This window comes from Dactylosporangium aurantiacum (genome assembly GCF_000716715.1).
Taxonomy (GTDB): domain Bacteria; phylum Actinomycetota; class Actinomycetes; order Mycobacteriales; family Micromonosporaceae; genus Dactylosporangium; species Dactylosporangium aurantiacum.
This window is the reverse complement of record NZ_JNYJ01000013.1, coordinates 1-56,582: the sequence shown is the minus strand read 5'-3', so window position 1 is coordinate 56,582 and position 56,582 is coordinate 1. Positions and strand designations below refer to the sequence as shown.

General features: G+C 71.6%; 55 protein-coding genes and 2 pseudogenes (1 of these 57 running past the window's edge). 36 read left to right on the top strand and 21 right to left on the bottom strand.

Annotation, left to right across the window (positions count from 1 at the left end; genetic code table 11):
• Both OP18_RS16790 and OP18_RS16785 read left to right on the top strand, forming a co-directional pair.
• Positions 1-271 carry the end of a PP2C family protein-serine/threonine phosphatase gene (locus OP18_RS16790; protein WP_033359856.1) on the top strand. Its footprint begins 857 nt before the window's first position, so the window shows 271 of its 1,128 coding nt (coding positions 858-1,128); its start codon lies beyond the left edge, outside the window; its stop codon occupies positions 269-271.
• Positions 272-694: 423 nt separating this feature from the next.
• Positions 695-2,542, top strand: a complete 1,848-nt coding sequence (locus OP18_RS16785; RefSeq protein ID WP_033359855.1) for an acyl-CoA dehydrogenase — start codon at positions 695-697, stop codon at positions 2,540-2,542.
• Positions 2,543-2,626: 84 nt separating this feature from the next.
• On the opposite strand, the gene OP18_RS16780 is transcribed toward OP18_RS16785, so the two are convergent.
• Entirely contained in the window at positions 2,627-3,106 is a 480-nt protein-coding gene (locus OP18_RS16780) for a SixA phosphatase family protein (protein WP_033359854.1), read from the bottom strand.
• Between the two features lie 135 nt (positions 3,107-3,241).
• Between OP18_RS16780 and OP18_RS16775 the strand changes: the two genes are divergently transcribed.
• Complete coding sequence (locus OP18_RS16775; protein ID WP_033359853.1) at positions 3,242-3,511, top strand: DUF6458 family protein; 270 nt, start codon at positions 3,242-3,244, stop codon at positions 3,509-3,511.
• A 27-nt stretch (positions 3,512-3,538) separates the two neighbouring features.
• On the opposite strand, the gene trhA is transcribed toward OP18_RS16775, so the two are convergent.
• Complete coding sequence (gene trhA, locus OP18_RS16770) at positions 3,539-4,165, bottom strand: PAQR family membrane homeostasis protein TrhA (RefSeq protein WP_389250096.1); 627 nt, start codon at positions 4,163-4,165, stop codon at positions 3,539-3,541.
• Between the two features lie 125 nt (positions 4,166-4,290).
• Between trhA and OP18_RS16765 the strand changes: the two genes are divergently transcribed.
• Genes OP18_RS16765 through OP18_RS16755 form a run of 3 tightly spaced genes read left to right on the top strand, consistent with a single transcriptional unit; the run spans position 4,291 to position 6,450 of the window.
• Positions 4,291-4,884 (top strand): 5-oxoprolinase subunit B family protein, encoded by a 594-nt coding sequence (locus OP18_RS16765; RefSeq protein WP_033359996.1) that lies wholly within the window; start codon positions 4,291-4,293, stop codon positions 4,882-4,884.
• Positions 4,881-5,738, top strand: a complete 858-nt coding sequence (locus OP18_RS16760) for a 5-oxoprolinase subunit C family protein (protein WP_033359851.1) — start codon at positions 4,881-4,883, stop codon at positions 5,736-5,738. Before OP18_RS16765 ends, OP18_RS16760 begins: the two co-directional genes overlap by 4 nt.
• Complete coding sequence (locus OP18_RS16755) at positions 5,722-6,450, top strand: LamB/YcsF family protein (protein ID WP_033359850.1); 729 nt, start codon at positions 5,722-5,724, stop codon at positions 6,448-6,450. The genes OP18_RS16760 and OP18_RS16755 overlap by 17 nt, the downstream gene beginning before the upstream one ends.
• A 25-nt stretch (positions 6,451-6,475) precedes the next feature.
• Here OP18_RS16755 and OP18_RS16750 read toward each other — a convergent pair whose 3' ends face one another.
• From OP18_RS16750 to pdhA, 6 genes are all read right to left on the bottom strand, one after another.
• A complete protein-coding gene (locus OP18_RS16750; protein WP_052386845.1) occupies positions 6,476-8,323 on the bottom strand; it encodes an NHL domain-containing thioredoxin family protein in 1,848 nt (615 codons plus the stop codon).
• 52 nt (positions 8,324-8,375) lie between these two features.
• A complete protein-coding gene (locus OP18_RS16745; RefSeq protein WP_156089565.1) occupies positions 8,376-9,878 on the bottom strand; it encodes an LppU/SCO3897 family protein in 1,503 nt (500 codons plus the stop codon).
• A gap of 675 nt (positions 9,879-10,553) precedes the next feature.
• Positions 10,554-10,688 (bottom strand): hypothetical protein, encoded by a 135-nt coding sequence (locus OP18_RS61845; RefSeq protein WP_260709950.1) that lies wholly within the window; start codon positions 10,686-10,688, stop codon positions 10,554-10,556.
• A 214-nt stretch (positions 10,689-10,902) separates the two neighbouring features.
• Entirely contained in the window at positions 10,903-12,303 is a 1,401-nt protein-coding gene (locus tag OP18_RS16730) for a dihydrolipoamide acetyltransferase family protein (RefSeq protein WP_033359846.1), read from the bottom strand.
• A gap of 11 nt (positions 12,304-12,314) precedes the next feature.
• Positions 12,315-13,295 (bottom strand): alpha-ketoacid dehydrogenase subunit beta, encoded by a 981-nt coding sequence (locus OP18_RS16725; protein ID WP_156089564.1) that lies wholly within the window; start codon positions 13,293-13,295, stop codon positions 12,315-12,317.
• Positions 13,292-14,425 (bottom strand): pyruvate dehydrogenase (acetyl-transferring) E1 component subunit alpha, encoded by a 1,134-nt coding sequence (gene pdhA, locus OP18_RS16720; protein WP_033359844.1) that lies wholly within the window; start codon positions 14,423-14,425, stop codon positions 13,292-13,294. Before pdhA ends, OP18_RS16725 begins: the two co-directional genes overlap by 4 nt.
• Positions 14,426-14,776: 351 nt before the next feature.
• On the opposite strand from pdhA, the gene OP18_RS16715 reads away from it, so the two are divergent.
• Complete coding sequence (locus OP18_RS16715; RefSeq protein ID WP_156089563.1) at positions 14,777-15,385, top strand: hypothetical protein; 609 nt, start codon at positions 14,777-14,779, stop codon at positions 15,383-15,385.
• Positions 15,386-15,436: 51 nt separating this feature from the next.
• On the opposite strand, the gene OP18_RS16710 is transcribed toward OP18_RS16715, so the two are convergent.
• Entirely contained in the window at positions 15,437-15,616 is a 180-nt protein-coding gene (locus tag OP18_RS16710; RefSeq protein ID WP_033359842.1) for a hypothetical protein, read from the bottom strand.
• Positions 15,616-15,873, bottom strand: coding sequence for a hypothetical protein (locus OP18_RS16705; RefSeq protein WP_033359841.1), 258 nt, complete (start codon positions 15,871-15,873; stop codon positions 15,616-15,618). The genes OP18_RS16710 and OP18_RS16705 overlap by 1 nt, the downstream gene beginning before the upstream one ends.
• A 175-nt stretch (positions 15,874-16,048) precedes the next feature.
• On the opposite strand from OP18_RS16705, the gene OP18_RS16700 reads away from it, so the two are divergent.
• The 4 genes from OP18_RS16700 (at position 16,049) to OP18_RS16685 (ending at position 19,048) form a co-directional block, all read left to right on the top strand.
• On the top strand, positions 16,049-16,903 hold the full coding sequence (locus OP18_RS16700; RefSeq protein ID WP_033359840.1) for a helix-turn-helix domain-containing protein: 855 nt from the start codon (positions 16,049-16,051) through the stop codon (positions 16,901-16,903).
• A 19-nt stretch (positions 16,904-16,922) separates the two neighbouring features.
• The gene (locus tag OP18_RS16695) at positions 16,923-17,123 is read left to right on the top strand and encodes a DUF397 domain-containing protein (protein WP_033359839.1); all 201 of its coding nucleotides are present in this window, start codon (positions 16,923-16,925) and stop codon (positions 17,121-17,123) included.
• Positions 17,124-17,375: 252 nt separating this feature from the next.
• Positions 17,376-17,903: a GNAT family N-acetyltransferase gene (locus OP18_RS16690; protein ID WP_245635404.1), complete on the top strand. Its 528-nt coding sequence runs from the start codon at positions 17,376-17,378 to the stop codon at positions 17,901-17,903.
• 107 nt (positions 17,904-18,010) lie between these two features.
• Entirely contained in the window at positions 18,011-19,048 is a 1,038-nt protein-coding gene (locus tag OP18_RS16685; RefSeq protein WP_033359838.1) for a DUF4192 domain-containing protein, read from the top strand.
• Here OP18_RS16685 and fdhD read toward each other — a convergent pair.
• Positions 19,020-19,796: pseudogene (gene fdhD, locus OP18_RS55170) on the bottom strand (formate dehydrogenase accessory sulfurtransferase FdhD); the annotation flags it as partial. The gene OP18_RS16685 and the pseudogene fdhD sit on opposite strands and share 29 nt — an antisense overlap.
• 333 nt (positions 19,797-20,129) lie before the next feature.
• Here fdhD and OP18_RS55165 point away from each other — a divergent pair.
• The 3 genes from OP18_RS55165 (at position 20,130) to OP18_RS16665 (ending at position 22,452) form a co-directional block, all read left to right on the top strand.
• A complete protein-coding gene (locus tag OP18_RS55165) occupies positions 20,130-20,936 on the top strand; it encodes an NTP transferase domain-containing protein (protein ID WP_081970821.1) in 807 nt (268 codons plus the stop codon).
• Positions 20,920-21,156: a DUF6457 domain-containing protein gene (locus tag OP18_RS16670; protein ID WP_033359837.1), complete on the top strand. Its 237-nt coding sequence runs from the start codon at positions 20,920-20,922 to the stop codon at positions 21,154-21,156. The genes OP18_RS55165 and OP18_RS16670 overlap by 17 nt, the downstream gene beginning before the upstream one ends.
• Before the next feature lie 231 nt (positions 21,157-21,387).
• Positions 21,388-22,452, top strand: coding sequence for a T3SS (YopN, CesT) and YbjN peptide-binding chaperone 1 (locus OP18_RS16665; RefSeq protein ID WP_033359991.1), 1,065 nt, complete (start codon positions 21,388-21,390; stop codon positions 22,450-22,452).
• On the opposite strand, the gene OP18_RS16660 is transcribed toward OP18_RS16665, so the two are convergent.
• Entirely contained in the window at positions 22,449-22,889 is a 441-nt protein-coding gene (locus OP18_RS16660; protein WP_033359836.1) for a DUF6232 family protein, read from the bottom strand. The genes OP18_RS16665 and OP18_RS16660 overlap by 4 nt on opposite strands.
• 282 nt (positions 22,890-23,171) lie before the next feature.
• Between OP18_RS16660 and OP18_RS16655 the strand changes: the two genes are divergently transcribed.
• The gene (locus OP18_RS16655) at positions 23,172-24,029 is read left to right on the top strand and encodes a helix-turn-helix domain-containing protein (protein WP_033359835.1); all 858 of its coding nucleotides are present in this window, start codon (positions 23,172-23,174) and stop codon (positions 24,027-24,029) included.
• Positions 24,030-24,063: 34 nt separating this feature from the next.
• Positions 24,064-24,240, top strand: a complete 177-nt coding sequence (locus OP18_RS55160) for a DUF397 domain-containing protein (protein WP_081970820.1) — start codon at positions 24,064-24,066, stop codon at positions 24,238-24,240.
• A 31-nt stretch (positions 24,241-24,271) separates the two neighbouring features.
• Here OP18_RS55160 and OP18_RS16650 read toward each other — a convergent pair whose 3' ends face one another.
• A complete protein-coding gene (locus OP18_RS16650; RefSeq protein ID WP_052386840.1) occupies positions 24,272-26,164 on the bottom strand; it encodes a beta-propeller domain-containing protein in 1,893 nt (630 codons plus the stop codon).
• Positions 26,165-26,169: 5 nt separating this feature from the next.
• Positions 26,170-26,658 (bottom strand): Lrp/AsnC family transcriptional regulator, encoded by a 489-nt coding sequence (locus tag OP18_RS16645; protein ID WP_052386839.1) that lies wholly within the window; start codon positions 26,656-26,658, stop codon positions 26,170-26,172.
• Between the two features lie 68 nt (positions 26,659-26,726).
• Between OP18_RS16645 and ddaH the strand changes: the two genes are divergently transcribed.
• Positions 26,727-27,563: a dimethylargininase gene (gene ddaH / locus OP18_RS16640; protein WP_341483915.1), complete on the top strand. Its 837-nt coding sequence runs from the start codon at positions 26,727-26,729 to the stop codon at positions 27,561-27,563.
• Here ddaH and OP18_RS52585 read toward each other — a convergent pair whose 3' ends face one another.
• The 5 genes from OP18_RS52585 to OP18_RS16615 form a co-directional block, all read right to left on the bottom strand.
• Positions 27,564-28,037, bottom strand: coding sequence for a hypothetical protein (locus tag OP18_RS52585; RefSeq protein ID WP_156089562.1), 474 nt, complete (start codon positions 28,035-28,037; stop codon positions 27,564-27,566).
• Between the two features lie 66 nt (positions 28,038-28,103).
• The gene (locus tag OP18_RS16630; protein ID WP_033359834.1) at positions 28,104-29,447 is read right to left on the bottom strand and encodes a sensor histidine kinase; all 1,344 of its coding nucleotides are present in this window, start codon (positions 29,445-29,447) and stop codon (positions 28,104-28,106) included.
• Positions 29,440-30,123, bottom strand: coding sequence for a response regulator transcription factor (locus OP18_RS16625; RefSeq protein ID WP_033359833.1), 684 nt, complete (start codon positions 30,121-30,123; stop codon positions 29,440-29,442). Before OP18_RS16625 ends, OP18_RS16630 begins: the two co-directional genes overlap by 8 nt.
• A gap of 195 nt (positions 30,124-30,318) precedes the next feature.
• Positions 30,319-30,828, bottom strand: a complete 510-nt coding sequence (locus tag OP18_RS16620) for a hypothetical protein (protein WP_052386837.1) — start codon at positions 30,826-30,828, stop codon at positions 30,319-30,321.
• 146 nt (positions 30,829-30,974) lie between these two features.
• Entirely contained in the window at positions 30,975-31,535 is a 561-nt protein-coding gene (locus OP18_RS16615; protein WP_063745530.1) for a hypothetical protein, read from the bottom strand.
• A gap of 121 nt (positions 31,536-31,656) precedes the next feature.
• Between OP18_RS16615 and OP18_RS16610 the strand changes: the two genes are divergently transcribed.
• From OP18_RS16610 to OP18_RS16560, 11 genes are all read left to right on the top strand, one after another.
• The gene (locus OP18_RS16610; RefSeq protein WP_033359832.1) at positions 31,657-32,754 is read left to right on the top strand and encodes an efflux RND transporter periplasmic adaptor subunit; all 1,098 of its coding nucleotides are present in this window, start codon (positions 31,657-31,659) and stop codon (positions 32,752-32,754) included.
• Between the two features lie 11 nt (positions 32,755-32,765).
• Positions 32,766-33,494 (top strand): response regulator transcription factor, encoded by a 729-nt coding sequence (locus OP18_RS16605; RefSeq protein ID WP_033359984.1) that lies wholly within the window; start codon positions 32,766-32,768, stop codon positions 33,492-33,494.
• Positions 33,484-35,139 carry a sensor histidine kinase gene (locus OP18_RS16600; RefSeq protein ID WP_081970819.1) on the top strand — a complete coding sequence of 552 codons (1,656 nt, stop codon included), beginning with the start codon at positions 33,484-33,486 and terminating at the stop codon, positions 35,137-35,139. Before OP18_RS16605 ends, OP18_RS16600 begins: the two co-directional genes overlap by 11 nt.
• 81 nt (positions 35,140-35,220) lie before the next feature.
• Positions 35,221-36,369, top strand: coding sequence for an efflux RND transporter periplasmic adaptor subunit (locus tag OP18_RS16595; RefSeq protein WP_245635402.1), 1,149 nt, complete (start codon positions 35,221-35,223; stop codon positions 36,367-36,369).
• 11 nt (positions 36,370-36,380) lie between these two features.
• Positions 36,381-37,067, top strand: coding sequence for an ABC transporter ATP-binding protein (locus OP18_RS16590; protein WP_245635401.1), 687 nt, complete (start codon positions 36,381-36,383; stop codon positions 37,065-37,067).
• Positions 37,064-38,278, top strand: coding sequence for an ABC transporter permease (locus OP18_RS16585; protein ID WP_033359830.1), 1,215 nt, complete (start codon positions 37,064-37,066; stop codon positions 38,276-38,278). Before OP18_RS16590 ends, OP18_RS16585 begins: the two co-directional genes overlap by 4 nt.
• A 25-nt stretch (positions 38,279-38,303) precedes the next feature.
• On the top strand, positions 38,304-38,930 hold the full coding sequence (locus OP18_RS16580) for a hypothetical protein (RefSeq protein ID WP_245635400.1): 627 nt from the start codon (positions 38,304-38,306) through the stop codon (positions 38,928-38,930).
• Between the two features lie 14 nt (positions 38,931-38,944).
• Entirely contained in the window at positions 38,945-39,415 is a 471-nt protein-coding gene (locus OP18_RS16575; protein WP_052386832.1) for a PH domain-containing protein, read from the top strand.
• A 332-nt stretch (positions 39,416-39,747) separates the two neighbouring features.
• On the top strand, positions 39,748-40,038 hold the full coding sequence (locus OP18_RS16570) for a lactococcin 972 family bacteriocin (protein ID WP_052386831.1): 291 nt from the start codon (positions 39,748-39,750) through the stop codon (positions 40,036-40,038).
• Between the two features lie 103 nt (positions 40,039-40,141).
• Complete coding sequence (locus tag OP18_RS16565) at positions 40,142-42,211, top strand: bacteriocin-associated integral membrane family protein (RefSeq protein ID WP_156089561.1); 2,070 nt, start codon at positions 40,142-40,144, stop codon at positions 42,209-42,211.
• 31 nt (positions 42,212-42,242) lie between these two features.
• Complete coding sequence (locus tag OP18_RS16560) at positions 42,243-42,878, top strand: ABC transporter ATP-binding protein (protein WP_033359828.1); 636 nt, start codon at positions 42,243-42,245, stop codon at positions 42,876-42,878.
• A gap of 13 nt (positions 42,879-42,891) precedes the next feature.
• Here the strand turns inward: OP18_RS16560 and OP18_RS16555 are convergent, their stop codons facing one another.
• Positions 42,892-44,853 (bottom strand): ATP-binding SpoIIE family protein phosphatase, encoded by a 1,962-nt coding sequence (locus OP18_RS16555; protein ID WP_245635399.1) that lies wholly within the window; start codon positions 44,851-44,853, stop codon positions 42,892-42,894.
• 91 nt (positions 44,854-44,944) lie between these two features.
• On the opposite strand from OP18_RS16555, the pseudogene OP18_RS51230 reads away from it, so the two are divergent.
• Both OP18_RS51230 and OP18_RS16545 read left to right on the top strand, forming a co-directional pair.
• Positions 44,945-48,938: pseudogene (locus OP18_RS51230) on the top strand (HAMP domain-containing protein).
• Between the two features lie 34 nt (positions 48,939-48,972).
• Positions 48,973-49,551, top strand: coding sequence for a response regulator (locus OP18_RS16545; RefSeq protein WP_033359826.1), 579 nt, complete (start codon positions 48,973-48,975; stop codon positions 49,549-49,551).
• 25 nt (positions 49,552-49,576) lie between these two features.
• On the opposite strand, the gene OP18_RS16540 is transcribed toward OP18_RS16545, so the two are convergent.
• Positions 49,577-49,909 carry an STAS domain-containing protein gene (locus OP18_RS16540; protein ID WP_033359825.1) on the bottom strand — a complete coding sequence of 111 codons (333 nt, stop codon included), beginning with the start codon at positions 49,907-49,909 and terminating at the stop codon, positions 49,577-49,579.
• Between the two features lie 101 nt (positions 49,910-50,010).
• On the opposite strand from OP18_RS16540, the gene hemL reads away from it, so the two are divergent.
• The 6 genes from hemL to ccsB all read left to right on the top strand — a co-directional run bounded on the left by hemL (position 50,011) and on the right by ccsB (position 55,930).
• Complete coding sequence (gene hemL, locus OP18_RS16535; protein WP_033359824.1) at positions 50,011-51,351, top strand: glutamate-1-semialdehyde 2,1-aminomutase; 1,341 nt, start codon at positions 50,011-50,013, stop codon at positions 51,349-51,351.
• 85 nt (positions 51,352-51,436) lie between these two features.
• Positions 51,437-52,084: a histidine phosphatase family protein gene (locus tag OP18_RS16530; protein WP_033359823.1), complete on the top strand. Its 648-nt coding sequence runs from the start codon at positions 51,437-51,439 to the stop codon at positions 52,082-52,084.
• A gap of 2 nt (positions 52,085-52,086) precedes the next feature.
• Entirely contained in the window at positions 52,087-52,620 is a 534-nt protein-coding gene (locus tag OP18_RS16525) for a TlpA family protein disulfide reductase (protein WP_033359822.1), read from the top strand.
• A gap of 3 nt (positions 52,621-52,623) precedes the next feature.
• Positions 52,624-53,376: a cytochrome c biogenesis CcdA family protein gene (locus OP18_RS16520; protein WP_033359821.1), complete on the top strand. Its 753-nt coding sequence runs from the start codon at positions 52,624-52,626 to the stop codon at positions 53,374-53,376.
• Positions 53,376-54,926, top strand: a complete 1,551-nt coding sequence (gene resB, locus OP18_RS51225; protein ID WP_052386830.1) for a cytochrome c biogenesis protein ResB — start codon at positions 53,376-53,378, stop codon at positions 54,924-54,926. Before OP18_RS16520 ends, resB begins: the two co-directional genes overlap by 1 nt.
• Positions 54,926-55,930 (top strand): c-type cytochrome biogenesis protein CcsB, encoded by a 1,005-nt coding sequence (ccsB, locus tag OP18_RS16510; protein ID WP_033359820.1) that lies wholly within the window; start codon positions 54,926-54,928, stop codon positions 55,928-55,930. Before resB ends, ccsB begins: the two co-directional genes overlap by 1 nt.
• Positions 55,931-56,582 lie beyond the last annotated feature (652 nt).

Sequence of the window (56,582 nt, the reverse complement as noted above, 5' to 3'; positions counted from 1 at the left end):
CGGCGACCGGCTGCTGTTCTTCACCGACGGGCTGGCCGAGGCGCGCCGCGACGGGCAGTTCTTCCCGACGGCCGAGCGCGCGCAGCGGCTGCTGGGCCACGGCACCGTCGGCGACGGGCTGGCCTCGCTGGAGAGCGCGCTGCTGGAATGGGTGCGCGGCCGCCTCGACGACGACATCGCGCTGGTCCTGGTCGAGTACCAGGGTGTGAAGGCTCCGGCGACGGTCCCCAGCTGGGAGATCGGCGGCGCCGGAGCGACGACCGTGGGCTGAGACGCCCTGGTGCCGGCCTAGTCGGCGACGACCCGTGGGCGCGGGATGAGGCGCCGCATCGGGGCGCGGTGCCGCCCCGTGTAGAACCGCGGGTATTTGGGAGCGAACAGAGAGCCCATCATCCTGACGATCATCGCGGTGCCCTCCTCTTGACTGCGAGTAACCGCTCAACGACCGGGTCACCCGCAGGTGACGGCGTGTCGTACGAAACCGCACCCTTCGGGCTACTCATCTGCCACCCTCCGCTACTCAGCGGTCACCCTGACCTGCCGAGATAGGTGAGGTCGCGTGTGACCGCTGTCACCCGCCCGGGCGGGTTGCCGGAGGTTACTTGCGAGTAATAAGATGGCTGTTACCGACTGGTAACCTCGGTCGTCCATGCTCGATCTACAAAAGCGACCCAGAGACGGGGGCCACTCCGCGATGAGCCACTACAAGAGCAACCTGCGGGACCTCGAGTTCAACCTCTTCGAGGTCTTCGGTGTCGACCGCATTCTCGGCCAGGGCCACTACGGTGACCTGGACGTCGACACCGCCCGCAGCATCCTCGCGGAGGTCGACCGGCTCGCCCGCGAGGACCTCGCCGCCAGCTACACGGACGCCGACCGCAACCCGCCGGTCTACGACCCGGCCACGCACTCGGTGAAGATGCCCGAGTCGTTCCGCAAGTCGTACGAGGCGTTCATGGCCGCCGAGTTCTGGCGCCTCGACCTGCCCGCCGAGCTCGACGGCACCCCGGCGCCGCGGGCGCTGTGGTGGGCCCTCGCCGAGATGGTGCTGGGTTCCAACGCGCCCGTCTGGATGTACGCGTCGGGCCCCTCGTTCGCCAACACGCTGCGGATCGAAGGCACCGACGAGCAGAAGAAGTGGGCGAAGCTCTTCGTCGACCGCCAGTGGGGCTCCACGATGGTGCTGACCGAGCCGGACGCCGGCTCCGACGTCGGCGCCGGCCGCACCAAGGCGGTCCCGCAGGCCGACGGCTCGTGGCACATCGAAGGCGTCAAGCGCTTCATCACCAGCGGTGAGCACGACCTCACCGAGAACATCGTCCACTATGTGCTGGCCCGCCCGGTCGACACGCCCGGCGCCGGCGGCCCCGGCACCAAGGGCCTCTCGCTCTTCGTCGTGCCGAAGTTCCACTTCGACGCCGAGACCGGCGAGCTCAAGGACCGCAACGGCGTCTTCGTCACCAACGTCGAGCACAAGATGGGCCTCAAGGTCTCCACCACGTGCGAGGTCACGTTCGGCGGCCACGGTGTCCCCGCCAAGGGCTGGCTGCTCGGCGACGTGCACGAGGGCATCCGCCAGATGTTCCTCATCATCGAGTACGCGCGGATGATGGTCGGCACGAAGGCGATCGCGACCCTGTCGACCGGCTACCTCAACGCGCTCGACTACGCCAAGAGCCGGGTCCAGGGCGCCGACCTCGCCAGCACCGACAAGGCCGCGCCGCGCGTCACGATCACCCACCACCCCGACGTGCGCCGCTCGCTGCTGCTGCAGAAGTCGTACGCCGAGGGCCTGCGCGCGCTGGTGCTGTACACCGCCTCCTGGCAGGACAAGGTGGCCCTCGCGGAGGCCGCCGGCGACGAGAAGGCCGCGAAGATCGCCAAGCGGGTCAACGACCTGCTGCTCCCGCTGGTCAAGGGTGTCGGCTCCGAGCGCGCCTACGAGCTGCTCGGCCACGAGGCACTGCAGACCTTCGGCGGCTCCGGCTTCCTGCAGGACTACCCGCTGGAGCAGTACGTCCGCGACTCGAAGATCGACACCCTCTACGAGGGCACGACCGCGATCCAGAGCCTCGACCTCGTCTTCCGCAAGATCGTGAAGGACCAGGGCAAGGCGCTGCTCACCGTCGCCGGCGAAATCCAGCAGTTCCTCGAGGCCGAGGGCGGCAACGGCCAGCTCAAGGTCGAGCGCGTGGCGCTGGGCAAGGCGCTCACCGAGACCCAGGCCATGCTCGGCATCTTCACCGGCTGGCTCGGCGAGGCCCAGGCCGGCGACGCCCGGGCGCTGTACAAGGTCGGCCTCAACACCCGCCGCTTCCTGCTCGCCCTCGGCGACGTCGTGGTCGGCTGGCTCCTGCAGCGGCAGGCCGAGGTCGCCCTGAAGGCCCTGGCCGCCGGCACCACCGAGACCGCCTTCTACGAGGGCAAGATCGCCGCCGCGAAGTTCTTCGCCCGCGAGGTCCTGCCCCGCATCGGCTCCGACCGCCGGGTCGTCGAGGCCACGACGCTGGACGCGATGGAGCTGTCGGAGGACGCGTTCTAGGTTTCCAGCGGCACCAAGCGCAACACCGCGGAAAGCTGGCGGGAGGGCAACGGCGCCCTCCCGCCATTTCCGTGCCCGTGGACGTCAGCCGCGGGCGGTGTGGTGCGTCCTCAGCGCGGCCGTCTCGAGGTCGCGCCACGCACCGGGGACCGTGTGGACCGCGATCCCGCTCGTCGGCAGCCCTTCGTCGGGCAGCGCGTCCGGGGCCAGCAGGTCCGACAGCATCGACAGGGTCGGGTTGTGGCCGATCACGAGCAGCGTCGACACGTCCGGCGCGCCGTCGCGGAGCAGGTCCAGGGTGTCGTGCGCCGGACCCAGGTACAGCCGGTGCTCGAAGACCACCGGCGGTGCGGTGAGCCGCAGGCCCTCCAGGGTCTCGCGGGTGCGCACGGCCGTTGAACAGAGCACCAGATCGGGCCGGAGGCCCTGGTCACGCAGCCAGTCCCCGGCCGCGGCGGCGTCGCGGCGGCCGCGCGGGCTCAGGGGCCGCTCGAGGTCGGTCGGGTACGGATCCGGATCCACCGACTTTGCGTGCCGGAGCAGGATCAGCGTGCGCTCGGTCATGCCGTCAAGAGTGCCCGATCCCCGTGCCGGTGGATGCCTGAACCGGTCCCGCCACGGTGGCCGGTTGAGCCGACGCGTCCGTGGGTAATCCCGACGTACAGACGATTACAAAACCCAACGTTCTGGAGGCCATCGATGGGTATCGGCGGCAGCATTCTTCTGATCGTCGTCGGCGCGATCCTGACGTTCGGCCTGGACGACACTGACCTCGGCCCGTTCAACCTCGACACCATCGGCTGGATCCTGCAGCTGGCGGGGCTGGTCGGGCTGCTGCTCACGCTGTACTTCTGGAACAGCCGCCGGCGCACCGTCGTGCGGCAGGTCCCGCCGACCGCGGTGGGCGGCACCGTGATCCCGCCGGCCGGGGAAGAGGTCATCGAGGAGCGGCGTCGCCGGACCTACTGAGCCATCGGACCGACCACCCGTCGCCGTCTATTTCGCGTACAACGCGAAGTAGATGGCGATGTGGTGCAGTATCGCCGCCACCAGCGTGCACGCGTGGAAGAACTCGTGGTGTCCGAAGACGGTCGGCCACGGGTTCGGGCGGCGCAGGGCGTAGAAGACCGCGCCGATCGTGTAGAACGCGCCGCCGACGATCGTCAGCACCAGGGCGGTCACCCCGCCCGAGTGCAGGATGTCGGGCAGGACCACGACCGCGACCCAGCCCAGCGCGATGTACAGCGGCGCCGACAGCCAGCGCGGCGCGTGCGGCCAGACCATCTTCATGCCGACGCCGAGCAGGGCCCCGCCCCAGACCACGGCGAGGATCACGTCCCCGGTGTGCCCCTCCAGCAGTAGCACGCTGAACGGGGTGTACGTGCCGGCGATGAACACGAAGATCATCGAGTGGTCCAGGCGCCGCATGAGCTTGTAGCCCTTCGGTGACCAGACCCGGCGGTGGTAGAGCGCGCTCGTGCCGAACAGCGCGCACACCGTGAGGCTGTAGACCAGGCAGCTCACGAAGGGTGCCCAGCCCGGCCGGGCGGCGGCGAGGGAACACAGCACGATCCCGCAGATGATGGCCACGCCGAACGCGTACGTGTGCAGCCAGCCGCGCATCCTGGGCTTGCCGAGGTCGACCGGGCGCAGACGGGTCTCGCTCTTCACAGTCACGCCCTCCAGGTTACGGTACCGTAGGTTACTGGCAAGTATAGTTCTGGTGTTCGTTGTCTATGGTGTCGGTCATGCGGATCCGTGCCGTCGGCACCTCGGCTCTCATGATCGAGGTCGAGGACCCACTGGCGTGGTTCGCCGCGCTGGACGCCGCCCGGACCGACGGCCGGATCGACGTCACCGACATCGTCCCCGGTGCCCGGACCGTCCTGCTCGACGGGGTGCCCTCGGTCGCCGCCCTCACCGCGGCCCTGCGCGACTGGCCGCCGCCCGCCGCCGCATCCGTCACCGGCGACCGCCTCGACATCCCCGTCATCTTCGACGGGCCCGACCTCGCGCAGGTGGCGGCGCACGTGGGCCGCTCGCCGGAGGGCGTCGTCGCCGACCTGACCGGCACCGCGTTCCGGGTGGCGTTCGGCGGGTTCGCGCCCGGGTTCGCGTACCTCACCGGCCTGCCCTGGTCCATACCACGACTGGAAAGTCCACGCCCACGGGTGCCCGCCGGGTCGGTCGCGCTCGCCGCCGAGTACGCCGGCATCTACCCGACCGCGTCGCCCGGCGGCTGGCAGCTCGTCGGCCGCACCGACGCCGTGCTGTTCGACATCGACCGGACCCCGCCGGCCCTGCTGACCCCGGGCCGCACCGTCAGGTTCGTGATCGCATGACCCGGGCACTGCGAGTGGAGGTGGCCGGGCCGTTGACAACCCTGCAGGATCTCGGGCGGCCCGGGTACGCGCACCTCGGCGTCCCGCGCTCCGGCGCCCTCGACCGGCCGGCCCTCCTGCTCGGCAACCGGCTCGTCGGCAACCCCGCGAACAGCGCCGCACTGGAAATCACGTTCGGGCCGTTCGCCGCCACGCTGTCCCGCGCCGGCACCCTGGCCCTTACCGGCGCCGTGGCGGCCCTGCGCGTCGGCGGGCGCCCCGCGCCGATCAACGCCCCCGTCGCCTTCCGGTCCGGCGACCGCGTCGAGATCGGGCGGGCCGTCGCGGGACTGCGCGGTTACCTGACCGTCTCCGGTGGGTTCGCCGCGCCTCCGGTACTGGGCAGCCGCGCCACCGACACGCTGTCGGCGCTCGGGCCACCCGTCGTCCGGGCCGGCGACCTGGTTCCGCTGGGCGAGCCGGCCGGCGACCCGGCGACCGTGGACGTGGCGCCCCGCCCGGCGGTCGGCGGCCCGATCACGCTCGGCCTCACCTGGGGGCCCCGCCACGAGTACTTCACCGACCCCGCCGAGCTGCTCGCCGGCTCGTACACCATCGGCAACGACAGCAACAGGGTCGGCGCGCGCCTCGCCGGGCCCGCCCTCACCCGCGCCCATCAGCGGGAACTGCCCAGCGAAGGCATCGTCCTCGGTGCGGTGCAGGTCCCCGCGTCCGGGCAGCCGCTGATCTTCCTCGCCGACCACCCCACCACCGGCGGGTACCCGGTCGTCGCCGTCGTCGATCCCATCGATCTGCCGCTGCTCGCGCAGGCCCGCCCGGGCGATAGCGTTCGGTTCCGTGGACCTCAACAGTGACCTCGGCGAGGGCTTCGGCGTCTGGACCCTCGGCGACGACGAAGCGCTGCTGGAGATCATCACCAGCGCCAACGTGGCCTGCGGCTTCCACGCCGGCGACCCCACCACCATGCGCCGGGTCTGCGCCCGCGCCGCCGACCTCGGCGTGCGCGTCGGCGCCCAGGTCAGCTACAACGACCTGGCCGGCTTCGGGCGCCGGCGCATCGACGTCGACCCCGCGGTCCTGACCGACGAGCTGCAGTACCAGATCGGCGCGCTCTCCGCGTTCGGCCCGGTCGCCTACGTCAAGCCGCACGGCGCGCTGTACAACACCGCCGCCGTCGACCCCGCGCACGCCTCGGCCGTCGTCGCCGCCGCGCGGTCGCGGGACCTCCCGGTGCTGTGCCAGCCCGGCTCGGCCCTGGCCGGGCTGGCGGCCGAGGCCGGGCTGCGGGTGGTCGGCGAGGGCTTCGTCGACCGCGGGTACCTGCCCGACGGCCGGCTCGTCCCGCGCGGCAGCGACGGCGCGGTCCTGACCGACGTCGCCGTCGTGGTGGAGCGCGCGGTGCGCATGGCCCGTGACGGCGAGGTCGTCGCCGTCGACGGCACCGTGCTCAGGCTGCCGTTCGAATCGCTCTGCGTGCACGGCGACACCCCGGGGGCGGTGGGGATGGCGTCGGCGGTCCGTCTGGCACTGCTGGCCGAGGGGATCCAACCGACGCCGTTCACCTGACGCTGTTCGCTCGTACCGGCGGCGCTCAGGTCGCCTGATCGAGGCCGCGCAGCACCAGCGGCAGCCGGGTCGCGCCGTCGCCGGCCACCCGGACCGGCACGCCCCAGTCCTGCCGCGTGAGGTGGCAGGCCGGGAACTCCGCGTCGATGTCGCACGTCGCCGCCTGCGCCACCACCTGCAGCACCCCTTCGGTGACGTCGGGGGACAGGACCAGCCGGCGGCGCAGGCTCTGCGTCACGCCCGCCCCCTCCAGCAGCAGCTCCGGCGGCGAGGCCGACACCTCCAGGCGGGTCGACGGGCCGAACGACTCGTCGAGCTTCTGCCCCGGCGCCGGCTCGAAGATCAGGTCCAGTTCCACCTCGCCCGGCGCCAGCATCGTCGACGGCCGCTCGGTGCGGTGCCGCACACCCGCGACGTCCACGCCCGCCGCGGCCAGCGTGCCCGGGGCCAGCCGGACGAGCCGGTGCGCGCCGGACTCGACCACGACGATGTCGCCGGTCGCCGTCAACACCAGGTCACTCGGCTCCTTGAGCCCTTCGGCCACCGTCGTGACCACACCGTCGGCGAGTTTGCGGACGGCGCCGTTGTACGTGTCGGCGACCAGCACACTGCCGTCGGGCAGGGCGAGCAGGCCGAGCGGGTGCTGCAGCAGCGCCTGGTCGGCCGGGCCGTCCACGTGACCGAAGTCGAAGAGGCCCTGGCCGGCCGCGGTCGACATCCGGCCGTCCTCGATCCAGCGGATCGCGCTGGACTCGCTGTCGGCGATCCACAGCCTCGCCCCGTCGGCGGTGACCGACAGCCCGGACGGCTGCGCCATCCACACCTCCCGCAGCGGCCCGTCGCGCAGCGCCTCGACGGTCGTGCCCGCGTACACGCCCGCCGTGCGCTGCACCGGGTTGAACCACCACAGCTGGTGGATGCCGGCCATCGCGATCACGACGCGGTCGTCGTACCAGGCGACATCCCACGGCGACGAGAGGTCGACGGCCAGGGAGTCGTGCGCGTCGAAGTCGACGCTGCCGCGCCACTGCCGCCCGCTGCCGGCGACCGTGGTCACCTCGCCCGTGGCCAGCTTCAGGCCGCGCAGCAGGTGGTTGACGGTGTCGGCGACGACGACGTCGTACCCGGCGACCTCGGCCACATGCGGCGGCAGCAGGCACAGCCCGCCCGGCTCGGAGAACTCGGGCTCCGTGCCGTCCTTACGCCCCCGCTGCCCGGTGCCGATGCGGCGGATCAGCGTCTCGTTGTCGGCGTCGAGCTCGACCAGCGACTGGTGCGTCGAGTCCGCGACCAGGAAGTGCCCGTCGGGCAGGGCCAGCGCCTTGCCCGGGAAGCGCAGCACCGTCGCGTCGTCGGCCTTCGGCGCGCTGTGCGGCGCGTCGCCGCGGCGCAGCGTCCCGCGCGCCTCATGGACCCTGACCAGCTCCTCGACCAGCCGCGCCAGCCCTTCGGCGTGGCCCTCGCCGGCCATCGTCGCCACGACGTAGCCCTCGGGGTCGATCACGGTCAGCGTCGGCCAGGCCTTGGCCGCGTACTGCTGCCACATGTCCATCTCCGGGTCGTCGAGCACGGGGTGGTCGACCCCGTAACGCTCGACCGCCGCCGCGAGCGCCGCCGCGTCCTTCTCGTGCTCGAACTTCGGCGAGTGCACGCCGATGGTCACCAGCACGTCGGCGAAGCGCTCCTCCAGCGGCCGCAGCTCGTCCAGGACGTGCAGGCAGTTGATGCAGCAGAAGGTCCAGAAGTCGAGCAGAACGATCTTGCCCCGCAGGTCGGACAGGGTGAGTCCGTCGGTGTTCAACCATCCGCGCCCCCGCAGTTCGGGAGCGCGGACGCGGGCCTTGAGCAGTGGCGACTGTGCCGGGTCGGTCATGCCCTAAGTCTGCCCGAACGCCCTGGCCCGCCTCCGGACCAGGGCGCCGACGTCACTTCTGAGCGGCCGGCCGCAGGCAGAGGACCTCGTCCTTCTGCCCCTTGTGCTGCAGCACGATGTACGGCTGGCTGGCGTCCGAGCAGCTCTCCGGCTTCTCGACCTTCTGTACGACGGTGAACGCGTCCTTGTCGGAGCAGCTGGCCTTCTTCGCCGAATCGCCGTCCTGCTTGACGCACGAGTTGACCGCGAAGCTGGTGCTGCCGGCGTTGTTGAGCGCCACCACGATGCCGGTGCCGGCGACCGCCAGCAGGAACACGACCACCACGATGACGAGGCCGAGGACCAGGCCGCGCTTGCTCTTCGGCGCCGCGGCCGGCGTCGGGACGGCCGGGTCACCGCCGCCGGGCGCCTGCGGCGGGGCGTCGCCGGGCATGGTGACCAGGTCGCTGTAGTGCGGGCCGGCGGGCTGGTTGCCGGCGCCGCTGGGCACCGACGCCTGGTACACGCCGGTCGCCGGGGGCGGCGCGGCCTGGTAGATGCCGGTCGCGGGCGGGGCGGAGGTCGGGCCGGTGGCCGGCGGGACGGAGACCTGGGCCCGGGCCGCGTACCCCGCCGGCGGGATCTTGCCAAGGTTCGGCGGCGCCGGGACTGCCTCTTCAGCACCGCCGTAGGTGGCCGGCGGTCCGGAAGCCGGCGGCGCCGAGGCCGGGGCGGCGGTGCCGTAGGTGGCGGGCGGGACCGAGGCTGGAGCGGCGGTGCCATAGGTGGCCGGTGGTGCGGAGGCCGGGGCGGCGGTGCCGTAGGTGGCCGGGGGCGCGGAGGCCGGAGCCGCGGTGCCGTAGGTGGCCGGTGGCGCGGAGGCCGGGGCGGCGGTGCCGTAGGTGGCCGGTGGCGCGGAGGCTGGAGCCGCGGTGCCGTAGGTGGCGGGCGGGGCGGAGGTGGGGACCTGGGCAGTGCCGTACGAGGCCGGCTGGCCGGGCGACTGCGGCACGCCGGAGACGGGTGGCTGCATGGCGCCGGGGACCTGGGCGCTGCCGGAGACCTGGGCGGTGCCGTACGTGCGGGCGCTGCCGGAGACCGGGGCGGCGGACACGGGGGCGTTGCCGTGCTGGACGCCGGGCACCTGCGCCGAGCCGGAAACGGGGTTGCTGGAGACCTGGCCGGGGGCGGGCACCTGCGCGCTGCCGGTGGTCGGGGGCGGCACCGGATGCGTGGCCGGCGCGGGCACCGTCGCGGAGGCCGGCGGCACCGGGTGCGTGGCCGGGGCCGGCACAGGATGGGTCGCCGGACCGGGCACCGGGTGCGTGGCCGGACCAGGCACCGGATACGACGCGGGACCGGGGACCGGGTGCGTCGGGGGCGCGGGCACGGCGGGCGGGGCGGCGGGCGCCGGCGGCGGGCCGGCGGCGTCGACCACCTGCGAGGCGGGCGTGAAGCCGGGGAAGCTGCCGGGCGGCCCAGGCGGCGTGGCCGGCGGCGGGACGCGGGCCGGCAGCGGCGGGAGCGGCGCCGCAGCGGCCGGCGGGGCGGCGGGCGACGTGGCAGCCGAGGGCACGCCAGGCGTGGCGGCCGCGGCCGGCGGCACGAACGCTTGAGCCGCAGCGGACGCGGACGCACCCGGCGGCACCGACCCGCCCGGCGGCACGAAGTCTGCGCGGCGCCGGGGGCGAACGGCCCGCCGTGCGGCGCGGCGGGCGGCGCGGAAGTCTGCGCGGCGCCGGGGGCGAACGGCCCGGCCGGCGGTGCGAACGGTCCGGCCGGCGGGAACGGCCCCGGTCGGGCCGGCGGCTCGTCCTGGTCGGTCGATGCCCCGGCCGCAGCCCCGGATTCGGGCGAGCCGGTCGGCTCCGCGGGGGCGACCGGTGAGCCGTACGTGGCGGGCGTCGGCGGCGTGGAGGGGGCGCTGGGCTGGGCAGGAGGCCTGGTCGGCATCGGGACCGATGCGGTGGCTCGGACGGTGCCGGCCGGTGCCGTGCCGGGCGGGGGTGAGCTCGGCGCGCTCGCCGCACTCTCGTCCGCTTCGGACGGGTGGGGCTGGTCGGACGTCATCGTGCCTCCTGTGGGTCAGACCCTTGCGACCGTAGTCGACCCGAACCGTACATGGCAGAGCGGAGGCTCAGGTTCGCACGAGCTGCGCCCTCAGAATAGGTGAAGGACGAGCAGCCGCCCCGGTCCGGGGAGGGTCGGACCAGGGCGGCTGGGAGTGTGGCTGGCGGCGCGGGGCGCAGGCTCAACTTCGGCTGAGCATGGCGTGGAGCTCGTCGCGCAGGGCGGTCGACGGGTTCTTGGCGATGGCGCGCTCGATGGCGTCGCGGCGGCGGGCGGCGTTGCGGCGGGCGCGGTAACGCTCCATGAAGGTGCTCACGGCTGGCTCCTCTGGCGAGAGACGGTGTGTAAGGACGAACCTTGCTCGCATCCATTACACGCCCACGGGAAGATCCTTAGCCAGCGAATAGCAAGTGATGCGGCGCACGCACCGATGATTCGTAGGCGTGCTGCCTCGGTAAACGTCCTGTTCGTCGGCGATACGACAGTGGCCCGGCGCGTCAGCGCCGGGCCACCTGCCGTGAATTGGACTGCTAACCCCAGGCCAGCAGCGAGCCTTCCGGGTCCTCCAGGAAGGCGCCGACGTCGCGCAGGAACTTCGAGCCCAGCTCGCCGTCGATGATCCGGTGGTCGAACGACAGGCCGAGCGTCGTCACCTGCCGGATCTTGATCTTGCCCTTGTGCACCCACGGGGTGTCCCGGATGGCGCCGAACACCAGGATCGCCGACTCGCCCGGGGGCAGGATCGGCGTGCCGGTGTCGACGCCGAACACCCCGACGCTGGTGATCGTGAACGTGCCGCCGCTCATCGCCGCCGGCGAGGTCTTGCCCTCCCGGGCGGTGGTCACCAGGGCGTTGAGCGCCTCGGCGAGCTCCCGCGTGGTGAGCGCGTCGGCGTCCTTGATATTGGGCACGATCAGGCCGCGCTCGGTCGCCGCGGCGATGCCGAGGTTGACATAGTGCTTGACCACGATCTCGGCGGCGCCGGCGGCGCCGCCCTGCCACGACGAGTTGACCATCGGGTGGCGCTTGAGCGCGACCAGCGCGGCCTTGGCGACCATGAGCAGCGGGGAGACCCGCACGTCGCGCCAGTCGCGCTTGGCCTTGAGCCGTTCGAGGGCCTTCATCGACCGGGTGACGTCGACCGTCAGGAACTCGGTGACGTGCGGCGCGGTGAACGCGCTGGCCACCATGTTCTCCGCGGTCAGCTTCCGCACGCCCTTGACCGGGATCCGCTCCTCCCGGCCGACCCGCGGCGCGGCGACCGCCGGTGCCGCCGGGGCCGCCGGGGCGGGGGCGGACGACACGGACAGCACGTCGTCCCGCGTGATCGAACCGCTGGGGCCGCTGCCGACGATGCCGGTGAGGTCGACGCCGAGGTCCCTGGCGAGCTTGCGCACCGGTGGCTTGGCCAGCACGCCGACCTGCGCGGGTCGCGGCGGGGCGGCGGGCGCCACCTCGACCGGAGCCGGCGCGACGGGAGCCGCCGGAGGTTGCGCCGGTACCGTGGCCGCGGTTGCCCGTGGCCGCCGCTTCGCGGTGGTCGTCTTCGGCCCGTAGCCGACGAGGACGGCGGTGCGACCACCCGGCGCGGGGCCGCCGATCATGCCCGGCTCGACCGGCGCGTCACCGGCGATCTCGACCGCGGCCAGGGACGCCGCGGACGGCGCGGGCGCGGGTGCGGTGCCGGACGGGTCGGTGTTGATCGCGATGATCGGGGCGCCGACCTCGACCGTGGAGCCCTCGGGGTGGAAGATCTTGGCGACCTTGCCGGCCCACTTCGCGGGGATCTCGACCGCGGCCTTGGCGGTCTCGACCTCGACGATCGGCTGGTTGAGCTCGATGGTGTCGCCCACCTCGACCAGCCACTTCAGGATCTCACCCTCGGTGAGGCCCTCGCCGAGGTCGGGCAGGTTGAACTCCTTGACCGTCACTGCGCGTCCCCCTAGAACCCGAACGAGCGGTCGACGGCGTCGAGCACCCGGTCCAGGTCCGGCAGGTACTCCTCCTCGACGCGGGCAGCCGGGTACGGCGTGTCGAACCCGGTGACCCGCAGGACCGGCGCCTCGAGGGAGTAGAAGCACTCCTCCGTGATCCGGGCGGCGATCTCCGAGCCCAGGCCCAGGTTGCCGGGCGCCTCGTGGACGACGATCGCGCGGCCCGTGCGCCGCACCGACTCGTACACCGGCGCCATGTCGAGCGGGGAGAGCGTCCGCAGGTCGATGACCTCCAGATCGCGCCCGTCCTCGGCGGCGGCGGTGGCGGCGTCCAGCGCGGTGCGGACCATCGGGCCGTAGGCGAGCAGCGTGCCGTCGGTGCCGGGCCGCACGACCCGCGAGACGTGCAGCGGGGCGCTCGCGGCGTCGACGTTGACCTGGCCCTTCTCCCAGTAGCGGCGCTTGGGCTCCATGAAGATGATCGGGTCGTCGGACTCGATCGACTGCTGGATCATCCAGTACGCGTCGTCGGGGTTGGAGCAGGAGACGACCTTGAGGCCGGCGGTGTGCGCGAAGTAGGCCTCGGGTGACTCGGAGTGGTGCTCGACCGCGCCGATGCCGCCGCCGAAGGGGATCCGGATGACGATGGGCAGGCTGACCTTGCCCTGGGAGCGGTAGTGCATCTTCGCGACCTGCGACACGATCTGGTCGTAGGCCGGGTAGACGAACCCGTCGAACTGGATCTCGCACACCGGCCGGTAGCCACGGATCGCGAGGCCGACGGCGGTGCCGATGATGCCGGACTCGGCCAGCGGCGTGTCGATGACCCGCTCGTCGCCGAAGTCCTTCTGCAGGCCGTCGGTGATGCGGAAGACGCCGCCGAGCTTGCCGACGTCCTCGCCCATGATGAGGACCTTCGGGTCGCGCTCCATCGCCCGGCGCAGGCCGGTGTTGAGCGCCTTGCCGATCGTCAGGGTCTCGGCCATCAGTGCCCACTCCCCTCGAACGACGACAGGTACTTGTCGAACTGCTCCCGCTGCTGGTCGAGCTCCGGCGAGCCGTGCGGATAGACGTGGTCGAACAGGGTGCGCGGATCCGGGTCCGGCATGTTGAGGACGCGCTCGCGCAGGTCGGCGGCGGCGACGCGGGCCTCCTCGTCGATCGCGGCGAAGAAGTCGTCGCCGGCGATGCGCTGCTTCTCCAGGAACGACCGCAGCCGCTGGATCGGGTCCTTCGCCTGCCAGGCCTCGACCTCGCTGGCGATGCGGTAGCGGGTCGGGTCGTCCGACGTGGTGTGGGCGCCCATCCGGTACGTGTACGCCTCGATCAGCGACGGGCCCTGGCCGTGGCGGGCGTCGTCGAGCGCCTTGCGGGTGACCGCGTAGCAGGCGAGCACGTCGTTGCCGTCGACCCGCAGGCCGGGGAAGCCGAAGCCGCTGGCACGGTGGTACAGCGGGACGCGCGTCTGCCGCTCGAGCGGCTCGGAGATCGCATACTGGTTGTTCTGGCAGAAGAACACCAGCGGCGCGTTGAAGACCGAGGCCCAGATGAACGCCTCGTTGACGTCGCCCTGGCTGGTGGCGCCGTCGCCGAAGTAGGCGATGACGGCCTCGCCGTCGTCGGAGCCGACCTTGCCGTCCTTGCTGACGCCCATCGCGTACCCGGTCGCGTGCAGGGTCTGCGCGCCGATGACGATCGTGTACATGCCGAACTTGAACTCGTCCGGGTCCCAGGCGCCCTGGTCGACCCCGCGGAACAGGCTCAGCGGGGCGATCGGGTCGACGCCGCGGCAGTAGAGCACGCCGTGCTCGCGGTACGTCGGGAACGCCATGTCCTGCGGTCGCAGTGCCCGGCCCGAGCCGACCTGCGCCGCCTCCTGACCCAGCAGGCTCGCCCAGATGCCCAGCTCACCCTGGCGCTGCAGGGCGGTCGCCTCGGCGTCGAGCTTCCGGACCACGACCAGGTCGTGGTAGAGCGAGCGGTACTCCTCGTCGGTGAAGTCGACCGTGTAGTCGGGGTGTTCGACCCGGTCTCCCTCAGGGGTGAGCAGCTGCACGAACGCGGGTTCAGGCGCGGCCCGTGTTCCTGACGTCCGGGCCTTTGCTTCGCCCTTCGCCATCCGTTTCTCCCTGTCGTCTCTCACGTCGGCAGCGGGGGTAACCCTGCCGCGCAGCGGGGGTGGCTGCTACGCGGTGGCCCTGTTGAGGCCGGCCGCGTCGCGGTGGGTGTGAGTGGATCACGCCCGGGAGCCGGCTCAGAGGCTCAGTCGCAGGGTATGCGGACGCTACAGCCCCGTTGCCGGTGTGTGTCCAGCATCGCAGAAGGCGTGTGGATCGACACCATGGAGTTGGGGTAACACCTAGCACCAAGGTCGAAAAATCCCTCCAGAACGGGCAGATCCTCGCCCGGTGCGCGGCAGTTAGTCCTATGAGCTTCGTACTGCATTCCCCCGCACACTGGAGCACCCACGTTGGAATCCGATGTCCGTACCCACCGCATACTGTCGCCGAACCGGCGGCCGCTGCTGATTTCCGCGCTGCTCGTGGCGCTCACCTCGGTGCCGACCCTGATCGTGGTCGCCGCCGGCAGCGCCTCGCTGGACACGGCACCACCGGTCCGCACGCCGATCATCGCCGAGCCGCGGCCCGGTCCGCTCGTGCTCGCACCGACGCCGAGCAGCGGGCTGCGCGGCACCGGCGGCCCGTCGACGGCGGCCGAGCCGACCGCGCCGCTGCCGCCCGCCACCGCGGCCAAGCCGCGCGTCACCGTGCGTTCGTCCGGCGGGTCGGGGGGCGGCGTCTCCATCGGTACAGGCGCAAAATCGCCGGCGAAGGCGCCGGCTCCCGAGGTGGAGGGGCCACCCGTCACGGCGCCGGTGACCACGACTCCACCGCCGGTGGTCGAGCCGCCGAAACCGACGCCCTCACCGACGGGTGTGCCCATCCAGAACCGGGCGTGGCCGGGCTGGGACGGCAAGCTCAAGGGCAAGGCGGAGGGGGTGCTGCGCCCCGGCGTCCACGGATCCCGAACGGGGTCGGCCGATCAGTCAGACCTGCCGGACTGCTCGTCGTCGATCTGACGGGTCTTCGGTTTTGCTTGATCAGCGGGTCCGGTACGGCGTGTGCGAAGGTCAGCGGCCGGCGCGCGTGTTGGAGTTGCGGGTCACCATCGCCCAGGCGGTGGAGAACGGCCGGCAGGGCCAGTGCGCGCAGCCGGCCGTGCAGCGGGTGACCTGCTGGACCTGGACCGGCTGGTGGCGTGCCGCGAGGCGGCGCGCGGAGGTCACGGCGTGGTCGTAGATGACGGCCATCAGAACCCCTGTGCCGCGGGCGCGGTCCACAGCAGGCGCGCAGGATACAGCAGCTGCGCGGTCGCGAGTGCGGCCTCCGCGGACTGGAAGACGGCGATCTCGGACTTGCCATTCGCCAGGCGCCACGTGAGCACGGCCTGGTCCGGCAGCTCGTGACCCCAGGCGACGACCTGTGGATGGTCGTCGTCCAAGGGATCAGCGACTATGCCGAAGAGCCGCGGCGCCCCTTCGAGCAGGATCACGTCGTCTTCGATCACGACGGATCTCCCTCCGGCAGAGGAACCATCTGACCGCCTCAGAATGCATGTGCAGGTTTCCAGGGGCAATACGTGCTGACGAACTTGAGTAGAGCAACGCAATCGCTCACTGACGGACGCGCTTGCGCGACACCCCGGTAACGGACACACTCGTCGTGAGTAATGGAGGTGAGCGGTGTCCCACGCGCATAGCCCCACGTTCCCCCGCTTCCAGTTGGGCAAACAGCTTCGACGCCTGCGGGAGCAGGCAAGGCTCACGACCGAGGACGTCGGCCTTCAACTCGACTGTTCACCCAGCACCATCAGCCGCATGGAAGGCGGGAAGGTCGGCATCCGCCGGAGCACCCTCGAGCAGTTGCTCAAGATTTACGACGTTGATGATCGCGATCTCACGGAGACATTGATCGCGCTCGCGAAGGAAGGCAAGACGCGCGGCTGGTTCGCCCGCTTCGGCGACCTCCCCAGCCACTACTCCCGGTACATCGGCCTCGAATCCAACGCGATCGAGATGCGGGACTACGAGGCGCTGGTGGTGCCCGGCCTGCTGCAGACGGAGGAGTACACGCGAGCGCTGCTCGCCGCGGCCTCCCCGTCCGGCGAGTCGGAAGACGCCGTCCAGGCGCACGTCAGCGCCCGCCGTGAGCGGCAGGAGCTGCTCACGAAGGCCGATGATCCCTTGCAGTTCATCGCGGTCCTCGACGAGAGCGTCATCCGGCGCCTCATCGGCGGGCCCGACGTCATGCGGTCGCAGCTCAAGCACCTGGCCGAGATGAGCCGGGCGAGGAACGTGACGGTCCAGATCCTTCCGTTCAGCGGAGGGGCCTATGCCGGCATGGCTGGATCATTCGCGATCCTCAAGTTCCAAGGTGCACCAAGTGTCGTGTATGCCGAAGCCATGGCCGGCGACATCTACCAGGAAGCCGGAGACGTCCAGCGGTATCACGACGTGTTCGAAAGTCTGCGAGCCGCCGCGCTCAGCCCATTCGAATCGGTCAAGTTGATCGAGTCTGCGGTCGCTGAGACGGCCTGACAACCAAAGGAGTGCGCAGATGGCTGCGCTGAACGAGCGGTGGCACAAGCCCACCCGAAGCGGTAACAACGGACAGTGCGTCGAAGCGCGGTTCGTCGACGGCGTCGTCGAGGTCCGCAACTCCAACGCCCCCGATGCCGGATCGGTGCGGTTCACCCGCGCCGAATGGGAGACCTTCATCGCCGCCGTCGACACGGACGGCGAATTCCGCCTGCCGTAACCAGATCTGAGCGAACAGCGAAGGGACCGTCCCGACCAGGCGGTCCCTTCGCCATTTAGCTGCGAGCCAATGCTGATGCTATCGCTGACCGCTCGGATCGGTAACCATCTGGTCGCGATCCGCGTGATGCAACAAAAGACGCTAAACGGTCAGCGGACGATCGCCCCGGGTGCAATACCGCGATGTGGGTGTCGCGGAGCGTCGCACCGGAGTAAGCATGGACCCATGGTGACTGTTCGCGCAGATGGCGGCGTGGGTGGCAGCGTCGCGACGCTGCAGCCGACGATCCGTGCGTACCGACCGACAGACCATCGGGAGTGCCGCCACCTGTGGGCGGAGCTGACCGAGGAGCATCAGCACCTGTACCCCGCCACGCCACCCGTCAACGGTGATCCGGGTGCCGCGTTCGAGGAGTACCTCACCCGGCTCGACCTGTCCGGCATGTGGGTCGCCGAGATCCTGGGCGTCGGCGTGGTCGGCATGGTCGGGCTCATCCTCGACGGCCGCGGCGGCCAGGTCGAGCCGCTGGTCGTGGCGTCGGCGCGGCGCGGCGAGGGGATCGGGCGGGCGCTGCTGGAGCACGTCGCCGAACAGGCCAGGCGGCGCGGCCTCGGGCAGCTGAGCATCTCGCCGTCCGCGCGCAACCTGGACGCGATCCGGTGCCTGCACGCCGCCGGGTACGACGCGCTGGCCAGAGTGACGCTCTCCATCGACCTGCACCCGGGTGGGCAGGACTGGCGGGAGGGCGTCGACCTGCACGATCAGCGGTTCCGATACTGACCGGGCGCTGTCAAGTGTCCGGTCCGGGCTGTGGATCGAAACGGACGTTGTCCACAGCCGAAAACCGCTAGTTCCCGCGTGGGGCGGCGACCGCCAGGCTCGTGGACATGACGACCGCAACCTCCACCACCGCCCTGCCAAGACTGCGCCTGCGCACGCCCGACGACATCCTGGCCGGCACGCCGTACCTGTTCGGGTTCCACCCCTCGGACAGCCTGGTGGCCCTAGGCATGCGCGGCTGCCAGCTGCGCTTCCACATGCGCGACGACCTACCCGACCCAGCTGAGGACCTCGACGTCCTCGCCGACAGCTATGCCGCCATGTTCCAGCGCCAGCACGTCGACCAGGTCGTGCTGATCGGCTACGGACCACCCGGGCGCGTCGAGCCGCTCCTGCACGCCACCACCGCCGGGATGCGCCGGCGCGGCATCGTCGTGCGGGAGATGCTGTGGGCGCACGACGGGCGGTATCGGTCCCTGGTCTGCGACTCGGCCGCCTGCTGCCCGGCCGAGGGCATGCCGTATGACGTCACCGTCTCCGCTGTCGCGGCGACCGCCACGCTCATCGGGATGGTCGCCCTGCCCGACCGGGCCGCCCTGGTCGACAGCCTCGCCGCCCCGACCGGCGCCGCGCTCGAGGTGGCCGAGCGCGCCGCCCGGCACGCCCAGACCCGCCTCGCCGGCTCCGCGGCCTCCCCGGCCGCCGGCGTCGCCGCCCTCGACGGGGCGCTGCGCCGCACCCGAGACGGCGACCGGCTGTCCGACGAGGAGGTGGCCTGGGCCGCGTTCCTCGTCCACAACCTGCGCCTGCGTGACGCCGCCTGGATGCGCATCGACCGCGACGGCGAGCCCGGCCTCGAGCTGCACGAGCGGCTGTGGAGCGACGTGCTGCGCCGGTGCGTCCCGGCGTTCGCCGCGCCCGCCGCGATGCTGGTCGCCTATGCGGCGTGGCGCTCCGGCAACGGGGTGCGGGCCCGCATCGCGCTGGACCGCGCCCTGGACGCCGACCCTGGCTACCGTGCCGCCAAGCTCATGGGCGAGATCCTGGACCGGGGGCTGTCGCCGCAGGCGCTGCCGCCGATCGTGCGGCCGGACCCGTCTGCTGCTCCAGCCCGGCGACGCGTTGCCCGCCGGCGTAGACGTTGAAGGACTGCCCGCGCAGGAAGCCGACGAGGGTCAGCCCGGCCTCCGCCGCGAGGTCCACGGCGAGCGTGCTCGGCGCCGACACCGCGGCCAGCACCGGGATGCCGGCCATCCACGCCTTCTGGCACAGCTCGAAGCTCGCCCGGCCGCTCACCATCAGGATGTGACCGACGAGCGGGAGCCTGTCCTGCCGCACCGCCCACCCGATGACCTTGTCGACGGCGTTGTGCCGGCCCACGTCCTCCCGCAGGCAGACCAGTCGCCCGTCGGCGGTGAAGAGCCCGGCCGCGTGCAACCCACCCGTCGTCCTGAAGGCCCGCTGTCCCTCCCGCAGCGCTTCGGGCAGGCCGGCCAGCACCGACGGTGTCACCCGCACGCCGTCCCCGGTGACGTCGAAGAGCGAGCGGGTGCGCACCGCGTCGATGCTCGCCTTGCCGCACACCCCGCACGAGGAGGTGGTGTAGAAGTTCCTGGCCGGATCGACCTGCGGCATCGGCACGCCGGCCGCCAGCGTCACGTCGACGACGTTGTAGGTGTTCGCCTCCTGATCGCCGGCACACAGCTGCGCCGTGCGGACGTCGCCGGCCGCTCGGATGATGCCTTCGGTCAGGAGGAACCCGATCGCCAGATCCAGGTCGTCGCCGGGCGTGCGCATGGTGACCGCCAGGGGTGGCCGCGGCGTGCCGGCCGTGCCGACCCTGATCTCGAGCGGCTCCTCGGCGACCAGGGTGTCCGGCCCGACCTTGACCACGACTGTGTGCGCTGGGCTGGTGTCGGGCGCGTGCGCTGGGCCGGTGGCGGCCACGTGGGTAGTCGTGCGGGTCTCGTGCGCTGGGCTAGTGGCGGCGTCGGGGTGAGCGGCGGGGGCAGCGGTCGTGGTGGGACCGGTGATCGTCGGGCCGGTGATCGTCGGGCCGGTGGTGGTCGGGCCGGTGGTGGGGCCGGTGGTGGCGGGGTCGGTGGCGTCGGGGCGGACGACGGTGACCCGGGTGATCGTGCGCCGTTGGGTGACGCGTCCCATGGCCGGGCCTCCAGGTGCGAGCGTTGGTTCCGGTGGTTGCCTGCTCGACGGTACGTTCTGCTCATGCGGGCAGCCACCGGACAGCGAGGACTGACGGCGGTGATCCTCGCCGGCGGCGGCGGGACCCGCCTCGGCGGCAGGGACAAGCCGGCGCTTCCCGTCGCCGGGGTGTCCATGCTGGACCGGGTGCTCGCCGCGCTGGCCGGTGCCGACCTTCGCATTGTCGTCGGGCCGCCGCGGCCCGGGCTGCCTCCGGATGTGGTCACCGTCCGCGAAGACCCGCCAGGTGCGGGTCCGGCCGCGGCGACTGCTGCTGCCCTGGCCGTCATCGCGCCGCCCGCCATCCCGGTCCCGCCGGTGGGCGGTGTTCCGGTCCCGCCGGTGGGCGGTGTTCCGGTCCCGCCGGTGGGCGGTGTTCCGGTCCCACTGGTGGGCGGTGTTCCGGTCCCGGCTGTGGCCGGTGCTCCGGTCCCGCCTGCCGCCGGTGCGGATGCGCTGATCGGGGTGTTCGCGGCTGATCTGCCGCATCTCACGGCCGAGGCGGTGGCGGTGCTGGTCGCGGCGGTCGGTGGTGGGGTTGACGGGGCCGTGTTCGTCGACGGGCGGGGGAAGCGGCAGCTGCTCTGCGGGGTGTGGCGGGCGGCGGCGCTGCGGGGTGGGGTCGAGCGGCTTGGGGACCCGGTGGGGAAGTCGATGCGGGCCGTGTTGGACGGGTTGGTCGTCGCTGAAGTCGGGTGGGAGCGGTCCGGGGTCGTTCCTTACTTTGACTGCGACACCGACGAGGATCTCCGACGTGCCGAGCGGCAGCAATCGAGACGGACCGGTGCGGGTGGGCCGGAGAGGTGGAGTGGTGATGAGCGGCAACGATGAGCTGGCCAGCTGGATCGCGCGGGCGTGCGAGGAGCTCGGGCTGGCCCCGATGACCGTGGCGGAGCAGGGCGCGATCCTCGACCTCGCGCGGGACGTGGCGCACAACGTCGCCCGGCCCGGGGCGCCGCTGACGGCGTTCCTGCTGGGGGTGGCGGTAGGGCGGGGCGCGGACCCGGAGGCCACGCGGGCGCGGCTGGTCGCGTTGGTGAACGAGCGCTGACCGGCGGTCAACGCGGCCTCGACGCCCCGCTGACCAGCGGTCAACGCGGCCCGTACGCCCCGCTGACCAGCGGTCAACGCGGCCCGTACGCCCCGCTGACCAGCGGACCGACGCGGGGGGCGGGCGACCGGTCGGCCGAAACGCCGGACCGACCCAGATACCCGACTGACCCAGGGGCCCGCAGCGCGCGTCGGCTGGATAGGGTGAGGCCCGGGGGGATTGGAGGCGGTCATGGCGGATGATCAGGACTACGAGGCAGCGCTGTTCGACGATGAGGATCCCATCGGCGGGGACCTCAAGGAGAAGGTTGCCGAGGCCTGGCGCGACTTCGCGCGCCACCTGGTCGACGCGCTGCGACAGCTCGCCCCGGGCACGACGCTCGATCTGACGCTCGACCCCACCGCGTCCGGCACCGGGGACGCCATCTATTCGGTGCAGGTGACCGGGGAGGACGGCGACATGCTCGCCGCGACCGCGGTCGGCAACGCTGACCTGCCCTCGGAGTATCGGCTGGGGCGCTCGGTCATCGCCCAGGTGGTGGCGCTCGGGTGGTCGCCGCCGGGGGTGGTGCCCGGGTCCGGTGAGGCGTTCGGCGTGCGGGTGCCGAAGAGCGACGCGGTCCAGCTCAGCCGGCTGATCATGCGGACGCTGCGGGACATCTACGGCACGCCGCATCCCGCGTTCCTGACGTACCTCGCCCATGACGCGCAGGGGCTCGTGGCGGCACTGCCGGCGCTCGGGGTGGCGCGGTCGCTCGCGTCGATCGTCGAGACCGACGGCGAGGGTTCGGTGGCGGTGGTGCGGGCCAAGCACGGTCCGGCCGGCGAGGACCAGGACGACCTGCCGCTGCACGACAAGGTGATCACGGTCGTGGCCCGGCTGATGAAGACGACGCCGGAGGAGCTGACGATCGACCCGGACGGGGACATCGGGATCCGGTCGGGGTCGGCGATGGTGTTCGTGCGGGTGCGGGACAACCCGCCGCTGGTGGACGTGTTCTCGCCGATCCTGACCGAGATCGAGCCGACCGAGCGGCTCTACGTGAAGCTGTCCGAGCTCACGAACCGGATGCCGATCGGCCGGCTGTACTGCACCAATGACACGGTGTGGGCGTCGGTGCCGGTGTTCGGGCGGGACTTCCAGGCCACCCACCTGATGCTCGCCGTGCAGGTGATGACCGGGCTCGCGGACGAGCTCGACGACCGCCTGCAGGGCGAGTTCGGCGGCAAGCGCTTCTTCGGTGAGAACGACGCCCCCAAGCAGGTCGAGGGCGAGCGCACCGGCATGTACCTCTAACGGTCGCGGGCCGTCTCGACCGACCGCCGCAGCGCCCGGGACACCCGGCCGAACAGGTCCGCGTCCCGGGTGCGCAGCAGCGTCACCTGCCGGCCGCGGTAGTCGGCGAGCAGCGTGTGCTGCCGAGGCCAGCGGCGGGCGTAGAAGAGCCCGACGGCCCAGGTGATCAGCAGCGCCGACAGCGCCACGAGCACCACGGCGATCGAGCCGGTGGTCGCGGCGGCCACCCCGAGCACCAGGGCGTTGGCGAGGCCGACCGCCATGCAGGCCCGCACTCCCGGGTGCAGGGCGCCGGTGCCGTGCGTCGGGCGGGTCAGCTCGGCGATCTCGTACCGGCCGCTGTCGGTGGCGAAGACCTGGTCGGTCACCAGGATGCCGTGCCGGTCGTAGTGGACGACCGGACGGGACTCGGACGACTGGGGTGCGAAGGAACTCATGGTCGCGCTCCTCTGATGCTGGTCGGCGCCCGGATCGCGGGCGCTGACGCGACGAAAAGAAGAGGCGGCAACCGGCCACGGTGACGGCCGCCGTCCAGTGCCCCTGCGGAACAGGGGACGAGACACCCGAAGCCCAAGCGTCGCCGTCGCCGGGTGAGGCGGATCATGCAGCCGCACCACTAAGCTTCTGTCTCTATTGCGCATCAAGTGGCCCGGAGATGCAAGTGCAACTCCGTGCCGAAACTCTCAGTATTTGAGCGTCGATACGGTACGGTGTGCACGATGTCGTCGAAGCCGAGCCCGACTCTGCTCCGCCGCCAGCTCGGAGCCGAGCTGCGACGGTTGCGCGAGGGCGCCCGGAAGACGGCGGCCGAGGTCGCCACCGCGCTCAGCTGGTCTGAATCCAAGGTCAGCCGGATCGAGACCGCCAACAGCAGCGTCCGCAACCCGGACCTGATGAAACTCTTCGACCTCTACAAGGTTTCCGAGGTCGAGCGCAGCCGCCTCACCGCACTCGCCGCGCAATCGCGCCAGCGGGCCTGGTGGGAAGCATATGGCGAGGCACTGCTCGGCGCCTATGAGACGTACATCGGATTCGAGTCCGAGGCGTCCGAGATCTTCATCTACGACGCGGTGCTGCTCAACGGTCTGCTGCAGACCGCCGAATACGCCGGTGCGGTCATCAATTCACTGTCCGCCGGTGAGCGGCCCGACGTGGTGAGTCAGCGGGTCTCCGTGCGGATGGCGCGCCAGGCCGTGCTGACCAGAGACCCGCCACCGAAGATCTGGGCAATCCTCGACGAGGCCGTCCTGCGGCGGCCGATCGGCGGCACCAGTGTGATGAAACGGCAGCTCATGAGGCTGCTGGAGATCGCCGACCAGCCGACGGTGACGCTGCAGATGGTGCCGTTCGACCGGGGTGCGCACCGCGGGATCGACGGGATGTTCACGATTCTCGAGTTCGCCAACGAGACCGAGCAGCCGCTGGTGTATTGCGACGGCATGACCGGTGGCGTGTTCCGGAACCGTCCCGAAGAGGTCCGCCGGTACCTCATGGCGTTCGAGTCGCTGCGCACGGTGGCGCTCAGCCACGCCGAGACGCTCGAATTCATTCAGAAAACGATCCGCGAATACGAGTGACCGCGAAGTTTCCGCGAAAGGCAAGGGACAAACCATGAGCAAGGTGTGGCGTAAAAGCACGCGCAGCGGCGCGACCGGCTGCGTCGAGGTGCTGCTGGACCCCAAGGTCGTCGGCATCCGTGACTCGAAGGACGCCGACAGCCCCGAGATCTACGTCGACGCCGCCGCCTGGCGCGCGTTCGTCCAGCACGTGACCACGACCCAGCGCTGACCGTACAACAGCGTAGAACCGAAAAATCCAGTTAAAGCGCGATCCAGGCCTGATCCGCCAGGGTCGCCGCGTCGGTGGCCTTCAATCCCTGCTCGGACAGGGTCCACAAGGTCCCGCCGACGATCAGCGAGCGGCGAATCGTCGTGTAGCGACCGGGGTGGGTGATCGTGCCCGCCTCGGTGATCGCCGCGTCGCCGACCTTCAGCACCAGCACGCTCGGCTGCTGGTCGCTCCAGACCGGCACCGCCAGCAGGCCGAGCGGTGCCCAGTAGAGGAACGCGTGCGGGTCGTACTCGGCCTCTGAGCTGCCGCCCTTGCGCTGGTGCTGCGCCACGCGCGCCGGCCGCGCCGGATCCCGCACGTCGAACAGTGAGACCTGCATGCCCTGCACGCGGCCCTGCTCGGTGGCGTCCTGCCCGAGGCCCAGCAGCCGCCCGTCGCCGGCCGGGTGCAGGTACGCCGAATATCCCGGGATCTTCAGCTCGCCGGCGACCTTCGGCGCCGCCGGGTCGCGCAGGTCCAGCGTGTAGAGGGGGTCGGTCTGGCGGAACGTCACCACGTAGCCAGTGGTGCCGATGAAGCGCACGGAGTAGATGCGCTCGCTCCTGCCCAGGCCGCCGACGTGCCCGACCTCGGTCAGCCGGCCGCCGTTGAGCCGCAGCACGTACACCGCGGAGGACGTCGTGTTCTCCAGCGAGTCGGTGGTGGCGATGCGCAGGTGACCGTCCCACTCCGACATCGAGTACTGGTTGAGCAGCCAGCCCGGCACCTCGCCGGAGGCGGCGAACCGGGGCCTGCCGGCGCCGCTGATGTCGAACCTGAACACCTGGGTCGACGGGCGGGCCGGCGACGCGACCCGTTTGCGGACCGTGTCCGCCATGACCCGCCAGCGCTGGTCGTTGGCGATGTACAGGCTGGGACCGTTGGCATACACGGTGTCGCCGTCGGCCACCACCGACACCGGGTCGCCGCCGCCGAGCGCCGCCCCGCCCAGGTCGAACGTCAGCACGGTCAGCATGGCCGTGGCGGAGTAGCTGCTCGGCCGGCTCACCGCGCCGCAGTCGACGCGCCCCTCGGTGCGCTTGCCGGCACCGTCCTCGGCCGTCCACTTCGGCAGCCACGCGTCGACCGGCGCCGCGGTGACCGCCGAACGGTTCGCGGCGATCCGGGCGTCGTCGGTGCCGAACCTCGACGTGTCGGGGAAGGCGATCCGCGGCCGCGAGACCACCACGACCCGGGCCGTGCCGCCGACCTGGCGGGCGTCGAGCAGCCCGCCCTCGATCGTGAACCGGCCGAGCACCTTCGGCGCGCCGGCCAGGTCGACCAGGGTCACCTGGGCGCCGGAGACGCCGGGCCCGCCGGCGACGTCGGCCTTGTAGTCGGCGCCGAGCAGCAGCGCCCGGTCGCCGGCCAGCAGCAGCTCACCGACGTTGACCGCCCGCGGCTCGCCGACCTCGTCGCTGCCGAGGGTGAGCGAGCCGGTCACGGTGCGGCTGGCGGCGTCGATCACCTTCAGCGACCCGTGCGCAAGCGTGACGATCCGCTTGCCGTCGGTCTTCACCAGGTCCGGCTCGTCGACGCCGGCCTCGTGTGTGTTGGTGCCCGAGAACTCCTGCCCGGGCGGCGCCGCCCGCTTGTCGCTGCCGCCGGCGAGATCGGCCGCCCGGCCGTCGGCGATCCCGCCGCCGCGCAGCATCCCGTTGCCGAACCCCCAGGGCCCGACCGCCTCCGCCGCCGCGGCGCGCAGCGACGACAGCAGCTGCTCGCACGAGTCGAAGGCGACCAGCTTGAACGCCGGCGCCGGACCGGGGGCGACCCCCTGCGCCGAGGACGACCCCGTGGTGGGCGTCGCGTCACCGGTACACCCGGAAAGCACGACACTCAGCGCACTCAGCGCACTCAACGCGACCAGCGAGCGTCTCATGCAGGCTAGGACGTGGCGGGTGTCGATCCGGTTCCCGGCTCGGTGACGACTTTCGGCGCCAGCCGCTCGACCAGCCTGGACAGCACGATCATGCTGCGGGTCGAGGTGACGAACGGCTCGGCGCGCAGCCGCTCCAGCGCCTCCTCCAGCCCTGCCATGTCCACCGCCCGCAGGTGGACCAGCGCGTCGGCCTCGCCCGAGATCGTGTACGCCCCGACGACCGCCGCATGCCGCTTCGCGGCCGCCCGCAACTGCTGTGGCGAGGTGCGCCCGGTGCAGAACAGCTCGACGAACGCCTCGGTCGTCCAGCCCACCGCGCCGGGGTCGATGAGCGCCGTATAGCCCCGGATCACGCCCTGCGATCGAAGGCGGTCCACGCGTCGCTTCACGGCCGGCGCGGACAGCGCCACCGCGGCGCCGATGTCCGCATAGGACGATCGGGCGTCCTCCTGCAGCAACGCAATGATCTGCTGGTCGATCGGGTCGAGGCGCAACGATTCCCTCCTCGAAAGCAAGCGTTCTCGCTGTTTTGTGTGACCTCGCAAATCTACCGTTTGATCTCGTGACCCACGTCGAGCGGCAGCCGCGAGAGCGCACCTACCTGATGTCGCCACCCGAGCACTTCGTGGTGGAGTATGCGATCAACCCGTGGATGGACGTGTCCACACCGGTCGACACCGAGCTCGCCGTCAAACAGTGGGAGGGGCTGCGCGAGACGCTCGTGCGGCTCGGCCACCAGGTGCACGTGCTGGCGCCGGAGCCCGGCCTGCCCGACATGGTCTTCGCGGCCAACGGCGCGTTCAGCGTCGACGGCGTCGTCTACGGCGCGCGGTTCAAGTACGCCCAGCGCATCGCCGAGGCGGCCGCGCACCGGCGGTTCTACGAGCAGCGGCAGGAGTGGACCTTCGCCGCGCCGACGCAGACCAACGAGGGTGAGGGCGACTTCGCCTATCTGCCCGACGCCCTCGGCGGCGGCGTGATCCTCGCCGGGCACGGCTTCCGGACCGAGGTCGCCGCGCACGCAGAGGCCCAGGAGGTGCTCGGCCGGCCGGTGATCTCGCTGCGCCTGGTCGACCCGCGCTTCTACCACCTCGACGTGGCGCTGGCGTCGCTGGACGACCGCACGATCGTCTACTACCCGGGTGCGTTCTCCGCCGCGTCGCAGGCGGTGCTCGCCCAGCTGTTCCCGGACGCGGTCGTGGCCGACGAGCAGGACGCGCTGTCCTTCGGGCTCAACCTCGTCTCCGACGGCCGCCACGTGGTCCTCAACAGCGAAGCCACCGCCCTCGCGGCCAAGCTCCACCAGGCCGGCTACGTACCGGTCCCGGTGGAGCTGACCGAGCTCAAGAAGGGCGGTGGCAGTGTGAAGTGCTGCATCGCGGAGCTGCGACCCCGGTAGCTACGAGGCCGCGCCGTTCGGCGACTGCGTCGGCGTCGACTGCACGAACACGATCTGCGCCGTGTAGGTCGTGCTGGGCGTCGCCGCCGGGGAAGCGGTGCCACCGTTGACCGTGATCGGCCCGCCGACCACCACCGCGGAGCCCGCCTGCAGGTCGCCGGGCTGCATCGCCTGGTGGTTGCTGCCGTACACCTTGACGTTGTCGGCCAGGGTCCACGTCTTGGTGTAGCCGTCCGCCGACCGGATGGTCAGCGAGGTCTCCGTCGCCGACGTCGCGGTGCCGTTCTGCATGGCGACTCTGATCGGGCCCTTCTTCGTCTGCACGATGCCCTCGCCGTGCAGGACGTTGTTGAGCATCTCCTGATGGTTCGGGCCACCCGACGGCTTGGGATCCGCCACGGCGACCCCCGGCAGGAAGCCGACGATCATCAGGACTACGGCACTGAACAGCAGGCCTATCCGTGAGCGTCGCATGGGGGTACCTCCTCGGAACTCGGCTGACGGATGCTCTACCCGGCTCACCCGACCCAAACCCGGGGCTCAGAGCGGGATCGTCACGGTGAACCTTGCCCCGCCTTCCGGCGCGTGACCGGCCTCGATGCTGCCGCCCAGCCGGCGCGCCAGCCGCGCGGCGAGCGCCAGCCCCAACCCGCTACCGACCTTGCGGGCGCCCTGGTAGCGCCGCGACAGCGCACCCCGCTCGAACGCCACCGCCAGGTCGTCGTCGGTGAACCCGGGCCCGCCGTCGCGGATCTCGATCGACGCCGCCGACGCCTGCCACACCAGCGCCAGCACGACCGGCGCGCCGGCCGGCACCACCCGCAGCGCGTTCTCCAGCAGCCCGTCGATGATCTGCCGGATCCGTCCCGGGTCGGTGCGCGCCGGCACCGGCATCGGCGGCAGCTCGGTGCGCGGCACCAGGCCCGCCGCCACCAGCCGCCCGCCCCACGCCTCGGCCGTCGTCGCCACCAGCTGCGTCAGGTCCACGTCGACGACCTCGACCGGCAGGTCCGCCGCCTCCAACCGGGCCAGCACCAGCAGGTCGGCGATCAGCCGGTCCAGCCGCTCGGCCTCGCCGAGCACCGTCTGCCCCGCCCGCTGCGCCCCGTCCGGCCCGACCACCCCGTCGGCGAGCGCCTCCGCGTAGCCGCGGATCGTCGTCAGCGGCGTGCGCAGCTCGTGCGACACCGACAGCAGGAAGTCCCGCTCCCGGCCCTCGCTCGTGGCCAGCGCCGCGGTCAGTGCGTTGACCGCCCGGGCCAGGTCGGCGACCTCCGTCGGCCCGCCGGGATCGAGCGTGACCGACCGGTCGCCGGCGCTGAGCCGGTTCGCCGCGGCTGCCACGGTACGGATGGGGCGCGCGATCCTCCTCGCCAGCAGCGCACCGGCCAGCAGCCCGGCCGCGAGCCCGGCCAGCAGCGCGATCCACAGCTGCCCCCACAGCCGCGCCAGGGTCCCGCTCGGCGGCTCCTCGGTCAGCACGACCCCGTTGCCAGCGTTGCCGACCGGGCGGCCCACCAGCAGCTGTACCTCCTTGCCGACCAGCGCCCGGCGCACCGGCACCTGGCGGCCGGCCCCGATCGTCTTGACCACCCCGTCCGGTAGCCCTTCCCGATCCGCCTGGCCGGCCCGGATCAGGTACACCTCGATCCCGCGGGCCCGCAGCCGCTTGACGATCACCTGCTCGTCTTCGCTCTGCTTCGTGTTGAACCGCGGCCGCAGCAGCTCCGCCGTCAGCGTCGCCTCGTCGGCGAGCCGCTCCTTCGCCGCCCGGTTCGCCTCCTGGATCGCCAGCGGCGCACCGACCAGCGCGGTCACCACCACCGCGATCACGGCGACGGCGCACGTCACCAGCGTGCTGCGCCCGACGATCGACTTAAGCATCGGCGGTGTACCCGACGCCGCGCACCGTCCGTAGCACCCCGGCCGCGTCGCCGAGCTTGCCGCGCACCTGCGCCACGTGCACGTCGACCGTGCGGGTGCCGGAGTGCGCCGCGTATCCCCACACCGAGCCGAGCAGCTCCTCCCGGGTGAAGACCCGCCCGGGCCGGTTCATCAGGTGCGCCAGCAGCGCGAACTCGGTCGAGGTCAGGCTCACCGGCACGCCGTGCACCCGGCACTCCCGCCGCGCCGGGTCGAGGGTGACCGGCCCGACGGTGCGGACCTGCTCGACGTCCGGCGGACCCTGCGTGCGGCGCAGCACCGCCTTGACCCGCGAGACCAGTTCCCGAGGGCTGAACGGCTTGGTGACGTAGTCGTCGCCGCCCAGCTCCAGCCCGAGGATCCGGTCGACCTCGTCGTCCCGCGCGGTCAGGAACAGCACCGGCGTCCAGTCGCCCGACTCGCGCAGCCGCCGGCAGATCTCGGTGCCGTCGAGGCCCGGCAGCGCGATGTCCAGCACGCACGCCACCGGCCGCAGCTTCCGTGCCGCCGCCAGCCCGGCCGTGCCGTCGTGCTCGACGTGCACCCCGAAGCCTTCGCGCGCCAGGTACATGCGCAGCAGGTCGGCGATCGGCCGCTCGTCCTCGACGACCAGCACCAGCCCCTTGCCCTGATCCACGGCCTCATTCTGCCGCCACCGCGCCGGCGCGCATGTTCGAGCGGTGTTTGGGAGTCCGCGGTCTTGGATACAAGAACATCGATCGGTCCACCCAGCTGCGGCAAGCCAGCGCCCGCGCGGGTGGACCGATTTCCGTGCCCCCGCGGTCGGGCGGTCGCGGGCGGGCGGCGACGGTGACGGCGACCTGGGTGGGGGTCAGGCGGCCGCTGAGGAGACGGCGAAGCGCAGGGCGGCCCTGGTCAGGGCAGGCGCCACCGGGCTCACCGCGGCGGCGATCTGCCCCCACGGGGTGCGGAAGGCCTGCTTGAGGGCCTCGTCGAGGCGCCACATCTCGGACTTGTCCGCCAGGCGGACCCACATGTTCTCGCGGACGCCGTCGATCGCGGTCACGCCGAGCTGGATGCCGGTGCGGCCGGGCTCGGGGGTCCAGGTGACGTCGGCGAGCTGGTGCAGGTCGGCGTTGAGGTGCAGGGAGACGCGGCGCAGCAGGGGCGACTCGGTGGTGACGACCAGGCGGTTGCGGGTCAGCATCAGGACGCTGCTACGGGCGGCGCGGGTCGTGCAGCGGGCGACCACGGCCACGCTGTCGCGGTCGCCGGCGCAGCCGCGCAGCATCTGGACGTGGCGCCGGACGGTCACGGGGGACAGCTTCGCCAACACCGTGGCCGGCAGGAAGGTGCACGAGAAGGTGTCCAGCGTCTCCATACCGAAGGCAACGACGCGTACCGCTCAGCGACACGCGCTTTTGACGATTTCGTGCACCGACCTTGCGGGCGTAGTGCCAGGACGCTCCCACCGCGTCCCTTTTGCCGCCACCACGCCGGCAAGATCGGCGCACACCCTGTGCGCCGTCAGGACGCGGAAGGGCGAGGGCTGGGCTTGAGCGGCGCGCAGGCGGTCACGGCGGCGGCCACCTTCGCGTCGGTGGTGTCGAGCTGGTCGACCGGGCCGCTGGCGGTGACCCCGTGCTCGGTGAGGCAGTTGCGGTACGCGGCATCGCGGCCACCACCGTTGCCGCCCCCACCGTTCGGGAACGCGGTCGGGCGCAGCGACTCGCACGCCTTCTGCGCCTTCTCCCAGGTCTGCTGGTCGACGCCGCTGGGCGCCGCGGTACCGAAGAAGCCGCCACCACCCGGGAATCCGCCGCGGAAGCCGCTGCCGGACGGGCGCGGCTGCCCCGAGGGGAACGCGGTCGGGCGGCCCGACGGGCGGGCCGTCGGCCGGTTCGAGGGATTCATCTGTGGCAGGTCGACCCCGTTGTCGCGCAGGCACGACGCGTAGTCCGAGCCGCGGGAGGCGGCCGCCGTGGCCGGCGCGCCGGCGTCCGACGACCCGCAGGCCGTGGCGAAGAACGCCACCGCGGCGAACGCGAGCGCGGCGCCACCGATCCGCATGTTCATCACTCGCGCCATGCAACGTCGCCAACCTCGACGCTCCGTGGGCCGGACCTCAAAGTTCGGTAACAACGCCTTCCCAGCCAACTTTGAGGTCCGGTCGAGCTGACGGGGAGCCAGGACCGGTCAACTGGCGGGCATGAAGGTCTGGTGGCTGGCCGGCGGGGCCGCCGCGCTCGCGGTCGCGGTCGTCGTGGGTGTCGTGCTGACCGGCGGCGACCCGGTGGCGCCGGCCAAGGCCGCCACGGCCAAGGTGACCCGCGGGTCCGTCACGACGACCGTCTCGGCAGCGGGGACCGTACAGGCGCAGCAGAGCCGCACGCTCGGGTTCACCGGCGGCGGCACGCTGACCGAGCTCAACGTGAAGCCCGGTGACGTGGTCGCCGCCGGCATGGTCCTGGCGAGGATCGACGCGACCGCGGCGCAGGAGTCGGTGGACGCCGCCGAGGAGAGCGTCGACAGCGCGCAGGACGCCCTGGACCGCGCGGAGACCGCCCAGGCCACCGCGGCCAGCACGCCGACCGCCACCGCCAGCCGGCCACCCGGCAGCCAGAGCGGCAGTCAGGGCGGCAGTCAGGGCAATGGTCAAAGCGGTGGTCAGAGCGGTGGTCAAGGCCAGAGCAACACCGTGCAGATCGCCAGCGACAACCTGCTGTCGGCGCAGCAGCGGCTCAACAACGCCAAGCTCACCCTGGTGCAGGCCAACGCCAAGCTGGCCGGCACGGTGATCACCGCGCCGGTCGCCGGCAAGATCCTCGCGGTCAACGGCACCGTCGGGTCCAACGCCGGCTCGAGCGTCATCACGCTCGCCGGCACCGGCGACGTGGTGGTGAAGGCGCAGTTCACCGAGGCCGAGGTGGCGCACCTCAAGCTCGACCAGGTCGCCCGGATCACGCTGCCGGACAACCCGGGCGCCAAGTACGACGGCAAGGTCATCCAGATCGACCCGGCCGGCACGGTGTCGAACCGCCTCGTCCGCTACGCCGCGCTGATCGCCTTCGACAAGGTGCCCGACACGCTGCTGTACGGCCAGAGCGCTACTGTCGCAGTGGTGACCGCATCCGCCGACGGCGTCCTGTCGGTGCCCTCCACCGCCGTGCACGACGGGAAGGTCGTGGTGCGGGTCAACGGCCGGGACGAGGAGCGCGCCGTCGAGACCAGGCTGCGCGGCGACGTCAACACCGAGATCACGAGCGGACTTGCCGAGGGCGACGAGATCCTGACGGCGGGTCGATGACGATGGAGCCGATGACCGGACAGGTGAACGCGGGCCAGCCGCAGCCGAAGGTCCTCGTCGTGGACGACGAGGCGAGCATCCGTGCCCTGCTGTCCGCCACGCTGCGGCTCACCGGGTTCGACGTCAAGGTCGCCACGGGCGGGCGGGAGGCGCTCGCGGCCGCCGCCGAGTACGCGCCGGACCTGGTCGTGCTCGACGTGATGATGCCCGACCTGGACGGGTTCGAGGTGGCGCAGCGGCTGCGGACCAGCGGCCGGCCGGTCCCGGTGCTGTTCCTGACCGCCCGCGACTCGGTCGAGGACCGCATCTCCGGGCTGACCGTGGGCGCCGACGACTACGTGGCCAAGCCCTTCAGCCTGGAGGAGGTCGTGCTGCGGATCCGGGCGATCCTGCGGCGCAGCCTCGGCGAGCAGCAGCAGCTCGTCGACGGCGGGGTGCTGCGCTACGCCGACCTGGAGATGGACGAGGACGCGCACGAGGTGCGCCGCGGCGGCCACCGGGTCGACCTGTCGCCGACGGAGTTCAACCTGCTGCGCTACCTGCTGACCAACGCCGGCCGGGTGGTGAGCAAGGCGCAGATCCTCGACCGGGTGTGGAACTACGACTTCGGCGGCGACGGCCGGATCGTCGAGTCCTACGTGTACTACCTGCGCCGCAAGGTGGACAAGTGGGACCCGCCGTTGATCCACACCGTCCGGGGCGTCGGCTACGCGCTGAGGCTGCCGCGAAGTGAAACTTAGGCCCTGGCGCCAGTGGACGGTCCAGGTCAGGATCGTCGTCTCCGTGGTGACCCTCGCCGGCGTCGCGCTCATCGCCGCGAACGCGATCGGCGTCGGGCTGCTCAACTGGTACCTGATGCAGCGCATCGACGACCAGCTGGAGCACTCGGCCCGCCCGCCGGGCGCCTTCGCCAACCCGAACCGCAACCCCAACCCGACCGCCGCGCCCACCGCTCCCGGCGCGGGCGCGGGCGGCAGTCCGAACCCGAGCGCCAGCCCCAGCGCGAGCGCCGGCGTGCGGCGCGACGCGTTCCCGCGCGAGCGCGGCGAGTTCTTCCCCGGGCCGCTGTACCAGATCTACCGCTTCGACAGCACGGGCAAGCTGCTCAACCCGGAGCCGGTCGTGCTGGATCCCGCGCTTTTCGGCGACATCAAGCAGCGGGCCGCCACGGCGAAGCCGTTCACCGTCACCACGCCGGGCGGTGAGGACTGGCGGGTGATCGTGTTCCCGGCCAACCTGCCGGCCAACTTCGCGGGCGGCGGCGGCTACGGCGCCAACGCCGTCGCGCTGGTCGACGTCCAGGACACCCGCGACAGCATGCTGCGGTACTCGCTGCTGGTCAGCCTCATCCTGCTGGGGTTCGTGGGGGTCGCGACCGCGACGCTGGTGCGGGTCGGGCTGAGCCCACTGACCCGCATGGAGGAGACCGCGGTCGAGATCGCCGGCGGCAACCTGTCCCGCCGGATCGTCGACGCCGACCCGCACACCGAGTCCGGGCGCCTCGGCATCGCGCTGAACACCATGCTCACCCGCATCGAGGAGGCCGTCGACGACAGCGCCGATTCGGAGCGGCGGCTGCGGCAGTTCCTCGCGGACGCCGCGCACGAGCTGCGCACCCCGTTGACCTCCGTGCAGGGCTTCGCCGAGCTGTACCGGCGCGGCGGCGCGCCACCCGGACCGGCGCTGGACGAGGCGATGGAGTGCATCGAGGCCGAAGTGAGCCGGATGCGGCTGCTCGTCAACGACCTGCTGACCCTGGCCCGCATGGACGAGGAGCGGCCGCTGCAGCGGTACCCCGTGGACCTGCTCGCGGTCGCCGCCGACTCGGTGCGCGACGCCCACGTGCGGGTGCCGACCCGGTTCGTGCAGCTGTCGGCGCTGGACGAGCGCTCGGTGACGTTCGAGCCGGTGACCGTGGAGGGCGACGAGACCCGCATCCGGCAGGTGGTCGCGAACCTCGTCAGCAACGCCCTGCAGCACACCCCGGAGGACACCCGGGTCGTGGTGCGGGTCGGCCGGGCCACCGAGGGCGGGCCGCCCCCGACCGCGGCCGTCGGCGAGCCGCTGCCCAGCGGGGTGCCGCTCGCCGCGATCGAGGTCGGCGACACCGGGCCCGGCATGAACCCCGGTGAGGCCGCCCGGGTGTTCGAGCGCCTGTACCGCGCCGAGGGCTCCCGCTCGCGCCGCCACGGCGGTGCCGGGCTGGGCCTGGCCATCGTCGCCGCGATCGTGCAGGCGCACGGCGGGCGGGTCGAGCTGTGGACCGCGCCCGGCGAAGGGGCCAGGTTCCGGGTGCTGCTGCCGGCGATGAGCGAACCCGATTTCGACGACGAATCCGATCAACCCGGGGCGTCTGGATTCCGAGGTAACTCCGAGGGAAGCTGAGGGTCGCTCCGAGCGGCACGCACCACGATTCCCCTCATGCGTTTGTCGCTGCCGCCTCTGCGCCGACCACGGGTGGACTCCGTGGGCCTGATCAACGTCGCGCTCGCGGTCGCCGCGGTCGGTGGCGGGCTCTGGGCGTACCAGATCGTCTCCGGGCCGGCCGAGGCGCAGGCCTCGCAGACCACCACCCGGACCCGGCTCGTCGCGGCCACGCAGGGCACGGTGTCGCAGACGGTGTCCGCGTCGGGCTCGGTGGCCAGCTCGGCGACGGCCAACGCCAACTTCACCACGTCCGGCACCGTCACCGAGGTCGAGGTGAAGGTCGGCGACGTGGTCACCAAGGGCCAGGTCCTGGCCAAGGTCGACCCGACCGCCGCGCAGGCGTCGCTGAACACGGCGAAGGCCAACCTGACCGCGGCGAAGGCGGCGCTCACCCGGGCGCAGAACAACAGCGCCGACGCGGCCACGATCGCCTCGGCCGAGGCGCAGGTCACCACCGCGCAGGCCGCCGTCACCTCGGCGCAGACGACGGTCAACGGCACGGTCCTGACCGCGCCGATCGCCGGCACGGTCACGGCCGTGAACGGCGCGGTCGGCTCCTCGTCGGGCGCCTCCGGGTCCTCCGGCTCGACCGGCGCCTCCGGCGGCTCCACCGGCTCGTCCTCGTCGGGCTTCGTCCAGCTCGCCGACCTCACCAAGCTGCAGATCAACGCGAGCTTCGCCGAGGCGGACGCGACGAAGCTCAAGACCGGCCAGGCCGCGCAGATCACCTGGAGCGCGCTGAGCGGCACCCGCGCAACGGGGAAGGTCAGCACGATCTCGCCGACCGCGACGACCAGCAACAACGTCAACTCGTACGCGGTGGTCATCGGGCTGGACACGCTGCCGGAAGGGGTACGGCTCGGGCAGAGCACCACCGCGGTCGTGACGATCGCCGAGGTGCAGGACGCGGTGCGGATCCCGAGCGCGGCGCTGCGCACGGCCGGCGGCCAGCGCACCGTCCAGGTGCAGGTCAACGGCCAGGTGGAGACCCGCACCGTCGAGGTGGGCATCACCGGCGGCTCGTTCGTCGAGATCAAGTCCGGCCTCACCGCCGGCGAGCAGGTCGTGATCACCACGACCACGACGAACTCCACCACCGGCACGAACAACCAGCAGTTCCCGGGTGGTGGGTTCACCGGCGGCGGCGGGTTCACCGGTGGTGGCGGCGGCTTCCGGCCCGGCAACTGATGGGTGAGGTCATGCATCCGGTACTGGACGTGCAGCGGGTCAGGAAGATCTACGGGCAGGGCGAGACCGAGGTCCAGGCGCTGCGCGGCGTGTCGCTCACCGTCGAGCGCGGCGACTACGTGGCCATCATGGGCTCGTCGGGCTCCGGCAAGTCGACGCTGATGAACATCCTGGGCTGCCTCGACATCCCGACGACCGGCAAGTACCTGCTCGACGGCGTCGACGTGAGCCGCCTCAACGACCGGCAGCTGGCCCTGGTCCGCAACCGGCGGATCGGCTTCGTGTTCCAGGCGTTCAACCTCATCGCGCGGACCAGCGCCCTGGCCAACGTCGAGCTTCCCCTCGCGTACGCCGGGGTCAAGGCCGCCGAGCGGCGCCGCCGGGCCAACCTGGCGCTGGCCATGGTCGGGCTCGCCGAGCGCGCCGACCACGAGCCCAACCAGCTGTCCGGCGGCCAGCAGCAGCGGGTCGCGGTCGCCCGCGCGCTGGTCACCGCGCCGGCGCTCGTGCTCGCCGACGAGCCGACCGGCAACCTCGACACACAGTCCACCAACGACGTCCTCGCCGTCTTCGACCGGTTGAGCGCGTCCGGGCGGACGATCGTGCTGATCACCCACGAGCCGGACGTCGCGGAGCGGGCGAGGCGACTGATCCGGCTCGTCGACGGACGCATCGTCCAGGATGAGCGGCTGAAGTGAACCTCCTCGAGACCATCCGGTTCGCGCTGCGCGCGATCACCGCCAACAAGCTGCGCTCCAGCCTGACGGTGCTGGGCATCCTCATCGGCGTCGCCGCAGTCATCCTCCTCGTCGCGGTCGGCAACGGCTCCGCGCAGGCGGTCCAGCGGCAGATCGAGTCCCTGGGCACCAACACGCTGACGGTCACCGCCGGCGGTGGCGGCGGCCCCCGCGGCGCGGCGGCGACCACGAGCACCGCGCTCAACATGGACCTGGTGCCGGCGCTGCAGGACAAGGACGAGGCGCCGCACGTGCGCAGCGTCTCGCCCGTCGTCACCGGCTCGCAGTCGGCCACCTACGAGGGGACCGACCACACGATCGCGCAGTTCGTCGGCACGTACCCCGGCTGGGTCGCCGCCTCGAACTTCAAGGTCGACAAGGGAACCCTCTTCACCGCCGAGGACGTCACCGACTCGCGCAAGGTCGTCGTCATCGGCAAGACCGTCGCCGAGGAACTGTTCGGCGGCGTCGACCCGCTGTCCAAGCAGATCACCGTCGCCGGCAAGCTCTTCACGGTCGTCGGCGTGCTCGCCGACAAGGGCGGCACCGGTTTCACGGACCCCAACGACGTCGCCGTCGCGCCCGTCACCGCGGTGCAGGAGTCGCTGACCGGCTACGGCTCGCTCAACCAGCTGCTGATCCAGGCCACGTCGCCGGAGGACGTCAGCGACGCGCAGAGCGAGGTCACCGCGATCCTCAACGCCAAGCTCAACATCACCGGGTCGAGCACCACGGCGTACCGCATCCAGAACGCCTCGCAGCTGCTGGAGACCCGCGCCAACACGGCCGAGACCTTCACCCTGCTGCTGGGCGCGGTCGCCGGGATCAGCCTGCTGGTCGGCGGGATCGGCATCACCAACATCATGATGGTCACCGTCACCGAGCGGACCCGGGAGATCGGCATCCGCAAGGCCCTCGGCGCGCCCAGGCGCACGATCCTCACCCAGTTCCTGGTCGAGGCGACGGTGCTGAGCCTGATCGGCGGGCTGCTCGGGGTGGCCGCGGCGGTCATCGGCAGCCGCTTCACCATCGTCAGCATCAAGCCGGTCATCGTGCCCAGCTCGGTCGTCCTGGCGCTGGGGTTCTCGGTCGCCATCGGGCTGTTCTTCGGCAGCTACCCGGCCAGCCGGGCCGCCGGCCTGCGCCCCATCGAGGCCCTGCGCTATGAGTGAGCACCCGTCCCGTCAGGAGACCCCAGTGAGCCACGCCTACCGCGCCGACACCGAGCCCCTACCGGTGGTGCCGGCGGACCTCGACTTCGCGGACGAGCCGGACGAGGCGGCGCTGCCGGGGGTGCCGGAGGAGCCGGACGACCTGCTGGCCCAGCCGCTCGACGACGACCTGAACGAGCGGATCGCGAAGGCGGCCCCGCGCCGCCTGGCCAACCGCGCCACGTACGTGCTGGCCGGGCTCGCCCTGCTCGTCGCCGGCTTCGTCGGCGGGGCCCAGGTGCAGAAGAGCTACGGCACGCCGCCGGCCGCCGGCGCGCCCGGCGGCGCCAACCCGGCCGCGCTCCCCAGCCAGTTCGCCGGCCGCGGCGGCGCGTTTCCCGGCGGTCAGAACGGCGCGTTCCCGGGCGGTCAGAACGGCACCGGGCAGACCGGCGCGCGCGGCGGGATCACCGGCACGGTCAAGCTCGTCGACGGCACCACCGTCTACGTGGAGACCGCCGACGGCCAGACCCTGATCGTGAAGACCAGCGGCACGACCACCGTCTCCATGCCCGGCGCGCTGAAGGACCTGACCGCAGGCTCCAGCGTCACGATCGTCGGCCAGAACGCCGACGGTACGGTGACCGCCACCTCGATCACCAAGACGAAATAGCGCATGCTGGTGGGATGGACATCCGCAGCGGCGCCTTCTCCGCTTCGACACCGCCGCCGGCCGGGACCGACCTGCGGTGGCGGGTGTCCACGGGGTTCGCGGCACTGAAAGCCTGCGCGGCGATCGCCCTGCTGCTCGCAGGGGTGTTCGTCGCGGGCGACCGCCGCGCGCTGGCCGCCGCGCTGATCGCCGCCGCCATCCTCGGCGTCTACGCGCTGCGGGACTTCATCGCGCCCGTCCGGCTCGCCGCCGACCTGGAAGGGCTCACCGTCGTCAGCGGTTACGCGTCCCGCCGCCGCCTCGACTGGGCGCAGGTCGAGCGGATGCGCGTCGACGCCCGCTCCCGCGGCGGCATGCGCAGCGAGCTGCTGGAGATCGACGCGGGAGAGCACCTGTTCCTGCTCAGCCGCTACGACCTGAACGCCCACCCGGCCGACGTCCACGAGGAGCTGCTCCGCCTTCGCGGCTTCTCGTCCCGCGCGTAGGGTCGCTCGCGTCGTCACGCTCGGTGATAGCTCCGAGTCCCCTGTGTGATGCAAGTCACTGAACTGCGTGGCACCGATCTGACGCACGGCCGGTTACCTGCGGCGTCGCGACATGTCCTACAAATTGTCGGACGTAACTTCCTGTTACGGGTCAACGTGAATGTGTGCCTTGCATTAGCGTGATTCTCACACCGCGGGGGATCAGGCGCAGGTCCACTTTCGGGATAGGCGTTGTCCATGCTTCCGATCAATTCGGGGCATCTCGAGTGCGCGCTCAGAGCGGCGCCGACGTCAGGTTGGGAAATGCTCGTTTCTGACTGAAGGGATCTGTGTTGGGTCTCAAGAAGAAGGTCGCGGCCGGCATCGCGACGGGGGTGATGTCGGTGGCGATGGCCTCTCCGGCGCTCGCCGTCGTCACCTACGTCGAGGGTGGCACCTGGGACCACGGTGAGAACAACTCCATCGTGTGGTCCTACTACTACCACCCCAACAACAACCACAAGTCCTCGGTGAAGACCAACCAGGTGTATCCGTCGGGCTGCACCTCGCCCGGCTACTACTCCTACGCGAGTGCCGCGTCGCGGTTCTGGTCGGTCGACTACTCGTACTACGGTTTCTGCTGAGCACACGGACCGTTGATCGACTAGTCGTGCATTGACGGGTGCGGGTGGCGTCGCTTCCGCCGCCACCCGCATCCGCGACCGCCCGAGCATAGGACAGGCCACCGTGATTCATAAAAGCATCAAGTTCGCATACCTCGTCATGATGGCCGTGTCCGCCGCGATGGCGTTCATCATCGTGCGGAATTTCGACGAGGCGGCCATTTCCGGGCCGTCGTACGTCGTCTGGATCAATGAGTCGGACTCCTCGTCGAGCAATGCGCAGACCGCCGAAATGGTGTCGTCGTTCGCGCAGCGCCGGCATGTCAACGTCGGCCGGTTGGCCTGGGATCCGCGCAACGAGAGCTACCGGCACGTCTACCTGGCGGTCGGTGACGACGGCGCCGAGTCGACCTCCTGGATGCGGGACGGCTACCCCTACTTCAGCCGGGACGCCAAGACCGACGTCCGGCCGTTCCAGGAGTCGGTCAACATCGACCCGACGGGTTACTACCTCGTGTTCGGTCCGAGGTCGGACGCGTCGGAGCTGCTGCGCGGGTTCAACGACCTCGGGTTCCGCGGGAAGATCGACCCGCTGCTGACCCCCACGCACGCCCTGGAGTTCTTCGGCAACGGCGCACTGCTGTGGTGCTTCCTCATCATCGCGCTGCTGACGATGCTGACCGTCGCCTCCGCCATCGTGTTCAACGCCAAGTCGTATGGCGTCCAACGGCTGCAGGGCCGGTCGTTCCCGGGGATCCTGGGCCGGGACCTGGCGCAGCTGGCGCGCTTCGCGGGCATCGCCGCGGCCGGGACCGCCGTCGTCGCGGCCGCCGCGCTCGGCTGGTACAACGGCCTCAACCGCTTCGGGACCTACCTGCTGGTCGCTGCCGGCTTCTTCGCCGTCTACCTGGTCATCGCGCTGATCACGCACGCGCTGACGCTGGCGGTGATGCACCGCGACGGCATCCTGAGCGCGATCAAGGGCGAGCTCGCCGACCGGTGGCTGATCGTCGGCTCATACGGGATCCGGGTGCCCGCGATCCTGCTGACGCTCGTCGTGGGCACCGCCGTGATCAGCAGCGGGCTGGATGTGCGGGAGCAGCGGGAGCGCAGCGAGGCGTGGAAGGCCGCCGGGCCGGCGTACTACACGCTGATCAGCGGCGGATACACCGGCACGGCGCAGGAGCGGACGGTCAACGACAAGATCGGCCAGTGGGTGCGCGACGCCGACCTGCGGGGTGACGTGCTGCTGTCCAAGGTGCTGCCGCCGGCCGGCGGGCCCGGCATGCTCGTCGGCGGACCCGAGCGGGACGTCCTGGTCGTGAACGACAAGTACCTCCGCACGCACGAGCTCTACGACGCGAGCGGCGCCCGGGTCACGCCGTCGGACCCCGATGCCGTCAGGATCCTGGTGCCCGAGCGGTACGCCGCGGACGCCGAACGGGTCAAGTCCCGGATCGGCAGCTGGATGCAGGTGCTCACCCGCAACCGCACCGGCGCGCCGATCCCGATCCGGACCGGGACGCTGCGCTCCGGCCAGTCGGCGTTCACCTACGGGTCCTGGGTCGAGGACCACGACCTCGTCATCGACGACCCGTTCATCGTGGTCATGACGGCCGGCTCCGGGGTCATCCCCAACGACGAGTACATGGTCATGGCCGCCCAGCACCGCGTCATCTTCGACGACCCCGACAAGGCGATGAGCAGTGCCGCCGCGGCCGGAGTGGGGCCATACGTGCTGGGCGTGAGCCCGTCCGCGCAGGAGGCCGCCGACCGTTACCGCACCGTGCGGCGCGAGTTCAGCGTGCAGGTCTTCAACCTGCTGGCCGCGGTCGTGGTGCTGCTGATCACCGCGCTGAGCGTGTCGATCGTGTACTGCCGGAAGCACGCGCAGGCCTTGTTCGTGAAGTACATCAGCGGCTGGAGCTTCCTGCGGACGCACCGATGGATCCTCGGGGGCGAGGGCGCGCTGGCCGCCGTGCTGGTGCTGTGGACCTGGCAGCGCACCAACTCGCTGATCGCCCAGAGCGAGGCACCGATGGCGCGGCCGTCGCTGCGGCAGGAGCTCGTGCTCGGCGGCTGGGAGCCGGCCGTGGCCGCCGCCGTCGCGCTGCTCAGCCTCGCGCTCATCCTGGGCACCCTGGCGCGGACCAACGCCGGCTTCATCAAAGCGCACTCCGCCAGCCTGGCCTGACCATCACGACGACACGGCGAAGAGGATCCACATGATCTCCGTTAACGGCATCACCAAGTCGTTTGGCCGGCGCACCCTGTGGTCGGACGTCTCCTTCAAGGTGGCCCAGGGCCAGCTGCACGCCCTGGTCGGGCCCAGCGGCTGCGGCAAGTCGACCCTGCTCAACTGCCTCGGCCTCCTCGAACAGGTCGACTCCGGCTCGATCCTGATCGCGGACAAGGACATCACCAAGTTCGGGGCCGCCGCACAGCGCCGCTTCCGCCGCGACACGCTCGGCTACCTGTTCCAGAACTACGCGCTGATCGACAACGCGACCATCGCGTTCAACCTCGCGGTCGCCGTCGGTGCCGCGGGCCGCTCCCGCCGCCAGGACGCCTTCGAGGCGGCCCTGGACCGGGTCGGCCTCGGCGGTCGCGGCAAGGAGATGGTGTATCAGCTCAGCGGTGGCGAGCAGCAGCGCGTGGCGCTCGCCCGGCTGATGGTCAAGCAGCCCAAGGTGGTGCTGGCGGACGAGCCGACCGGGGCGCTCGACAGCGACAACGCCACCATGGTGATCAATGTCCTGCGGCGGATGGCCGAGGACGGCTGTGCCGTCGTCATCGCCACCCACAGCAAGCACGTGGAGACCAGTTGCGACACCACGCTGCTGGTCGGCGGCGCCCACTGACAGCGCGCCGCCGTCAGTGGTCGTTGCGGACCGCGAAGATGGCGATGTCGTCGCGGGGCGGCTCCTGGGAGAAGTTCAGCGTCGTCGCGCGCAGGCGGGCCGCCACCACGTCGGCGGGGAATCCGGCCAGCTGGCCCGCCTCCCGGCGCAGGCGGTCGACGCCGAACAGCTCTGGGCCGCGGCGGCGTTCGGTGACGCCGTCGGTATAGAAGATCAGCGTGTCGCCGGGCGCGAGCGTGATCTGGGTGCGCGGGGTGTTGATCGTGTCGAGCAGGCCGAGGGCGGTGCCGCACTGGCCGGCCAGCTCGGTGCGGCCGTCGGCGCGCAGCAACACCGGCTGGTCGTGGCCGGCCAGGTGCAGCGCCACGTCCAGGGTGCCGTCCTGGCGGCGCAGGATCTCGGCCAGGCACAGGGTGCAGAACCGGCCGGCACCGCGCTCCAGCAGCGTCTCGTTGATCCGTTTCAGGGTCTCCGGCAGCGGGCGGCCGTCGCGCACGAGGACCCGGGTCACGTCGCGGACCAGACCGGTGACCGTCGCGGCCTGCACGCCCTTGCCGGACACGTCGCCCACGACGACCAGCCACCGGCGCCCGGACAGCGGCACCACGTCGTAGAAGTCGCCGCCGACGTCGACCCCCTCGCCGGTCGGCACGTACTCGGCGCCGAACTCCACGCCCTCGGCCTTCGGCAGCTGCGGTGGCAGCAGCGAGCGCTGCAGGGCCTGGGCGATGCTGCGCCGCTCGGCGTGGATGTTGGCGTTGTCGATCGCGAGCGCGGCGCGCCGGGCCACGTCCTCGACGACGGCGACCTCCTCGCTGCGCTGCCAGGTGTCGCCGCCGCCGCCGACGGTGAGCGTGCCGAGGTGCTGGCCGCGGGCGATCAGGGCGACCACGTACCCCTCCAGCGGCGGGCCCAGCGGCACGACGGCGTCGGTGCTCATCGCCTCCTTCAGCTGCGGCGCCGCCTGCCCGAGCGCGTCGAGCAGGCCGGTGAGCATCGACTCGTCGGCGTGCGCGGCCGCGGCCAGCCGCAGCTCCCCGCCGGCGTCGGCGGCGTGGATCGCGCACCAGGTGCCCAGCCGCGGCACCACCAGCCGGGGGATCAGCGCCAGGGTCAGCTCGACGTCGAGGGACTGGGCGAGCAGCTCGCTGGCGTCGGCGAGGAACGTGAGCCAGGTGCGCCGCTCGGAGTCCGCGCGCCGCAGCCGGTGGTTCTCGACCAGCAGCATCAGCCGGTCGGCGGCCAGGGAGGTCAGCGGTCGCGCGTATGGGTTGCCGCCCCCGCCGGCGACGAGCAGCTCGGCCCGCCACGGCTTGGTGACCCGCAGCGGCACCCGCCGCCCGCTGTCGACCGACCCGGTGAGCCGCCCGACCGCGGCGATCGTGTGCGGGCCGTCGCCCTCGTCCAGCGTCAGCGCGGCGCCGGCCGCCCCGATCACGCCGACGAGCCGTTGCAGCAGCTCCTCCGCGACCTCGGTCAGCGAGGTACCGGTGCCGGACCAACCCAGGGCGCCCAGCGCGTCGGGGGCCGGTGCGAGGGGGATCTCGAAGCCGGGTGGCGTCGGGCTGGGCGGCCCCGCCGCGCCCGGCACGTCGAGCCGGAACCACACGCCCTTGCCGCCGTCGAAGTGCAGGGTGCCCCACGACGAGGCGAGCTGGTCGACGAGCAGCAGGCCGCGGCCGCGCTCGTCGAGGTTCGCGCCGCCGGCCGTGGGGATGTTGGGCACGACGGTGCCGGGCTGGAAATCCAGTACGGTGACGGTCAGCGATGTGTCGGCGGCGGTGATCTCCACGTCGACCTCGGTGCCGGCGTGCACGACACTGTTCGTCGTCAGTTCGGTGACCAGCAGTAGCGCCTCGTCGAGAATGCCGCTCAAGTCCCGTTCGTGCGCGATCGTCCGGATCGCTTCGCGCGCCAGACCGGGAGAGCTATGGTCGGCCGGGAGACGGATCCTCCGGACGGTCGGCGCGTTCACACCTCGCAGTCTCTACCGAACGGTGGTAACAATCCAACCTGGAGACGACGATGGGTGGACACCGCCTGCCCCCGAGACCGGTGGAGACGCCATGACCACAGTCGAAGAAGTCACCCAGAAGAGTCCCGAGACGCTGCTGCTGGAGGAGCTGTCCGACGGGCTGGACCGGCTGGCGGCGGGTGACCTGAAGCACCGGCTGAGCCGCCGCGACGGCCTGCCCGGCGAGGTGGTCGAGCGGTTCAACCGGCTCGCCGATCTCAAGCAGCGGCACACCCGCGACCTGCTGCGCATCAGCCGCGTCGTCGGGCGCGAGGGCCGCATGACCGAGCGGCTCGACGAGGAGGCCTTCGAGGGGGCGTGGCTCGACCGCATCCGCGCGGTCAACTCCCTCATCGACGACCTGGGCCGGCCGACGACGGAGATCGCCCGCGTGATCGTCGCCGTCGCCGAGGGCGACCTGACGCAGCAGCTGGCGCTGGAGATCGACGGCCGCCCGCTGCGCGGTGAGTTCCTCACCATCGGCCGCACCGTCAACACGATGGTCGACCAGCTGTCGTCGTTCGCCGACGAGGTCACCCGCGTGGCCCGCGAGGTCGGCACCGAGGGCAAGCTGGGTGGTCAGGCGCAGGTCACCGGCGTCGCCGGCACCTGGCGCGACCTGACCGACTCGGTCAACTCGATGGCGGCGAACCTGACCGGCCAGGTCCGGTCGATCTCCACCGCGGCCACCGCCGTGGCCCGCGGCGACCTGTCGCAGAAGATCACCGTCGCGGCGAAGGGCGAGGTCGCCGAGCTCGCCGAGACGATCAACTCGCTCGTCGACACGCTGCGGGTCTTCGCCGAGCAGGTGACCCGCGTGGCCCGCGAGGTCGGCACCGAGGGCAAGCTCGGTGGCCAGGCCGACGTGCCCGGCGTCGCCGGCACCTGGAAGGACCTCACCGACAACGTCAACTCGATGGCGTCCAACCTCACCGGCCAGGTCCGCAACATCGCGCAGGTCGCCACCGCCGTGGCCCGCGGGTCAACACGATGGTGGACCAGCTGTCGTCGTTCGCCGATGAGGTCACGCGGGTGGCGCGCGAGGTCGGCACCGAGGGCAAGCTCGGTGGTCAGGCGCAGGTGACGGGGGTCGCCGGTACGTGGCGCGACCTGACCGACAACGTGAACTTCATGGGGTGGCGACGGCGGTGGCGCGCGGTGACCTGTCGCAGAAGATCACCGTTGATGCGCGTGGCGAGATTCTGGAGCTGAAGTCGACGGTCAACACGATGGTCGATCAGCTGTCGTCGTTCGCCGATGAGGTCACGCGGGTGGCGCGCGAGGTCGGCACCGAGGGCAAGCTCGGTGGTCAGGCGCAGGTGCGCGGCGTGGCCGGCACCTGGCGCGACCTGACCGACAACGTGAACTTCATGGCGTCCAACCTCACCGCGCAGGTCCGCAACATCGCCCAGGTCGCCACCGCCGTCGCCCGCGGTGACCTGTCGCAGAAGATCACGGTCGACGCCCAGGGCGAGATCCTGGCACTGAAGTCGACGGTCAACACGATGGTGGACCAGCTGTCGTCGTTCGCCGATGAGGTCACGCGCGTGGCCCGCGAGGTCGGCACCGAGGGCAAGCTCGGCGGTCAGGCCCAGGTGAAGGGCATCTCCGGCACCTGGCGCGACCTCACCGACAACGTCAACTCGATGGCGTCCAACCTGACGTCCCAGGTCCGCAACATCGCCCAGGTCACCACCGCCGTCGCCCGCGGTGACCTGTCGCAGAAGATCACCGTCGACGCGCACGGCGAGATCCTCGAGCTGAAGTCGACGGTCAACACGATGGTGGACCAGCTGTCGTCCTTCGCCGACGAGGTGACCCGCGTGGCCCGCGAGGTCGGCTCCGAAGGCAAGCTCGGCGGTCAGGCGCAGGTGCGCGGCGTCTCCGGTACGTGGCGGGACCTGACGGAGAACGTCAACCAGCTCGCCTCGACGCTGACCACGCAGCTGCGCGCCATCTCGCAGGTGTCCACCGCCGTGACCCGCGGCGACCTGACCCAGCGCATCGCGGTCGAGGCGCTCGGCGAGGTCGCCGAGCTCAAGGACAACATCAACCAGATGATCGTCACGCTGCGCGAGACGACGAAGAAGAACGCCGAGCAGGGCTGGCTCGACTCCAACCTGGCCCGCGTCGGCGGCCTGCTGCAGGGCCAGCGCGACCTCGGCGAGGTCTGCCGCATGATCATGGCCGAGGTGACGCCGCTGGTCGACGCGCAGATCGGCGCGTTCTTCCTCGCCGGTGCCGACGCCGACTCCGGGCTGCGGCTGCGGTTGGAGGCGTCGTACGGGTACGTCTCGCCCGGCACCGAGGTCAGCTTCGCCCCGGGCGAGGGTCTGATCGGGCAGGCGTCGCTGTCGCGGCGCGCGATCCGGGTCACCGCCCCGCAGGACAGCCGGCTGCAGGTCCGCTCCGGGCTCGCTGCCACACCCCCGGCCGACCTCGTCGTCCTGCCGGTGCTGTTCGAGGGCGAGCCGCTCGGCGTCATCGAGTTCGCCGGCGTGTCCGCGTTCTCCGAGCTGCACCTGGCGTTCCTCGACCGGCTCGTGGTCACCATCGGCGTGGCCCTCAAGACGATCCTCGCCAACCGGCGCACCGAGGAGCTGCTGTCGCAGTCGCAGCGGCTCGCCCTGGAGCTGCAGGACCAGTCGGCGGAGCTGCAGCGCACCAACGCCGAGCTGGAGGAGAAGGCGACGCTGCTGTCGGAGCAGAAGGGCAACATCGAGAAGCAGAACCGCGAGATCGAGATGGCCCGCCTCGGCCTGGAGGAGAAGGCCCAGCAGTTGGCGCAGGCGTCGCAGTACAAGTCGGAGTTCCTCGCCAACATGAGCCACGAGCTGCGCACGCCGCTCAACTCGATGCTGCTGCTGTCGCGGCTGCTGGCCGACAACCCCGACGCCAACCTCACCGCGAAGCAGATCGAGTTCGCCGCGACGATCCACAACGCGGGCTCCGACCTGCTCGCCCTCATCGACGACATTCTCGACCTGTCGAAGATCGAGGCCGGCCGCATGGACGTCGAGCCCGGCGAGGTCTCCTTCGAGGAGATCCGCTCGTACGTCGAGCAGGCCTTCGCGCCGCAGGCCGAGGACAAGGGGCTGGACTTCACCGTCGTCCCGGCCCCGGACCTGCCGCCGGCGATCGTCACCGACCCGCAGCGCCTCCAGCAGATCCTGCGCAACCTGATCTCCAACGCGGTGAAGTTCACCGAGAAGGGCTCGGTCACGCTCTCCATGAGCGTCGCCACGCCCGACCTGCAGTTCACCTCGCCGACCCTGGCCGGCGCCCGGCGGGTGATCGCGTTCGCGGTCCGCGACACCGGCATCGGCATCTCCGACGACAAGGTCGCGCTGATCTTCGAGGCGTTCCAGCAGGCCGACGGCACGACCAGCCGCAAGTACGGTGGCACCGGCCTCGGCCTGTCGATCAGCCGCGAGCTCGCCCGGCTGCTCGGCGGCGCGATCGGGGTCACCTCGGAGGTCGGCCGGGGTGCCATCTTCACGCTGTACCTGCCGGACGTCATCGCGACCGAGGTCACCCAGACGGTGCACGCGGTGCCGGCCCAACCGCTGCCGCCGGTGCGCAGCTTGCCGCCCGGCCCGGCGATGCTGCGCTCGCTGCCGACCGCGGAGCGCCGCCCGACCGCGGCCGCGCACCAGCTCGACGGCGCGACCGTGCTCATCGTCGACGACGACGTGCGCAACGTCTTCGCCCTCACCAGTGCGCTGGAGCTGCACGGCATGACGGTCCTGTACGCCGACAACGGCGCCGACGGGGTCCGCGTGCTGTCGGAGCACCCCCACGTCGACATCGTCCTGATGGACGCGATGATGCCCGACCAGGACGGCAACGAGACGACCCGGGCGATCCGGCGCAACCGGCGCTTCGCCAACCTGCCGGTGGTCTTCCTGACCGCCAAGGCGATGCCCGGCGACCGCGAATCGTCCCTGGCCGCGGGCGCCAGCGACTACATCACCAAGCCGGTTGATCTTGACGAGCTGCTTGACGTCATGGCCGCGTGGGTAAACGGGGAAGGCCGCGCGGTGTAAGTTGCTCCCAGACCGTCAGAAAGGGGCCGCATCCTTGACTGGACCGGACCGGCCGGCGAAGGTGCTGCTCGTCGATGACCGTAGGGACAACCTCCTCGCTCTGGAGGCGATCCTGCAGGGGCTGCCGGTCCAGACCGTCGGCGCCGACAGCGGTGAGGACGCGCTCAAGCACCTGCTCGTCGACGACTTCGCCCTCATCCTGCTCGACGCGCAGATGCCGACCATGGACGGCTTCGAGACCGCCCGGCACATCAAGCGCCGCGAGCGGACCCGGCACGTGCCGATCATCTTCCTGACCGCCGCGGACCGCGACTCGCACCTGATGCTGCGGGGCTACGCCGCCGGCGCCGTCGACTACCTCACGAAGCCGTTCGATCCGTGGGTACTGCGGGCGAAGGTCTCCGTGTTCGTCGAGCTGTGGACCAAGACGCAGCAGCTCGCGGTGCAGTCGGAGCTGGTGCGCACCCGGGAGGGCGAGCTGCGGGCGGCGGGAGTCGCCGTCGACGAGGCCACCGCGCTGCTGAAGGCGGCGCTGGCGGCCGGCGGCGAGGTCGGCCGCTCCCAGGTGGAGAAGGCGATGGCGGCGCTGACCCGGGCGCGGGGGTCGCTCTAGCCGCCAGCCGCTCCGCGGGGTGCGGTCAGGTCGCGGTCTCCTGGATCATCAGCGCGCCGCGCAGGCCGGTGATGTCCAGGACGCGGATCAGGAACGCGCCGACGTTGACCAGCACCAGGTAGCTCTGTGCCATGGTCGCCTTGCGACTGAGCACGACCAGCGTGCCGAGCCCCTGGGAGTCGCAGAACGTCACGCCGGCCATGTCGAGCACGACCCGCGTCGGGGTGTCGCCGGCCAGAATCTCATCGACGGCCATCGCCAGCCGCTGGACCGTCGACATGTCGATCTCGCCGACGAGCGCCACCACGGTCTCGGTCGGGGCGCGGCGCACGGTGACGGAAAGATCCGGTCGATCCACCCGGACAGCCTAACGTGGAACTGCGCCCGCAGTGGCGTCGGGCACAGGCCACCTGGGGCCGGTCGGCGTCGCCTCCGGCAGGCTGTCAGAATGGGCAGGCTGTGACAGCTATTGACTCCGCCGGCCTCGGCCCCTACGCGGGTGACGCTCCGGCTTCGCAGGCACTGTTCGACCGCGCCCAGGCCATCGTCCCGGGCGGGGTGAATTCACCTGTCCGTGCGTTCCGTGCGGTCGGTGGCACCCCGCGGTTCATGGTCGGTGGCGAGGGCTGCTGGCTCACCGACGCCGACGGGCGGCGCTACGTCGACCTGGTCTGCTCGTGGGGCCCGCTGATCCTCGGCCACGCACATCCCGAGGTGATCGGCGCGATCACCGCCGCCGCGGCACACGGCACGAGCTTCGGCACCCCGACCCCCGGCGAGGTGGCACTCGCCGAGGAGATCGTCGCGCGCACCCCGGTCGAGCAGGTCCGCCTGGTCAACTCCGGCACCGAGGCCACGATGAGCGCACTGCGCCTCGCCCGCGGGTTCACCGGCCGGCCCAAGGTGGTCAAGTTCGCCGGCTGCTACCACGGCCACGTAGACGCGCTGCTCGCCGCCGCCGGATCCGGGGTCGCCACGCTGGCGCTGCCCGACTCGCCCGGCGTCACCGGGGCCGCGGCGGGCGACACGATCGTCCTGCCGTACAACGACGTCGCCGCCGTCGAGGCGGTCTTCGCCGCCGAGGGCTCCCGGATCGCGGCGGTGATCACCGAGGCGGCCTGCGGCAACATGGGCGTCGTCGCGCCCCGCGACGGGTTCAACGCCAAGCTCGCCGAGATCGCCCACCGGCACGGCGCGCTGCTCATCCTCGACGAGGTCATGACCGGCTTCCGGGTCAGCCGCGCCGGCTGGGTCGGCCTCGAGCCCGTCGACGCCGACCTGTGGACCTTCGGCAAGGTCATGGGCGGTGGCCTGCCCGCCGCCGCGTTCGGTGGCCGCGCCTCGATCATGGCGCAGCTCGCCCCGGCCGGCCCGGTCTACCAGGCCGGCACGCTGTCGGGCAATCCGCTGGCCTGCGCGGCCGGTCTGGCGACCCTGCGCCTGGCGACCCCCGAGGTCTATGCGCAGCTCGACGCGACGGCCGCGACGATCGGCAAGCTGTCCTCCGACGCGCTGGCCGCCGCGGGTGTGCCGCACACCCTCGCGACCGCCGGCAGCATGTTCTCGATCTTCTTCACCCACGAGCCGGTCCACGACTACGACGACGCGCGGACCCAGGACGTGGCGGCGTTCAAGGCGTTCTTCCACACGATGCTCGCCCGCGGCGTCTACCTGCCGCCGAGCGCCTACGAGTCGTGGTTCGTCTCGACCGCGATCGACGCCGAGGCCCTCGACGTGATCTCGGCGGCGCTGCCGCACGCCGCCCGCGCCGCGGCCGCCGCATCGGCCGGTTTGTCATGAGTGGCCCGGAGCGGAGCGGAGCGGCCACTCATCATGGGCGCAGGGGTCAGTCAGGCCGACGCCGGAGCGTAGCGGAGGCGGCGGCATGACGAAGACCATCGTGCACGTACTGCGGCACGGCGAGGTGCACAACCCGGAGAAGATCCTCTACGGCCGCCTCCCCGGGTACCGCCTCTCCGAGCTGGGCGTGCAGATGGCCAAGGCCGCCGCACAGGCCGTCGCCGAGAAGGACATCACCTACGTCGTGGCCAGCCCGCTCGAGCGCGCGCAGCAGACCGCAGGGCCGATCGCCGAGCAGTTCGGCCTGCCGATCGCCGTCGACGAGCGCCTCATCGAGAGCGGCAACTTCTTCGAGGGCAAGCGGGTCGGCGCCGGCGACGGCGCGCTGCGCGACCCGCGCAACTGGTGGGTGCTGCGTGACCCGGTGACCCCGTCCTGGGGCGAGCCGTACACGGCGATCGCGGCCCGCATGTTCGCCGCGCTGCTCGCCGCCCGGGAGGCCGCGGAGGGCCACGAGGCGGTCTGCGTGTCGCACCAGCTGCCGATCTGGACGCTGCGCCGGCATGTCGAGCGCAAGCGGCTGTGGCACGACCCGCGCAAGCGGGAGTGCAACCTCGCCAGCTACACCAGCTTCCACTTCGAGGACACGAAGATCGTCGGCGTGTCGTACACCGAACCCGCCGCCCACCTGGTCGCCATGTCGCCCACCGCCCGCGACGCGAAGGGTGCCTGAGCATGCGCTTCGGGATCGCGCTCGTAGCCCTGCTGGTCCTGCTGACCGGCTGTGAGAGCAGTGCGCCGAAGAGCGCCCTCGGCAGCCGCAAGATCTCCGTCTCGGACCGGGTGGCCGCGCCGGCGATGCGCGGCGACTACATGGACATCGGCGGCTCGTTCGACCTCGCGCAGCACAAGGGCCAGGTCGTCGTGGTCAACTTCTGGGCGTCCTACTGCCCGCCGTGCCGCACCGAGGCGCCGGAGCTGGAGAAGGTGTACGCCGCCACGAAGGCCGACGGTGTCACGTTCGTCGGCGTCAACGTGCACGACCAGCGCGACCCGGCCAAGGCGTACCTCGCCGACATCAAGCCGACGTACGGCAGCATCTTCGACCCGTCCGCGTCGCTCGCGCAGGACTTCGCCGTGCCGCCCAACTCGATCCCGGCGACCCTCGTGATCGACCGCAGCGGCCGCATCGCCGCCGTGCTGCGCATGCAGGTCGACCAGAAGCTGCTCGAGCCGATCGTCCGCGACCTGCTCGCCGAGCAGGCCTGAGCCATGCTGCTCGCCGGCGCCGGAGACCTCGCCCTCAGCGGACCGCTGCTCGGCGCGATCGCCGTCGCCGTCCTCGCCGGGCTGGCCAGCTTCCTGTCGCCGTGCATCCTGCCGCTGGTGCCCGGCTACCTGTCCTACGTCACCGGCCTGGCCGGCGCCGACCTCGACTCCGGGCACCGCCGCGGCCGGGTCATCGCCGGGATCTCGCTGTTCATCGCCGGGTTCGCGGCCGTCTTCATCACCCTGATCGTGCTCGCCACCAGCGCCGCGATGCAGCTCATGGTGCACCGCCGGCTCATCGAGACCGTCGCGGGCGTCGCCGTCATCGTGCTCGGGCTGGCGTTCATGGGGCTCGTGCCGGGGCTGGAGCGGCAATGGCGGATCCAGCGGCTGCCCGCGGCCGGCCTGGTCGGCGCCCCCGTCTTCGGCATGGTCTTCGCGCTGTCCTGGGCGCCGTGCACCGGACCGACGCTCGGGGCGGTCATCGCGCTCGGCTCGACCACCGGGTCGCAGGCCAGGGCGGTGACCCTCGCCGTCGCGTACTCGCTCGGCATCGGGCTGCCGTTCATCGCCGTCGGCCTGGGCTTCCAGCGGCTCATCGGCGTCATCAAGTTCATCCGGCGCAACAGCCGGTGGGTGACCCGCATCGGCGGCGCACTGCTCGTCATCGTCGGGCTCGCGCTCGTCACCGGCGTCTGGAGTGACCTCATGATCGCCCTTACGACCAATGTCGGACCCGGATCGGTGCCGATCTGATGCGCTGGATCGTCTCCATCTCCCGGCGGGCCTGGCGGCAGCTCACCTCCATGCGCACCGCACTGGTGCTGCTGTTCCTGCTCGCCGTCGCCGCCATCCCCGGCTCCGTGCTGCCGCAGCGCAACGTCTCCCCGGAGAAGGTCCGCCAGTACCTGCAGGACAACACCGAGTGGGGCCCCACGCTCGACCGGTTCTTCTTCTTCGACGTGTACGCCTCGCCGTGGTTCTCGGCGATCTACCTGCTGCTCTTCACGTCCCTCGTCGGCTGCCTCGTGCCGCGCTTCCGGTCCCACCTGGTGGCGATGCTGCGCAAGCCGCCCGCGGCGCCCGCGCGGTTCTCCCGCCTGCCCGCCTCGGCCGAGGACCTGCCCGCCGCGCCCGCCGCCGACGTGGTCGCGGCGCTGCGCCGGCGCCGGTTCCGCACCGTCGTGCGCACCCCGTCCGACGGGGTCACCGAGATCAGCGCAGAGAAGGGGTACCTCAAGGAGACCGGCAACCTGGTCTTCCACTTCGCCCTGCTGTCGCTGCTGATCGGCGTCGCGTACGGCTCGTGGTTCGGCTGGCACGGCAACCGGCTGCTCATCCAGGGACAGGACTTCGCCTTCTGCAACACGCTGCTCAACTACGACGAGCACGCGTTGGGTGCCCAGGTCGGCGAGGGCGACCTGCCCCGCTTCTGCCTGCGGATGGACAAGTTCGCCGCCACGTACCTGGACAACGGCCAGCCGGTCACCTACAAGGCCGACATCACCGCCACCCAGCACGGCCGCTCCTCCACCCACGTGCTGCAGGTCAACGACCCGCTGCGGCTGGACGGCGCCAACGTGTCGCTGCTCGGCCACGGTTACGCCCCGGTGTTGCGCTACACCGACAAGTACGGCAAAACCCACGAGAACGTCTCGGCGTTCCTGCCGAAGGACGGGATGCTCACCAGCGACGGCGTCGCCACCTTCCCGGACGTCAACCTGAACCCGTCGACCGGCACCCGCGACGAGAAGTCGCAGATCGGCTTCTCGGGCGTGTACCTGCCGACCCTGCCGTCGGACCCCTCGGTGAGCTCGTCGGCCTTCCCCGCCGAGAAGGATCCGCGGCTGATGCTGCAGCCGTACCGTGGCGTGCTGGGCTTCGACGCCGGCGCGCCCCTGTCGGTGTACACCCTCGACCAGCGCCAGATCGACGCCAAGCGGCTGAGCAAGTTCGGCGAGCCCTTCATGCTCAAGCCCGGCGAGAAGGGCACCCTGCCCGACGGCACGACCGTCGAGTTCGTCCGCACCGAGCAGTGGATCAGCATCTCCATCCGGCACGACCCGGGCCAGCCGATCGTCCTGGTCGGCGCGAGCGCCCTGCTGGTCGGGCTGCTCGGCTCGCTCACCGGTAAGCGCCGCCGGGTGTTCTTCCGCATCACCCCGACCGGCATGTCGGCGGGTGGCCTGCCGCGCGGTGACTACCCGGGCTTCGCCGAGGAGTTCGCCGCCATCGTCGCGGCGGTGACCCCTGCGGCACCGGTGCCGAGCCAGATGGCGCAGACTGACGTCAAGGAGGTCGTTTGATGGGTGGGTTGTCGAACCAGCTGCTGGTCGTCACGATCTTCAGCTACGTGCTGGCGATGCTGGCGTATGCGGTCGAGTATGCGTTCGGGGCGCGGAGCATGGTGGGCCAGCGCGTCCTGTCAGGTGCTGCTGCCCCCGCCGAGGAGCTGGCCTCCGTCGGGGCAGGCTCTGGCTCTGCTGCCGGCGGGCTTCCGGCCTCGGACTTTTCGGACAAATCTCTTTCGCCGGACACGGCGGACGGGTCGGCCGCCGCGCGCTGGGCGGGCATCACCGCGGTCGCCCTCACCCTGCTCGGCTACCTCGGCCACCTGGCCGCCCTGGTCACCCGCGGCATCGCCGCCGACCGGGCGCCGTGGGGCAACATGTACGAGTTCGTCATGACCGCCACCCTCGTCGGCGTCTCCGCCTGGCTGGTCGTGCTCGCCAAGTGGCGCAACCTGCGGCACCTCGGCCTCTTCGTCACCCTGGTCGCGTCCATCCTGCTCGCGATCGCCGGCATGACCCTGTACGTCCCCGTCGGCCCCCTGGTCCCGGCCCTGCAGTCGTACTGGCTGGTCATCCACGTCGGGGCCGCCTCGATCGCCTCGGGCATCTTCCTCGTCGGCTTCGTCGCCGCCGCCATGCACCTGATCCGCCTGGGCCACGACCAGGGCAAGCGCAACTTCCCGTACAGCCTCGGCGAGCGCCTGCCCCAGGCCGACACCCTGGAGCGCGTCACCTTCCGCGTCCACGCCTTCGCCTTCCCCATCTGGACCTTCGGCGTCATCGCCGGCGCCATCTGGGCCGAGGCCGCCTGGGGCCGCTACTGGAACTGGGACCCCAAAGAGGTCTGGTCCTTCGTGGCCTGGGTCGTCTACGCCTGCTACCTGCACGCCCGCTCCACCCCGAGCGTCAGCCGCCGCGTCACGTCCTGGATCGCCATCGTCGGCTGGGCCACCATGCTGGTCAACCTGTTCGGCGTGAACCTGGTGGCCAGCGGCCTGCACTCGTACGCCGGCGTCTGAGCCCTCCGCCACCCTGGCGAGCGCCGCCGACCACAACCACAACCCGGTGGAGCCACCGGGTTGTGGTTGCTGAGGCGGGGACGCGCCTTTGCTTATCTGGCCGGCTTGGTGCCGGCCCACCGCCCAACGCCGGCAACGGGCAACCAGGCCGTTCTGAACCCGGCACCAGCGCCGCCGACCACTCGCCGTCCACCAGTCCCGGCGCACGCCTGGCGCGTCTGCACGCATGGCGCGTGCTGCCCGGTCCGGCCCATCTGGTGCATGCCTGGCTCGTTTCCGGTTGGCCGTGCCAGCGCGGCCGGTGTCCGCCGTCGCGCGGACACCGTTGCTGGGCATCCTCGGCCTTGGCTCAGCGGCCATCCCTGACCTCGGGCACCGCACTGTCTTGGCTCAGCGGTCGCGGGCCTTGCAGCTTCACCTCGTCTTGCCGCGCCGGGTCGAGACGCCTCCGCCCGGCTCAGCGTGCATCCCGGCTGGCTGGGGGCGCGAGCTGTCAGGGGTGTCAGGCCGCGTTCGCCTGGCGGCCTCACCCCGCCCTGCCCTGCCGCGCCCCGCCGGCTCGGCGTGCGTGCCGGCTCGGCGTGCGTGCCGGCCAGCATGCGTTCCGCCCAACCGTCGTCCGGCTGGTTGGGGGCGCGGGCTGATCAGGGGC

Bases quoted from the DNA above. Each gene is read 5' to 3' on its own strand.
- OP18_RS16785 (WP_033359855.1), top strand. From the start codon at position 695: ATGAGCCACTACAAGAGCAACCTGCGGGACCTCGAGTTCAACCTCTTC.
- OP18_RS16780 (WP_033359854.1), bottom strand. From the start codon at position 3,106: ATGACCGAGCGCACGCTGATCCTGCTCCGGCACGCAAAGTCGGTGGAT.
- OP18_RS16775 (WP_033359853.1), top strand. From the start codon at position 3,242: ATGGGTATCGGCGGCAGCATTCTTCTGATCGTCGTCGGCGCGATCCTG.
- trhA (WP_389250096.1), bottom strand. From the start codon at position 4,165: ATGCGCGGCTGGCTGCACACGTACGCGTTCGGCGTGGCCATCATCTGC.
- OP18_RS16765 (WP_033359996.1), top strand. From the start codon at position 4,291: ATGCGGATCCGTGCCGTCGGCACCTCGGCTCTCATGATCGAGGTCGAG.
- OP18_RS16760 (WP_033359851.1), top strand. From the start codon at position 4,881: ATGACCCGGGCACTGCGAGTGGAGGTGGCCGGGCCGTTGACAACCCTG.
- OP18_RS16750 (WP_052386845.1), bottom strand. From the start codon at position 8,323: ATGACCGACCCGGCACAGTCGCCACTGCTCAAGGCCCGCGTCCGCGCT.
- pdhA (WP_033359844.1), bottom strand. From the start codon at position 14,425: ATGGCGAAGGGCGAAGCAAAGGCCCGGACGTCAGGAACACGGGCCGCG.
- OP18_RS16710 (WP_033359842.1), bottom strand. From the start codon at position 15,616: ATGGCCGTCATCTACGACCACGCCGTGACCTCCGCGCGCCGCCTCGCG.
- OP18_RS16695 (WP_033359839.1), top strand. From the start codon at position 16,923: ATGGCTGCGCTGAACGAGCGGTGGCACAAGCCCACCCGAAGCGGTAAC.
- OP18_RS16685 (WP_033359838.1), top strand. From the start codon at position 18,011: ATGACGACCGCAACCTCCACCACCGCCCTGCCAAGACTGCGCCTGCGC.
- OP18_RS55165 (WP_081970821.1), top strand. From the start codon at position 20,130: ATGCGGGCAGCCACCGGACAGCGAGGACTGACGGCGGTGATCCTCGCC.
- OP18_RS16670 (WP_033359837.1), top strand. From the start codon at position 20,920: ATGAGCGGCAACGATGAGCTGGCCAGCTGGATCGCGCGGGCGTGCGAG.
- OP18_RS16665 (WP_033359991.1), top strand. From the start codon at position 21,388: ATGGCGGATGATCAGGACTACGAGGCAGCGCTGTTCGACGATGAGGAT.
- OP18_RS16660 (WP_033359836.1), bottom strand. From the start codon at position 22,889: ATGAGTTCCTTCGCACCCCAGTCGTCCGAGTCCCGTCCGGTCGTCCAC.
- OP18_RS16655 (WP_033359835.1), top strand. From the start codon at position 23,172: ATGTCGTCGAAGCCGAGCCCGACTCTGCTCCGCCGCCAGCTCGGAGCC.
- OP18_RS55160 (WP_081970820.1), top strand. From the start codon at position 24,064: ATGAGCAAGGTGTGGCGTAAAAGCACGCGCAGCGGCGCGACCGGCTGC.
- OP18_RS16650 (WP_052386840.1), bottom strand. From the start codon at position 26,164: ATGAGACGCTCGCTGGTCGCGTTGAGTGCGCTGAGTGCGCTGAGTGTC.
- OP18_RS52585 (WP_156089562.1), bottom strand. From the start codon at position 28,037: ATGCGACGCTCACGGATAGGCCTGCTGTTCAGTGCCGTAGTCCTGATG.
- OP18_RS16630 (WP_033359834.1), bottom strand. From the start codon at position 29,447: ATGCTTAAGTCGATCGTCGGGCGCAGCACGCTGGTGACGTGCGCCGTC.
- OP18_RS16620 (WP_052386837.1), bottom strand. From the start codon at position 30,828: ATGGAGACGCTGGACACCTTCTCGTGCACCTTCCTGCCGGCCACGGTG.
- OP18_RS16615 (WP_063745530.1), bottom strand. From the start codon at position 31,535: ATGGCGCGAGTGATGAACATGCGGATCGGTGGCGCCGCGCTCGCGTTC.
- OP18_RS16610 (WP_033359832.1), top strand. From the start codon at position 31,657: ATGAAGGTCTGGTGGCTGGCCGGCGGGGCCGCCGCGCTCGCGGTCGCG.
- OP18_RS16605 (WP_033359984.1), top strand. From the start codon at position 32,766: ATGACCGGACAGGTGAACGCGGGCCAGCCGCAGCCGAAGGTCCTCGTC.
- OP18_RS16590 (WP_245635401.1), top strand. From the start codon at position 36,381: ATGCATCCGGTACTGGACGTGCAGCGGGTCAGGAAGATCTACGGGCAG.
- OP18_RS16575 (WP_052386832.1), top strand. From the start codon at position 38,945: ATGGACATCCGCAGCGGCGCCTTCTCCGCTTCGACACCGCCGCCGGCC.
- OP18_RS16560 (WP_033359828.1), top strand. From the start codon at position 42,243: ATGATCTCCGTTAACGGCATCACCAAGTCGTTTGGCCGGCGCACCCTG.
- OP18_RS16530 (WP_033359823.1), top strand. From the start codon at position 51,437: ATGACGAAGACCATCGTGCACGTACTGCGGCACGGCGAGGTGCACAAC.
- OP18_RS16525 (WP_033359822.1), top strand. From the start codon at position 52,087: ATGCGCTTCGGGATCGCGCTCGTAGCCCTGCTGGTCCTGCTGACCGGC.
- OP18_RS16520 (WP_033359821.1), top strand. From the start codon at position 52,624: ATGCTGCTCGCCGGCGCCGGAGACCTCGCCCTCAGCGGACCGCTGCTC.
- resB (WP_052386830.1), top strand. From the start codon at position 53,376: ATGCGCTGGATCGTCTCCATCTCCCGGCGGGCCTGGCGGCAGCTCACC.
- ccsB (WP_033359820.1), top strand. From the start codon at position 54,926: ATGGGTGGGTTGTCGAACCAGCTGCTGGTCGTCACGATCTTCAGCTAC.